We start from the raw sequence: 43381 nt of genomic DNA, 5'->3' as shown, positions 1-43381 counted from the left end.
CTACGAGTCCACGATCGTGAACTCGTGGAAGAACGTGCACAACAAGATCCTGACGATGGCGAAAGACACGCAGTTCCCCGACGACAAGCTCGGATGGAAGCCGCATCCCGACTCACGCAGCGTGCTCGACGAACTGCGCCACGTGACGATTGGCCTGGAGATGACCACCGCGGTGGCGAAGGGCGAGAAGTTCGACTTCGCGGCGCGCGAGAAGGCCGATGCGGGCAAGCCGAAGACCCGCGCGTCAATGGTGGCGGAGATGGAAGCGGCGATCGCCGCGTCGTTCCCGGTCGTGGAGGCGAAGCAGTCGCCGTCGTTGATTGGCTGGCTCGAACACCAGGGCGAGCACTACGGCAAGCTGGTGACTGCCTATCGCGTGAACGGCATCGTCCCGCCGGTGTCCCGACCGAAATAGGCAAACAAAAAAAGGGCACCCGCCGCGGGGTGCCCTTTCTTCTTGCCTGAAGGGCGGCACTTTAGTGCCGCCTCGGACTACTGAGTAACCGTGACCTTGACCATCGCGGTCGTAAAGCAGCACACCTCGCCGCCGCCGCCGCGTCCGGAATAGTCCTCAGCGTCGACGTGCAAGACGTATTCACCGGGCTGGCTGAACTTCGCCGTCACGGTGGCCTTGCCGTTGAAGACGGCGTCGCCTTCGGTCTTCTCGAACACCGGCGGCGTCTTGTCGAACGTCACCGTGCCTGGTCCGCGGTACTTCGACCAGTGCAGAATCACGGCCGGCGGGGGATTGCGCTGCGGCGCATTCGATCCGCTCGAGTACTTCGCATCGTCGGTGGCCCACACCGGCAGCGAAAGTCCCGCCGACATGGTCGCCGTTCGCGAGATCGCCTTCGCCACCATGCCGATCGGTCCTTGAGTCGTCGGCCCGGCCGGGTCGAAGCGAATCACCGGCGGCTTGTTGCCCACCGCGACGTCGGTCCACGGGTTCACTTCGTACGGCTCGTTGAGCCAGAACGGGACGCTCGCGGTCTGGCCGTTCGATGTGATCGACCAGGTCAACCGCTGCTTCTTGTCGAACTCTTTCGGCACCGTGATGAGGAACACGCCGGTCTGGCGTCCGGGCAGGAAATGCGTGGGTTGGCCCAGGTCCGGCCCGCCCGGCTCCATGCGGTTGTTCGGCCCGATCGGCACGTCGATGACCTGGCCCGTGTTGCGATTCAGGTAGCCGATCAGGAGGCTGTGCGTGCCGTCGGCGTTGGTGAACCAGCCTTCATAGGCCGGTGTGACGTTCGCGCCCGCACTGCGAAACGGCTCGCTGATCTGCTGGGCGGCGACGGAGGGATCGGCGGTCGTGGACAGGGAGAGAACCCCCGCGCCCACCAGGAGCGCGAGGGTCGACAGGAATCGGCGCATGGCTATTGCCGCACGACCTCGGTGGCCTGGCGCGCCTTCTTCGCGTCAAGCCAGGCCTTGTACTCGGCGTCGCTCAGATAGACGACGTTCATCCAGGCGTGTGCCATCTCATCGACGGTGCGGTCGCCGTAACCGACCCACTGATCCGGATCCGGGTTGTTCGGGTTGGCCTTGGTGTTGTCATACCAGGCACTGACCTGGATGATCGTCCCCTTCGGGAACGCCGGCGCCGCATCGTCGGCGTAGATGTAGTTGGTCATCCAGTTGAAGTTGAACTTGCCGACGTAGCTGACCACCTGGGTGCTGCCGTCGGGCAGGATCGCGCGGACTTCCATGGCCTTGCCGCGGAGGTGGAAGTGCGGCTGGAAGTTCGTGATCAGCGTGTTCTCCTTCAGCACCGTGAAGCCCTCGGTGTGCGAGATGGAGTTGGGCGCAATGTCGAGGAAGCCGCGCCGCTGGAGGCCGGTGAAGCCAATCAGGTAGCTGCGCTTGGTCGGCTCCTGGCCTTTCGGATAAAGCCACAGCGCGATTTCGGAACCCGCGTCGATCTCTTCGCCGGACGGGTGCAGGTGCTGGTCCCACGAGAGCTTTTCGCCGGGCATGATCAGCTTGCCGGTGCCGGGCGTGAACACGTCGTAGCCCTTGCCGATGGCCCACTCCATCAACTGTGGGCGGCGGTTGACCAGGTCTTCAGTGCTGGCCGCTGCGGCCGGGCCGTTGGCGGTGCCGGTGTTGACCGACGCGACATTGTCCGGGCTCAGCACCTGATAGGCGATCGAGTGGTGCAGCACCTTGCGCGCCTGGAGGTTGGTGGGGCGAATCTCGACCATCTTCACCCAGCGCGGCTCGGTGATCGGGATGTCGCTCATCGGCCGGTACCAGACGTCCTGGCCCTTGGCCGGCATCTTGTACTCGGAGCTGCGCACGACGATGTCGGGCGGGCCGAAGCCGTCCTGCACGCCCTTCCACTCGTTGTCGGCGCGCATCTGCTTGGCCGGCGGCATGTCCTTGGGGTCGCCCTGCGGCGCGCCCGCGTCCACCCACGCGACGATGGTGTCGATCTCGTTCTGCGAGAGCGACATGTCGTTCTTGAACTTCTGCACGCCGACGGTCTGGTCGATGTGCCAGGGCGGCATTTGCCGCGTCGAGACGCGGTTCTTGATCGAGCGCGCCCACGGACGGCTCTCCGCGAACGTGATCAGCGACATCGGCGCGATCGAATTCGGCTGATGGCATTCCTGGCACTTGTTCTGGAGAATTGGCGCGACGTTCTTGGAGAACGTCGGGGCCGCGGCCGTCTGGGCCGAAGCCGAAGCGGCAATCAGGATGATGCCGCCGAGTGTTGCCGCCAGGACGCTACGCTGTCGAAATTCGTGACCAACCATTCGGGCCTCCCCCACAATAGGTACGCGGATTCTGCCACAGAATCCGTCGTTTCCACCTCGTCTACTTCGGGACTTTGTCGCCCAGCGGACCCGTCCCGCCCTTGTACTTGACGTCCTGTAATTGCACGCGAATACCGTCCGGATCCGTGAAATACAGCTCTTTTGTGTCGCCACGGAGGCGGATGTTGGCCTTGATGCCGCGGCCGGTGAGCTGCTTCAGGACCGCGTCGGCGTCGAAGTTCTCCATGCCGAAGCAGACGTGGTTGATGGATCCGGTGGTCGCCCCGGCCTGGGCCGGGTAGATGCCGAGAAAGCCGGCGCCGGCGCTCAGGTTGATGCCCGGGTCCTGCCGGGTCAGCAGCGGCATGCCGAACAGGCCCTGGTAGAAGTCCACGGACTTCTGGACGCTGGGCACGAAGATGCTGACGTGGTTCATCTGCGTGATGGCGCCGACCGGGCCGTCCTGCGCGGCGTGAGCCGTCGTCGCCGTGGCGGGTGCCGCGACCAGCACGGCGAGCGCGCCGAGCAAGTCGCGCCGCGAGAGGCGGCCGTTTTCGTACTGCTGTAAGAGGCTATCGAGGTTCATAGGGGCTCCGCGATTCGGGATCTGGTGATCTCGTGATTTGGCGATTTGGTGATTTTGGGTAATTTGGTAATTTGGCGATTGGCTCGATCACAAAATCACGAAATGACACGAAATCACGAAATCACGAAATCGCCAAATCACGAAATCTGCGACCCGCGCAGGGCGCGATCCAGCCGCTGCAGCGCCTCCGTCACCATCTCGGCGCGCCCCCCGAAGGCGATGCGAATGTGCTGCGGGGCCTGGAAGAAGTGGCCGGGCACCACGATGGTGTCGTACTCGCGCACGAGCAGGTCGACCAACGGCCGCGTGTCGGCGACGCCGCGCACGCGGGGAAACGCGGTGGTGCCCGCGTGCGGCTCGAGCCACTCGAGCCGGGGATGCGACTCCGCCATCTGCCGCACGCTCGACAGGTTCTCGGCCAGGATCTTCCTCGCCCGGGCGCGCAGGCGATCGATCGCCGCGAACGCCGCCACCGACAGCGCCTCCGCGACGAACGCGCCGGACCCATCGATGATGTCGCGCACCGTCCGGATGCGCGCCGACACGTCAGGGGATGCCAGGATCCAGCCGCACCGCAAACCTGCCAGGCCGTAGGCCTTGGTCAGGCTGCTCGTGGTGACGAACGGCCCGTGGTAGCGCGCGGCCGGAATCGGCGGAGGGGCGTCGGTGTGCTGGGCCTCCGCGTAGACCTCGTCCACCAGCACCATCGCGCCGATGGCGTCGGCCATCACCCCGACCTGCTCGAGCGCATCGCGCGTCGCGATGGCGCCGCTGGGATTGTGCGCGTTCGAGATCACGATCAGCCTGGTCGCCGGGGTCAGCGCCGTGCGGACCACGTACGGATCCAGCGCGAATCCCTTTTGCCAGCTGCGCTCGAACGGCACCACGTTGGCGCCGGCTGCACGCGCCGCGGCCATCAGCGGGTCGTATCCCGGCGTCTCGATCAGCGCATCGTCTCCCGGCTCGAGCAGCGCCAGCAACGCCTGGAAGTTCGCGCCGGAAGCCCCGCTCGCAATGGTGACGTGGTCCGGCGTCAGGCCATATCGGAACGCGATGGCCTGGCGCAGGGGCGCGAAGCCCTCGTCGTTGGGGCCGGAGAGAGCAAACAGCTCTTTCGCCGCGAGGTTGCCGACCAGTTCCTCGGTCGTTACCGGCACCAGGCCACTCGAGGCCAGGTCGTAGGTGACACGCGGGCGGGTCTTGGCCCAGCGCATGTAAGGAGCGTTGAGTCTGGAATTCATGATGTGAACGGCGCGCGTCAGGCGGTCCGCGACGAGATCCTCTTCCAATAGTAGAACGCCGGCACTCCCGCCACCATCAGGGCCGCGCCGATCGCGGACTGGAGCGGGCTGACCCGGATCACGCTGTAGACGATGGCGATGGCCGCGAGCACGAACAGTGCCGGCGTCACGGGGTAGCCCCACGTGCGGAACGGCCGCGGCGCGTCCGGCATGGTTCGCCTGAACACGAACACCGAGGCGACCGTGAGGCCGAAGAAGATCCAATCCGCGAACACGACGTAGTCGAGCAGTTGCCCGTAGGTTCCGGTCAGCGTGAGCGCGATCGCCCAGGTGGATTGCAGCCCGATGGCCAGCGAGGGCGTCTGGTAGCGCGGATGGAGGCGGGCCACCTGCGGGAAGAACGCGCCGTCAGCCGCCATGGCGTAGTAGACGCGCGTCGGCGCCAGCACGCACAGGTTCAGGAAGCCAAACGTCGAGATCGCGATGGCCGCGGTCACGAAGCGGTCGCCGGCCGCCCCGAACAGCAGCCGCGCCGAATCGGACGCCGGCGTGGTGGTCGCCGCCAATCCGCCCAGGCCAAGCGCCTTCAGATACGCGATGTTGATCGTGACGTAGACGAGCGCGACGATGGCCGTGCCCAGCAGCAGGCAGATCGGCAGGATGCGTTTCGGGTCCTTGATCTCTTCGGCGACGTAGTTCGCGTTCTGCCATCCGCCGTAGGCGAACACGATGGGAATGAGCGCCGCGCCAAACGCCGTGAGGCTCCCTTCGGAGCCGGGGGCGGCCACCTGCTGCGCCGCGTCAACGACCCCGCTGAACACGAGGCCCGCCACGATCAGCACCGTCAGCGCCGCGACCTTCAGCACCACGAAGACGTTGAGCAGGCGGCTGCCGGGGACGACGCCGAGGTAGTTGATGATCGACAGGAAGACGATGGCGCCAATCGCCACGGCCCGCACGCCCCCCGGCCCAATCAGCGCGGCGGCCTGCGGCTGGTCAGACACCAATCGCACCGCGTATTCCGCGAAAGTCATGGCCACCGCCGCCATCGCGCCGCTCTCGATCATGAACAGCAGCGCCCATCCGTAGAGAAAGGCGATCAGCGGGTGATACGCGTCGCGCAGGTAGACGTATTGCCCTCCGGCCGCCGGCGACATGGCGCCGAGTTCGGCGTAGGCGAGCGCGCCGATCAGCGCAATGGCGGCACCGGCCACCCAGGCGCCAATCACGAGGGCGGAGGAGTCGAGCCGCTGCGCGACGATGTACGGATTGATGAAGATGCCGGAGCCGATGATGCCGCCGATGACGATCATCACGGCATCGAACGGCCCGAGCGCGCGCTTGAACGGCTGAGACACTGGCGAGGGAGACTACCATGGGGTCTGTGGCTTTCGCCTGGCTGAACTTGCACGTCGGTTACGGGTGCCGTCACAGCGGCGCGTGCTGCGCCTCGGGCTGGCCGATACCCGTCGAGGGCGATCGCGCCGCGGACATTCAGGCCATCGTCGATCGCGGCGGGACGGCAGGGCGCGGACGCGCCTGGCTGGTCGCCGCAGACGGGGCGCCCGCGGACGTCGCCGGCGCCTTGGCGCTCAACCGTGATGGTCACTGCGTGTTTCATGGAACAACGGGGTGTGCGGTGTATCCGGCGCGGCCAACCAGTTGCGCGCACTTTCCCTACGTCTGCCTGATCGATGCGCGCGGCGTTCGCGTGACGCTGTCGCACTATTGTCCGACGGCGGCGTCGATGCTCTTCGAGCACGAAGGACCGGTCGCGATCGTCGAAGGGCCTTCGCCGGTCCCGGGTGTCGACCCGCCGGAAGGGCTCGATGCGCGAGAATCGCTGCCGCCACTTCGGCAGCCGGGGCGGCTGATGTCTTTCGATGAGTTCTCGTCGTGGGAGCGGGAGCAAGTCGCCCGCGTGGATTCGTCGTTCCCCGGCTTCGACGACCTCCACCTCTTCGATCACGCGCGCGCCAGCGTGCCGGCGCCGCACACGTGGCCCGGGCGGCCTGGCGAGCTGGAGAGGACCTGGCGTGCGTTGGTGCAGCCGGACATCGCGCCGTTTGCGCCGGTGATCCAACGCTACCTCGCGGCGAGGTTGTTCGGATCATGGGCGGCGTATCTCGGCGACGGTACGAACGCCGTCCTGCAGTCGGTGCGCGTGGCGAAGGCCGTGTTGCAGGTGGAGATCATTCGGGCCTGCGGCCGGGCCGCGCGCCGGCTCGACGCGGCGCTCCTGAAAGAGGCGATCCGGCAGAGCGATCTGCTCCTCGTCCACTACGCGGATCCGCGGGTGCTATCATCCGGCACCGCGCCATGAAACTTATCCGAATCGCGATTGCATGCCTTGCTTGTGTGTCAGCGAGCCATGCGCAAACCCCGGCGCCGGCCCTCGACGTCATCGTCCGGCACGGCACCATCATCGACGGCTCCGGCAACCCGCGCTTCGACGCCGACCTCGGCATCCGCAACGGCTTCATCGTGGCGATTGGTGATTTGGCCGCGGCGCAGGCGGCCACCGAGATCGAGGCGCGCGGCCTGTTCGTGACGCCTGGATTCATCAATATCCACAGTCACGCCTCGCCGGACGCGCTGCCCACCGCCGTGAACATGCTCACCCAGGGCGTGACCACCGAGGTCTTCAACGCCGACGGCAACGGTCCGCTCGACGTCGCACAGCAGATGAGCACGCTGACCGCCGCCGGGCTGGCCGTGAACGTCGGCGGCTACATCGGCTTCAATGCGGCGTGGCAGAAGGTGAACGGCAACGCCGATCGGCGGCCGACGCCCGACGACATCCTGCAGATGCGGGCGCTGATCACGGCGGGCCTCGACCAGGGCGCGTGGGGCGTGTCGGCGGGGCTCGACTACAAGCCGGGTTACTTCGCGCGAACCGAGGAAGTGATCAAGATCGTGGATGTCGCGCGGACCGCGCGCACCAACTTCACCAACCACGATCGCATCACGCCGGAATCGAACTTCAGTTCCAAGGTGGGGATTGCCGAGACCGTGGCCATTGGGCAGAAGTCAGGGCTGATCCCGGTGGTCACGCACATGAAGGCGCAGGGGCTCGAGCAGGGGACGGCCGGCGCCATCCTCGCCTCGATGGATCAGGCCACCCGGCGCGGCTCCTACACCGCCGCCGACGCGTATCCGTATCTGGCTGGGCAGTCCGGCCTTGGCTCGCTGATCATCCCCGGCTGGGCGCAAGAGGGCGGCCGCGATGCCATGATCCAGCGGTTCGCGGATCCGGCGCTGCGGGCGCGGATCATCACCGAGTCGGAGCAGGCCATGGCCGCGCGCTTCGGCGGGCCGCAGGGCGTGTATCTCCCGCGGACGCAGCAGGAGCTGACCGCCGTGATGAAGGAGATGGGCGCCGGCGCCGGCGAGACCATCCTGCGCATTCTCGAGACCGGCGACCCAGGGGCCATCCTCCGGTTTGGCAGTGAAGCGGATCTGGTGAAAATCCTCAAGCACCCGGCGACCTCGATGGCGTGCGACTGCGGCGCCTCGACCGCCACCCGGGTGCATCCGCGTTTCTACGGGTCGTTCCCGCGGGTGCTTGGCCGCTACGTGCGCGAGCAGCAGATCATGTCGTGGGAAGAAGCGATTCGGAAGTCATCCGCCTTGCCGGCCGCGACCATCGGCATGGTCGATCGCGGGATCCTTGCCGTGGGCATGGCCGCCGATCTCGTCGCCTTCGATCCCGCCACCGTCATCGATCGCGCAACCTACGAGGAACCGGCGCTGCCGTCGGAGGGGATTCGGCATGTCCTGGTGAACGGCGCCGTGGCGCTGCGTGACGGCGGGGCCACCGGCGTGCGCGGAGGGCGCGCGTTGTTGCGGACCGGTAACATGCCGAGCCGGCCGATGGACCAGGGAGCAAGGCGGCTCGCGGTGAAGGGCGTGTCGTCCGGATCGCGCGTCGTGATGGCGGTGTCGCAACGCGCGGGAGCGCGCCAGGCGATCGGCATGGTCACCATCGAGGCACCGGACAAGACGCGAGTGATGACCGCGGCCCGGCTCGGCGTGCTGCAGGCCGCCGACGGCTGGTCGAGCCTGACCGGCGTGGCCACGGTGCTGAACGGGGACGAGCGGGCGTTCACCGTGGTCGTCGATCGCCACGACCCGTCGGCGCCCGGTGTTGCCACCATCGTGGTGACGATCGACGGCGAGAAACCCTGGCGCGGAACCCTGGCGCTCAACGAGGTATCAACCAAATGAGAACGTTCGCCAGTGCCCTGTTGCTCGCAGCGCTCGCAGCCTGCAACGCCGCACCGCCACAACCCGTCGTGTCGTCGCCACCACCGGCGCCGCCGGCTCCGGCGGCACTCAAGTCTCTCGACCCGGCCGACCTTGATGCGTTCATCGCCCGCACCGTGCAGGAGCAACGCGCGATTGGCGTCAATGTCGGCGTCATGCAGGAAGGGAAGGTCATCCTCGCCAAGGGTTACGGTCTCGCCAATACCGGCACCAAGGCGCCGGTGACGCCCGAGACGTTGTTCGCCATCGGCTCGGTGACCAAGCAGTTCACCTGCTCGGTCGCGCTGCAGTTGGAAGAGGAAGGGAAGCTGTCCTTCAACGATCGTGTCTCGAAGTATGGCGACATCTTCGGTCACGCCAACGAGATCACGCTGCGCGATCTCGGCAACCACGTGTCCGGCTACCGCGACTACTACCCGCTGGACTTCGTCGATCGGCCGATGGCGACGGATTGGCCAGAAGTGAAGGTGCTCACCACCTTCACGACCAAGCCGCTCGATTTTCCGCCCGGCACGCGCTACTCGTACAGCAACACCGGCTACCTCCTGCTGGGTTATGTCACCGCGAAGGTAGGCCACAAGCCGTTCGGCGAGTTGCTGCAGGAACGGCTGCTGGGGCCCCTTGGTTTGACGCACACTCGCTACGAACCCACGCGGGGCGAACCGGGGCTGGCGGAGGGCTACACGCCCATCGGCCTCAGCGCGGCGGAGCCGTCGATTCCCGAGGGCAAGGGGTGGATTGGCGCCGCGGGCGGCCTATGGTCCACGCCGGAAGACCTGATGAAGTGGGACCTCGCGCTGGTCGACGGCAAGGTGCTGAAGCCGGCGTCGTGGAAGTTCATGACGACGCCGAGAGCGCTGGCCGATGGGCGATCGAGCGCCTACGGATGCGGACAATCCCTCCGCGACCGCGGGCCGGTATTGGTGGTGTCGCACAGTGGCGGCGTCAGTGGCTTCGGCGCGCGCAACGCGTTCATTCCCGCCACGCGGTCGGCGGTGGTCGTGATGGCGAACGCGGACTGGGCCGCCGGCGTGCTCGACACCATCCAGGAGGCGGTGCTGGCGAAGTTGATGCCGGTGGCCGACGCGCCCAAGGTCAACGGGCCGCCGGCCAGGGACATGGCGCTCGAGATGTTGCGCCAGATTCGATTGGGCTCGGTCGATCGCGCGTTGCTGAGTGACGAATACAGCGCCTTCCTCACCGCGGAGCGGCTGGCGATGATGTCGAAATCGCTGATCGACGCCGGCGAGGTCAACCAGGCCGAGGCCGGGCCGATTAGCGAACGCGGTGGCCTCGAGGTGTCCACGGTCCGCCTGCTCGCGGGGACGACGCCCATTCGCACGTTGATGTATCGCGCGCCCGACGGCAAGATTGAAGAGTTCCTGTTCAACCGGCGATGACTGACACGGCGCGAGGCTTCGACAGGCGAGGAAATCCTGCTGGTGTCGTCATCGAGTAGCGTCCGGCTTCAGCCGGACCATTGCGGGGGCGTGAATGATCTCAGACCTTGGCGCGGCACTGCGAAGTCTTCGTCGGGCACCAGCGTTCACCGGCCTCGTCGTTCTGACGCTGGCACTCGGCATCGGCGCGACCACGGCGATGTTCTCCGTGGTCGATGCGGTGCTGCTCAATCCGTTGCCCTTCCCGAACGCCGACCGGTTGTCGGAGATCTGGACCGTCACCGACTCGGGATCGCGGCCAGGCGGATCGACCGCCGTCGTGCAGGCCGTGCGCCAGCAACCCGGACTCTTCACCGCGGTCGAGGCCTACCAGTTCGGGTCTGCCAACATTACCGGTAGCGGCGAGCCTGCGATCGTGGGCTCGCCGCGGATTTCGCCGGGCTTGATGTCCCTGCTCGCGCCGGCGCCGTTGCTCGGCCGCCTGTTCACCCAAGAAGACGCGGCTGCCGGCGGAGTGGTGATCCTCGCCGAGCGCTTGTGGGCAAGCCGGTTCGGGTCCGACCCAACGATTGTGGGTCGCGAGATCACGGTTGATGATCAGCCTCACCGCGTCGTGGCCGTCATGCCCCGGCACTTTCGGTTTCCCGAAGGCAATATCGAGATGTGGCGTCCCCTTGACGTGTCGCCGGGGGCAAAGCGGCTCCCTGTCCAGGTAGTGGCGGTTCGCGCCCTTGGGGTCTCCCGCGCCCAGGTCGACGAGCGCTTGCAAGCGTTGTCACCGGGCTTTCGCGAAAGCGGCGTCGTCGGCAAAGGCCAGGGGTTGACCACCGGCCTCCTTCTTCAGCAACGCTTTGGACGTCAGGCAGGGCAGGCCCTGTACATGATGTTTGGAGCAGTGTTGCTGGTGCTGTTGGTTGCCTGCGTGAATGTGACCAACCTGCTGCTCGTGCGCTCGATGACGCGTCGCGGTGAGCTGGCGCTGATGACCGCGCTGGGCGCGAGCCGTGGCACCCTGGTGCGCTCTGTGCTCGTCGAGAGCCTGCTTCTGGCGGCCGCGGGTTGCCTGTGCGGCCTCTTGCTGGCGCGGACATTGTTGACCCTGATCCTCCGGTTGGCGCCGCCGCAATTGACCTTCCTCACGAGCGCCACCACCGAACTCGACTGGCGCGCGCTTGTCTTTGCCGGCGCGCTATCGTCGCTGACCTGCGTCGTAGTGGGTCTGCTGCCGGCGTGGCGTACCGCGCAGGTGGACGCGATCGACGTGCTCAAGCAACGCGCCCAAGGCGTGATTGGGGCGCGGGACGACTGGTGGCAGGGCGCGCTGGTGGCCGGCCAGCTCTCGCTGGTGCTCGTATTGCTCGCCGGTTCGGGTTTGATGCTTCGCAGCTTCTCGCGGCTGGTCGAGGTTGACCCCGGGTTCGATGTCGGGCGCTTGTCGGCTCTCGACCTCCAGCTGCGAAGCCAGCGCGATGGCGAGCCGGGCTCATCGCTGGCGTTCATGCAGGAGCTGGAACGCAAGGTCGAGCGCCCGGGAGTCCGGGCGGCGATCAGTGGCGGCTCGCCACCCAGGGGCGGCGGCTTCTACTTCGAGATCCAACCCGAGGCCGAAGGCGCGATGCCGGCGGATTTCGCGAACATCAGCCTGCCGTTTTCTCGGGTCGCGCCGGACTACTTTGAGACCATGGGCATCCCGATTCTCAATGGCCGCACCTTTGCGACCGGTGAGGCGAGTGACGCGGTGATCATCAACGACGTGCTCGCGCGGCGCCTGTGGGGCAACCTCTCGGCGGTCGGACGCCGGTTCCGCTTGGACGCCGGCCAACCGTGGTGGAACGTGGTCGGCGTCGTCGCCGACGTCAAGCAGATGGGGCCGAGCGATCCGATGGGTGACGGGATGGAGTTCTACCTGCCGTTTTCGCCGACGGAGCGCAATCGCTTCTTCTCTCTGATTATCCGGTCGGCCGATAGCCGGTCCGCCGACTTGCAGATGGCGAAGCAACGCGTGTGGGAGCTGGATGACCGGCAGCCGATCCAGAATGCGTCGACGATGGACGAGCGCATCGGCGAGTCGATCGGGAGGCCGCGGTTCTTCCTGACGTTGGCCACCGCCTTCGCCGGCGCAGCCGCCCTGCTGGCGGCGATCGGGGTGTACGGCGTGTCGGCGTACTGGGTGTCGCGTCGTCGTCGCGAGTTGGCGATCAGGGTGGCGCTCGGCGCATCCCGTCAGCAGATCCTGTCGATGGTCGTCGGCCGGAGTCTCCGGCTGGCCACGATCGGTTGCGTGACTGGCCTCGGCTTGGCGCTGTGGGGAGCGCGAGCGATTGAGTCGATGCTGTTCCAAACCAGTGCGCGCGATCCGCTGACATTCGTGTTGGCCACCGGCCTGCTCGGCGTGGTCGCGCTGCTGGCATCCTCGTTGCCCGCACTCAAGGCGAGCCGCGTGGATCCCATGAGCGTGCTTCGCGCGGAGTAGGAGCGTGGCTGGCAATTTGCTGCCAGCGCCATCGGCCTGCGTGCAGGCAGTTCTTGCGACCCTGCCAGTGGCCGCAGGCCGAAACCCGAATGAATCGTCGCGGCATGGCGCTCGCAAGAGTAGCCTGCCATGCACGGGTGTAAGATTTCCCCATGGACGGGAAGTACGCCATGCCGACCAGCTTCGCGTGATCCTTCGAAGCTGGGCAACCATGACCACATTCAGTCGTTGGCGCGCCCCGGTGTTCACCGGATTGTGGCTCGTGCTCTGGATGTCGGCGATTTCCGGCCGGCAGCCGCCGAGCTTCGAGTTGCCCGCGCCCACCGGACGATCTCCGGTGGGCACGACGCGCTGGGTCGTGAGAGACATGACGCGCCCGGAGTCGTTCGAGCCGGGCAAGACCCGCGAAGTGGAAGTGATCGCGTGGTATCCGGCGGCCTCGGCGTCGGCGGGGAAGACCGCGCCTTACATGCGCGACGGCATGGAAGAGGTCCTGAGCTTCACGCGGCTGGCGAAGCTGGGGGGCGCCTACGACGGGCTCGCCGCCGTCAAGACCCACGCGGTGCTCGATGCCCTGCCGGCGGCATCGCCGGTGCAGTTCCCGGTAATCCTCTTCCAGCACGGCTACACCGGTCTGCCAAGCTCGCACACCGCGCTGGTCGAGGATCTCGCCAGCCATGGCTGGGTCGTGCTCAACATCGTCCATCCCTACGAGGCCACCGGCGCGATGCTCGCTGATGGCACGGTGATCACCTTTCTCAACGCAAAGGGCGCCATGCACCAGGGCATCATGGAGGTGCTGAACGAGTGGACACCCGAAGACGACGCGATGGCGAAGGTGACCGCCGCGAAGACGGAGTCAGAGCGGGAAACGCTGCTGCGCGGTTACCTGGCCACGCTGAAGAACACCGACCTCGCCGTGAAGCGATGGGTGCTCGACACCAGGGCCGTGCTCGATCAGCTCCCGAAAGACGGCGTCGCCGGCCGCGTTGCGGCGAGGCTCGACCTCAGGAAGATCGGCGCCGCCGGCCACTCGATGGGCGGCGTGGCGACGGGGCAGTTCTGCGTCGAAGACCGCCGTTGCAAGGCGGGCCTCAACCTCGACGGCATCCCGCAGTACGGCACGATGATCGACACGCCGCTGCCAGTGCCGTTCCTGATGGTCTACTCGAGCCGTCCAGGACGGGCCGGGGCCAGCGACATCATCTACCGGCGTGCGGCGTCCAAGTACTACCGCGTGGATGTGGCCGGCACCAAGCACGTGGACTTCACGGACATGAACTACTGGGGCGGACCCCTCCGCGAGCGCGGCGCCTTCGGCGACATGGCGCCGGCCCGCGCCGCCGAGGTCACGCGCACCGTGGTGCGCGAGTACTTCGGACAGGAGATACTGGGACATAAGTCGCCGTTGTTGTCGGGCCGCACCAAGTGGACCGACGTCACCGTGGCGCTGTTACCCAGGCCGAAAAAATGACGCAGGTTCCGTTATTTGTCTTCAATCGCCACGGCCAGCTCGTGGGGCCGTTGTCCGTTCCGCGCATCGAGAAATCAGACGCCGAGTGGCAGGACATCCTTACGCCCGAGCAGTTCGCGGTCGCGCGCGCGCACGGCACGGAACGGCCGTTCTGCGGCACCCTGCTGGACAACAAGCGCGCCGGTGTCTATTCCTGCATCTGCTGCGGGCTGCCGCTGTTCTCGTCGAACGCGAAGTTCGAGTCAGGGACCGGCTGGCCCAGTTTCTTCCAGCCGATTGCGGAAGAGAACGTCACGACCAAGTCGGATCGCAGCTACGGCATGCTGCGATCCGAGATCCTGTGCGCGCGGTGTGACTGCCATTTGGGGCACGTCTTCCCGGACGGCCCGAAGCCGACCGGCCAGCGGCACTGCGTGAACTCGGAGTCGCTGAAGTTCACCGACGTGGACGCCCTCGCGACGCTCGCCGATCCCGCCGCCGACCTGTAGCGTCCGGCTTTAGCCGGACTATTTCATCCCCGAGCTGCCGACCCGCCTCAGCGCAGCGGCGGCGTGCTCTCCGGCGCGCGGCGATGATGCGTCGCCTGTTCGTACGCGTAGGCGAGCTTGATCAACGTCGGCTCCGACCAGGCCCGGCCGAAGAACGTAATGCCGGCCGGCAGGCGCGCGCCCCGCGTGTAGCCCATCGGCACCTGGATCGCCGGGAACCCGGTCGTCGGCGAAAAGAACTGGCTGTTGTCGCCGCCCGGAGTGTTCAGATCCCCGATCAGCCGCGGCGGGTTGCTCCACGTCGGATACACCCACGCATCCAGCTTCTGCGCGTCCATGGTCCTGGTGACGGCGTCGCGCACCTGCTGACGATACTGCGCGTCGGCCTTGCACTCCGGCGTGTCAGGTCCGTTCTCTGGTCCGGCTTCGTTCTGCTCCAGCCGGCGTTGCACTGTTGGATGGAACTTCCCAGACTTGATGATCTCGGTGAGGCTCTTGACCGGCACGCGATCACCATGGGACGCGAGGTAGCGATTGATATCGTACTTGAACCCGCCGCACGAGCCCATACCCTGCGGCCGCTTGATCTGATCGAGGCCATCGACGACGCCCGGGTCGATGATGGTGGCGCCCTGCGCGCGCAGGTCATCGACCGCGCGCATGAACACCTGGACAATCTCGGGATCCGCCGACTCACGCTCGTAGGCGAATCGCAGGACGCCGATGCGCGCGCCCTTCAACCCGTCACGGACGAGTGAGGCGGAGTAGTTCTGCGGCAGGTGGGCAGCGGCTGATGCCGTGACGGGATCCGCCGGATCGCTTCCGACCACGACCTGGAACACCTTGACCGCGTCTTCAACCGTGCGCGCCATCGGGCCCGCGACGTCGGCCAGTAGGTTGAGCGGCATCACTCCGCCCCGGCTCGTCAGCCCCATCGTCGACCGAATGCCCACCAGCGCCTGGTGAGATGCCGGTCCGCGAATGGAGTTGCCGGTGTCGCTGCCCAGGCCGATCGCGCCGAAGCTGGCGGCGACCGACGCCGCCGTGCCGCCGCTCGATCCGGCGGTGACGCGGTCGAGGGCATACGGGTTCTTCGTGTATCCGGGCAGGATCGAACTCAACGTCTCGTTTGGCGTGAACGCCCACTCGGCCATGTTCGACTTGGCGATCACGATGGCGCCGGCCGCCTTGATCCGCGCCACCTGGAAGGCGTCTTTGTCGGACACGAACCCGGCCAGCGACAGCGACCCGTTCGCGCTCTGCAGGCCGATGGTCTCGAAGTTGTCCTTCACGATGGCGGGCACGCAGTGGAGCGGCCCGGTGAGCCCGCCCTGGGCGAACCGCCGATCCAGGTCGTCGGCCTGCTTCAGCGCCTCCGGATTGGTGAGGATGATGGCGTTGACGGCGGGGCCGTTCTTGTCGAAGACGTCGATGCGCCGCAGATACTGCTCGACCAGCGCGCGGCAGGTGAGCCGCTTCGCCTGGAACGCAGAGTGAATCTGGGCGATTGTGGTCTCGTGTACATCGAACGCCGATGGCGTTTGGGCCGACGGGAACGCCGTCGCCAACACCACCAAGAAGACTGCAATGAGTCGCTTGTTCACGGCGAAATGATAACGCCGATTCAGACAACCAGGGCCGCAGATGACGCCGATGTCAAACCGGGGCCGCAGATGACGCAGATGACGCCGATATCAAAACCGGGGCCGCAGATGACGCCGATGACGCCGATATCAAACCAGGGCCGCAGGTTACCCATTGCTCGAACGAGAGGGCCGCTACACGGCCCAGCCGGTGTGTCGCAGTTTCTGCGCGATGAGTGGCCGACATTGCGAGCGGTTTCTGCAACGTCGCGGCCTGCTGCAGTCGGCTGGACGCCGGGAAATCACGAAGAACGGCGCGATCTGAGTCCCGGACGCTCCGGCACCTGAATTGCGTCATGTGGCGGCATGACGACCAATCCACTCGAACCCAGAGACAGCCGGACCTTCGCCATCATCGGCGCCGCCATGGAAGTGCACCGCGTGCTCGGATCGGGATTCCTGGAATTGTTCTATCGCGACGCGCTCGCGATCGAATTCGGCCTCCGGGACGTCCCGTTCGCAGCGGAGGTGCCGTGCAATATTGTCTACAAGGATCACCAACTGCGAGGGCACTATCGCATGGACTTCGTGTGCTTCGACTCCGTGGTGGTAGAAGTCAAGGCGGGGTCCGGCACTGGGCCAGCCGAGCATGCGCAGGTCTTGAATTACCTTGCATCAACGGGCTATCAATGTGGCCTCCTGCTCAACTTCGGATTGTCGAAATTGGAGTACCGGCGCTTCGTGCTGACCAAGCCGCGCTGGGCGCCTGGCACCGATCACCAGGCACCTGGCACCTAGAGATAGTTCTCTGTGTCATCTGCGCAATCTGCGGCCCTGGTGTTAATCTGCGGCCCATGCAGACTTGGCTTCGCATGTTCGTGACGGCGGCGCTCTTCACTGGAGTGGTGATGGCGCAGGGCGCGCAGCCTGTGTTCGAGCCGATGCAGCCCGACCTGCTCGGCGCGGGCTCTGCGTTCGCCAATGCGTTCGCCGACTTCGACAACGACGGCGACCTCGACCTGTTCGTCGGCTTCGACGGCAAGCCGAACCGCCTGTATCGCAACGACAAGGGCGTCTTCGTGGACGTGGCCGCCGCGACCGGCGTGGCCGATGCGCGGCCGACGCGGGCGGTGGCGTGGGGGGACTTCGACGCCGACGGCGACAGCGACCTGCTGGTCGGCTTCACGCCCAGCCCCGGCGCCTCGGTGTTGAAGGTGTATCGCAACAACACCGGCGCGTTCGTTGACGTGACGAAGGATACCGGCCTCGTGGTGGCGACCGGCGCCGTCCGGCAGCCGGCGTGGGTTGACGTGGATGCCGACGGCGACCTGGATCTGTTCGTCGCCTACCGCGACCGCGCCAACGCCCTCTACCGCAACGACGCCGGCAAGTTCAGCGACGTCGCGGCTTCGCTCGGCATCGCCGATGCCCGTCGCACGGTGGGCGCGGTGTGGTTCGACTTCGACGAAGACGGTGACCTCGACCTGGCCGACGCCAACATGGATGGCGATGCCAACGGCTTGTATCGCAACGACGGCGGGAAGTTCACCGACGTCGCCGAGGCGGCCAGCGTGGCATGGGGCGGCCGGCGCCCGAAGCACGCCGGCAGTGGCACGGTCCGCGTCTGCGCGCCCGACGTGGACAACGACGGGCGCTTCGACCTGTTCGCGGCCAACTACGGGCCGTTGGGCTTCTTCAGCAATCGCGGCAAGGGCGTGTTCGAGGACCGCGGTGCGGCGTGGGGCATTGCCATCGACTCCCGCTACGACGCCTGCGCGTTCGCCGACTTCGATCACGACGGCCGGCTCGATCTGTATGTGAACGGCACCGTGACCGGCGGCGCCAGCTGGCAGGATTCGTTGTTCCGCAACACCGGCTCCGCGTTCGTGGACGTCACGCCGGTGTCGATCCGCAAGTTGCAGGCGGATCACGGCGTGCAGTGGGCCGACGTAGATGGGGACGGCGATCTGGATCTTGCCCTCACCGGATCCAGGACCGACGGCATGCACCTGGTGATGCGGAACATGCTGCCGGCTGCCGACGCGCAACGCGGGCTGCATGTTCGTGTGCTGGACGATAAGGGACACGCCACGCTCGCGGGCGCGGAGGTGCGCGTGTTCGCGGCGGGGACGACCCGGTTGGTCGGCGCGCGTCTGGTGGACAGCGGCTCCGGCTACGACGCGCAGAACGACATGCCCGTGCACGTGGGCGTGCCGGCGGGTGTGTCTCGAGTGGACGTGCAGGTGATCGCGCCCCGCGGGGGCCGTCGCGTGCCCGTGTGGCAGCGGGGTGTCGCGCCCGGCAAGGCCGTCACGGTTCGCGTCCCTCGCTAGACTCAACCCGTCGCCGGCTACCGGCCGATTTGCCGGAACCTTCCGTAGGTAGCGGTGCCCACCACGCGTTCGCGTTCCGCGACGTACGATTCGTGCATCGCGACCGGGACCAGCAGCCCCATCAGCGGCTCCGACTGATAGCTGACCGTGATGATGGCGTTGACGCCCCCGCCCTCGATCACCAGCTCGCTGATCAGGACCGCGCCGGTGCTCGGATTGATCCAAAAGCGCCCGCGCGCCGGCAGGTCCCGGCCGGCCGGGGTGCGGATAATCGTCGGCTTCTTCCGCTCGCGGTACTCCACCGCCCACATCTCGGTGGACACCCGGAAGACGCCGGTCTCTTCGGGCTTGGCCGGCGTCGCGCCCTTCGGATCGAGCTGCTCGCGTTCCTTCGTGGCCCGCTTGAACTCGAATCGCACTTGGAACGCGGCGTCGAGAAATTGCAGCGCCAGTACCGGCGTGTTCACGTTTCGCTGGATGCCGCCGATGTTGTACCGCGCGCTCTCGTCGATGATCGCGCCCACCTGGTTGCTGGCGGCCGACCACGGCTGGCGAAGGAGTCGCGTCAGGCGATCTTCCCGCTCACGAACCGGCTGGCCATCCACTTCGAAGACATCGCGGAACTCGACGTACCGATCAGCGCCGTCCGGCTTGACCAGCAGCAGGTCCGACTTGAGGATGCGTCGCGGAAGAACGCCCGTCGGGTTGAACAACCCTTGTTGTTTCGCCTCCTGCACGTAGGTCTCTTCGGCCACGATGCCCGACAGTTGCAGCTGAAATTCCGCCATGTAGGCGGCCGCGTTCTTCAGGACGGCAGAAAGGGTGGGCGCTTGCGCCGCCGGGCGGACGGCAGCCACGCCCAGCAGGGCGACGAAGACGGCAGCCGCGCGATACTGCATTGTCACAACCCGCGCGCATGCTAGCAGATCGGGCCATACTGGAGACGCGCCGTTGCGCACGCCTTCATGAACACGCTTATCGCCTCCATCTTCCTGGGCATCATCGGCTCGGGTTACTTCATGTACGGACGCAAGGCCCACAACCCCGTGGCGCTCGCGGCCGGCGTGCTGCTGTGCGTGTTTCCCTACTTCATTGACAGCTTCTTCTGGACGCTGGCGGTGGGCGCGGCGCTGATGGCCGCCCCGTTCGTCGTCACCCTGTAACGCATGGCCCTGACCGCAACCGTTTTCAACCTCGACACCGAACTGGCCGACATCGATCGCGGCGTCTACGAGACGCTGGCGATTCGCATGGCGCGGCAGCCGTCGGAAACCCCGGAGTACATGCTGGCGCGCTATCTCGCCTATTGCCTCGAGTACGCCGAAGGCATTGCCTTTACCGAGGGCGTGGCGGCCGGTGGCGAAGAGCCGGCCGTGGTGATCCGCGACTTGACCGGCCGGCTCACGGCGTGGATTGAAGTCGGCATGCCGGGCGCGGACCGCCTGCATCGCGGCAGCAAGAAGGCCGGGCGCGTGGCGGTGTATACCCATCGCGCCGTGGGCCAGGTGCTGGCGCAATTGAACGGCCAGGGCATCCACCGCGCCGCCGAAATCCCCGTGTATGAGTTTGGCGCTGGATTTATCGAGGAGGTCGCGGCTACCATCGCCCGTCGCGCGAAGGTGGCAGTCTCGGTGACGGAGCGGCAACTCTATCTGGACGTGGACGGCCGCACCTTCACGACCACCATTGGCGAGCACCATTTTGTCTGAGCCCCTATGAGATCATTCGCCTTCGCCGCCCTCATCGGCCTCCTGGTCCTCTCCGGTCCCACCGCCCCCTTCGACTCGCGCGTCACAGCGCTCGCTCAGGGCAGGCAGTCCGAAGTTCAGGCGCCACCGGCGGTTCGCGCGGGTCCGCGACTCGTGGTGCTGATCTCGGTGGATCAGATGCGCGGCGACTACATCGATCGCTTTCAGCACCAGTGGTCGAAGGGGCTGAAGCGGCTGGTCAGCGAAGGCGCGTGGTTCCGGCAGGCCGACTATCCGTACTACAACACCGTGACCTGCGCCGGTCACGCCAGCATGAGCACCGGCACGGTGCCCGCCGTGCACGGCATGGTGCTCAACCAATGGTGGGAGCGCGACAACAGCCGCCTGGTGAGCTGCACGGATGACGACGACCAGCAACTGATCACGTACGGCATTCCGGTGAAGGGCGTCGGCCACAGCGCGCGGAACCTGATGACGACGACGCTCGCCGACGAGATGCGGCTGCAGGGCTCGCCAGCGCCGCGCGTGGTGAGCATCTCGCTGAAGGCGCGCTCCGCCATTAACCTCGGCGGCCATCGTCCCGATGCGGTGATCTGGCTGGACGAAGCCAACGGCGAATGGGTGACCTCCACGGCCTTCGCGAAGGGGACGGTGCCGTACTTCGCCGACTACATCACGGCGCATCCCCTGAGAAACGAGATGGGGCGGCCGTGGGTCCGCTCCATGCCGAAGGAGATGTACCTCTACGACGGATCGCCGGAAGGGCGGCGGAGTACGGCCCTGGTCACCAAGGACTTCCCGCATATCGTGAAGGGGGATGGCACCGAGGTGGGCGGCGCGTTCACCGACGCATGGGAGTCGAGTCCGTATTCCGATGCCTACCTCGCGGGCCTGGCCGGCGCGGCGCTCGACGGCGTCAAGCTCGGTCGCGGCGCCGGCACTGACTACCTCGGCATCAGCTTCTCGGCTCTCGACAAGGTCGGCCACGACTTCGGGCAGGACTCGCACGAAGTGCAAGACGTGATGATCCACCTGGATCGCGAGCTCGGCATGCTGCTCGACAAACTCGATCGCGATGTCGGCAAGGGCAACTACGTGGTGGGACTGACCGCCGACCACGGGGTGGCTCCCGTGCCGGAGCGGGTCAAGGCCCAGGGCTTCGACGCCGGCCGCATCAATACCGTTGTCGTCGGGCGCGTGATCGATGAGGTGCTCACTCGCGAGTTGGGTTCGGGCAACTATCGAACCCGAGTGATCTACAACGACATCTACTTCAACGATGGCGTCTACCTGAAGCTGACGCAGAACGCGAAGGCGATGACCGCCGTGCTGGATGCCATCCGCAAGACGCAGGGGGTGTGGCGCGCCTATCGCAAGGAAGAGCTGTCGATGGTCGATCCGCTGACGCGCCCGTCGGCCCTCAGCCACTACGACGGCCGCAGCGGCGACATCAAGATGCTCGGCCGCAGCTACTGGATCACCTCGTCGAGCACGAGCACGCACGGGACCGGCCACCGCTACGACACGCGCGTGCCGGTGATCCTGTTCGGGTACGGCATCAACAAGGGCGAGTACCTGCAGCCGTCGGCGCCGATCGATCTGGCTCCCACGCTCGCGTTCCTCACCGGCATCACGCTGCCCGAAGCCATGGGCCGCGTGCTTACCGAAGCGCTCGCGCCCCGTCCATGAACGCCACCACGTCTGCGAGAGAGGGCACGCTGTTGAGCGCGCCTGGACGTGTGCAACTCAGCGCGGCGGCGGCATTCGCGAAGCGCAGGATGAAGTGGGGCGACTCCCCGTTGAGCAGCGCGTAGATGAATCCCGCGCGGAACACATCGCCGGCGCCGGTCGTGTCAACGGCGTCCACCTCGACCCCGGGCTCGTAACAGAGTTCGTCACCAACCAGCAGCATCGACCCACGCGGGCCGAGCGTTACGCACAGGATGCCGGTGTGCGTCTCGCGCAGCTTGTAGAGGGCGCGTTCGTGGTCGGCCTCGCCGGTGATCGCCGGCAGCACGTGCTCGGCGAAAATCGGGATGCTGACCGCGGCCACCAGTTCCGGCGTGCGATCGGTCACGCGGTCGAGGTCGCTCGTGGCCGGCACCCCGGCCTCACGCGCGAGGCTGGCCGCGCGAATCGCCGCGCCTTCATCCACATCGTCCACGTGGACCAGCCGGGCCGAGGCGATCAGCGCCGCGGGGACCTCGTCCGGCTTCAGCAGCAGCCGATCGTCGCGATCCCACAGCACGACCCGCTCGCCCGTGCGCTCATCGACGGTGATCACGGCAAACTGGTTGGCCGCCTCGCGCGTCACCAGGTGCGACAGATCAATGCCGCGGCCGCGCAGTTCCTGCCGGATGCGGCGGCCGTTGTCGTCGGTCCCGACGGCGCCGACGTAGGCGGTCCTGAGCCCGAGCCCGGCACAGGCCGCCAATGCGGTGGCCATCTGCCCGCCGCACGACACCGAGTGGCTGCTGATGCGCAACTTGGCGGTGGGGCTGTCGGCGCGTGGCGCGGCGGGCAGGCGGTACACGTAGTCAACGGAGTTGGCGCCAATCCCCACGACATCCCACCTTCGCCGAGGCTCCGGCGGGCAGGCCCAAGTCTTTCCAGCGGACATTGGTTGCCAGTATAGGATGCAGCTATGGGGCCCGGCACGGTTACATCGAAATGGTCGCAATTCTTGCCACGGGTGCAGGACTTGCGTCGTTTTGCAGGTAACCGTGCCAGGCCCTACTGCGTGATCGTTGCCTGCTTGATCGGAGGCGGAGCGCACGGCCAGGAACCGAAACCGGCCGTCGAGCAACCGACGCAGCAACCCATCTTCCGTGCCGGCACGGACCTGGTCCGCGTCGACGTGACCGCCACCGTGCGTGGCGACGAGCCGGTGGCCGACCTGCAACTGTCGGACTTCGAGGTCACCGAAGACGACGTGCCCCAGGTCGTCGAGACCATCAAGTTCGTGCGCGTCGACGGCGCGCGCACGTCAGACCTGAACGAGCCGCTGCAGATCCGGTCGCGCGAGCACGCGCAGCTCGAGGCCGCGCGCGAGGACGTGCGGCTGTTCGGCATCTTCCTGGACGACTACCACATCGACAAGCGGCCAGAGATTACGCTGCCGTTGCGCGACGCGATCACGTCCTTCATCAACCAGCTGGGGCCCAACGACCTCGCCGTGATCATGGAGCCGCTCGAGAGCCTGCGCGACCTGAAATACACGCGGTCGAAGGCCGAGCTGCTGGGCCGCGTCCGCAACTTCGAAGGCCGCCGCGGCGAGATCTTCCCGGTGAAGAGTCCCGTGGAAGAGGCCCAGATGTCTCAACGCAACTGGATGGAGCTGCGGGCCGGCGTCACGCTCTCCGCGCTGGGCGCGCTGGCCACGCAGCTGGGCGGGCTGCGCGAGGGCCGCAAGTCGATCCTCTTCTTCAGCCAGGGCCCGCCGGTGCGGCTGGGCAGCCCGAACGACCATGTGCTGAAGGAGGCGATGGAGGCCGCCAACCGCGGCAACGTCACCATTCACGTGATCGATCCCCGGCCGCTGGGCAGCGTCGGCTTCGGCGGCGACGACATCCTGCGCCGCATCGCCTACGACACCGGCGGCCGCGCCATCGTCAACACCAACGATCCCGAGCGCCAGCTGGCCGGCGTGGTGGCCGACGCCAGCGCCTACTACCTGGTCGGCTACACGCCCACGCGCCGGACCAACGACGGCAAGTTCCACGAGATCAAGGTCCGCGTGAAGCGCCGTGGCGTGAAGGTCACCGCGCGGCGCGGCTACTGGGCGGCGAGCGAGAAGGAGTTGACCGCCGCGGCCGAAGCGGCGGCCACGCCAGTGAACACCGCGCTCAACACCGCGCTGGCGGCCATTGCCGATTCGTCGTCGACGAGGGCCGTGAACGTGTGGACCGGCGTGTCCAAGGGCGACGGCGATCACACCCGCCTCACGTTCACGTGGGAAGCGGCGCCCGGCCCGGCGGTCGCCGACAAGCCCGCGCGCCTGGAGATCCTGCCCGTGGACGATGCGGGCAAGGAGGTGATGCCGGCGCAGGTGATTGGCGGCGCGCCCGGGGAGCTGCCGTTGATGGCGCAGTTCCAGTTGCCGGCCGGCCGCCAGCGCCTCCGCTTCACCTCGCTGACGGCGGCGGGCGAGACCATCGACCGCTGGGTGCAGACGCAGGTGGTGCCCGACCTGTCGAAGAACCCGATCGTGCTGGCCACGCCGCGCTTCCTGCGCGCGCGCAACATGATCGAACTGCGCGCCATCGAGGCCAACCCGGCGCCGTCGCCGACGGCCGCGACCCGTTTCGGGGCCACCGAGCGCGTGCTCGTGGAGATCGAGTGCGCGGCGCCGGCCGGCGAGGCGCCCCAGGTCAAGGTGGAGTTGCTCAACTCGATGGGCGGCGTGCTGCGCGCCCTCGAGGCGCCGCCCCTGACGAACGGCCGGCTCCGCCTGCTGCTGCCGGTGTCGAGCCTGGGCAACGGCACCTACATCCTTCGCGTCACGGCCTTGTCGGGCGAGCACTCCGCGGAGCAGTGGGTGGCGTTTCGGGTGGCGAGATAGGGACCACTCTTCACAGGAGATGAAGGGATCAAGACGTAACGAAAAGACAAGCCCACTCCCGCAGTTCACTTCGGTTGACGTCGCCCCGTGCGTGACCATGTCGTACGCGACGTGTCGGATAGTGGCGCGCGTGCCACAGATACAGCCACCGATTTACGCCGATTCACGCCGATGAGCCGGGGGTCCGAGGACGCCACCGGAACCAGGGCGTCCAACCACGAGACAGCGGCCATCAGCAGCCGCTCGGGCCCGCTGTCAACGGCGGAGCGCGCCCGGTTCTCAATCGGCGTCTCATCTGCGTCGAATCTGTGGCTGCATTCATCCAGCGGATGACGGAACTCAAGTGCATTCCGGGACCAAGAGGGCTTCGATGAAATCACCATTGGCCAAGCTACCCCCTCGCCGAGGCGCACGTAAACCGTGAGGATCGGCTCAGGTCAGATATCGTTCAATCTCGAGCGAACCGTGAAACACGCCGAGCACGTCGATGTCGCGGTTTGGCTTGATGAGGTAGGCGATGCGGTAATGACCGTAGAGCAGAATCCGAATGTCACGATCGTCACGGTACCGATGACCCACCTGAGGGAAGGTCAGCAGGATCTGGGCCCGTTCGTGGATGGCGCTGACGGTGCGGTGAGCCGCGTCCGGATTGTCGGTGGCGATATACTCGTGAATGTCCTTCAACCAGCGCTGTGCTTCAGCTGTCCAGGCTATTTCCGCCACGACTCGATCGTCCGCTTCATCGCGTCGTGGGAAACCGTCCGACCAGCGTCGGAGTCCGCGAGCCCGCGGTCGACCATTCGAGCGAACGCCAGTTCTCGAAGCAATTCATCGTAAGAACTGTCATCGGGCTGCTTGTCGATGAGCTCGATCATCTGGGCCTTGGGGGTTGCCGCCTGTCCGCTCATAGCGACATTGTAGCGTCGTGGAGCGTGTGCGCAACAGCGTCGAATGCGTCGCGAGATAAGGAGTTCTTAGTTCAGTCGTGCTCGCCGGCCCGGCTCGAACGACAGATTGGCCTCTCCCTCCGGAACCTGCGGCCGTTGCGCGAGCGGCTCCCTGTCGCGCATCGGAAAGAGATCGATTGCGCCCGCCAGATGTTCGGTGCATCGCGTGGCCAAGCCTGTGAGTCGCGTGTCGAATCGGTGAATAGTCTTGGTGCCGACGACGCCGCGGACGGGGTCGACAGCGACCAGCCGCGTTTCAAGGTTGCCCCGCCGATCGACACGAAGGATGTGGGCGCGACGGAACTCGAAGATCATCCGATGCCCATCGTCGAAGATGGGGGACAGCAGCGTTTGCTCTGGGTCCGCCTTCCAGTCCTCCGGTTCGGCCGAGAGCACGACACATAGAATCCTGCGGTCTTCCACCGGCACCCGCGTCGTCTCGAACTGCAGTCGGTACTTCGGGGCCGGCGTACCTTCAGGAATCGGATACTCCGGCGTGGCCACTGAGCGGCCGTCGAGTGCATCGATCCTGCACGGCACGAGGGTGCACTGCGCCTGTTTCCGGCTGCGGAACCGTACGCCAGGGCAACCCGCCAGCCGGGTGATCTTGCCCGGATAGAGCGCGACGACGCGAACGTCGACTATCGAGGCTTGGTTGAGGTCAGCCATAGAGCTTGTGTCCTTTCCTTTGCCGAGATCTGGATGAACACGACCCGGTAGGCCTCAGTGCGGAGGCAGGCGCGTACTCGTAGCGCCAGCCGGTCATGCCGTGCGAACGGGCGCTCCGACCAGCGGGCGTTAGGGAACAGCCACATGAATCCATGCTGGCGAAGCAGCGCCTCGAGCCGCGCGCGACTCCGTCGGGTGGCGACGTCATAGAGTACGAGGGTATTCACCATGTCATTCGATAGGGCTGATACGCGGTGCCGTCGCTGAGCGCCCGCCGAAAACCGAGAGTGCCGCGATGAATGTCGTGGAGCAGACCTCCGGACGCGCTGTTCCGCCCACGGTCGAGACGGCGCGCGATCGCTCCCTGAAGCAGAGCGCGGGTACGGAGCGTCAACTCCCGCTTCTCATTCAATTCCAGCCTGGCGCCGCGCCCGATCAGGCCAAGCACCGCCTTGTCCACAACCGGCTGGCGGAATGGCTCCATCAAGTCGAACACAAGGCCGGCAGACCGTCGCCGGCCCGTGTGCAGAAGGCCAAGGGTCGGCTCCATGCCGGCCCGGTGAACGGCCACCCAGACCCGGCTGAGCAGGAGGGCATAGCCGTAGTTCAGGGCCTTGTTCACCACGTCGTCCGCCTCACGATGAAGACGGCCCTTGAACCCGAGCCCGGGTGGAACGAGGCAGGCGAAGGCCTGCCAGTAGTAAGCGGCGGCCCCGGCTTCAGCGAGAAACAACGGCCGCCTCGCATCTCGCATCGGCACGTCCGACAGGAGCGCGATCTGGCGCGCGCACTCCGCAATCGTGCCGGCCGATTCGAGCAGACGCCTTCTGACCGCGACGCTCCTCCCCCTGTACTTGCTGTGGTAGAGCAACAGCGCACGCTGATTCGACAGCTTCGCCGCGAGAATGGCCTGAACCAACCGCGTTCCCGATCTCCCCGAACTGGCGGCGAACTGCCTGCGAACCATCGTGGCATCCAGCGGTGATCGCGCCGGCAGGATGCGGGCGACCGGCTTTCCAGACAGACGGCAAACGGCCACGGGAATCCCGCGGCGCGCGCACTCCTCGATCACGACGGTGGAGAGCGCCACGCCGCTCGCTTCGATGGTGAGGCACGACACATCGTCGAACGGGCACTCGAAGATCACCTGCTTCTTTCGCCGGACGACGAGGAGGGCCGCCGATTTCGCCACGAAGCTGCCAAAGGTGGGAACGCGGAGCCAGCCGTCATCGGCGATCGCTGGCAGCTGCTGGCGGCCGATGGCGGCATCGTGAAGTTGCCGCGTGCTCGCGAACACGCCGCCGCGCGTTGTCTGCTCACCATGTTGCCCCTCGCCCTGCCGCCACCGGTCGAGATCGTCAGGTGGCAGGTCAGGTGGGCCGCTGGCTGTCTCCTCGTGGTGCGAGTACGTGTCCGGTGGCGCAACCTCGTTGATCTCTTCGACGAGCCGCTCGAACCACACGACGGCGCCATCCGGATCCTGCTCGCACCGGGTCAGGTGGGCCCGGCACTGGCACACCCGCCAGGCGTCCAGTTCGGCGAGTTGGCGGTCCATCTCGCCGGAATTACCGTGGTAGTAGTTTCGCCAGCCTCGGACGAGGTCGTTGTGGGACTTCGCCACCTTCATCAGCGCGTGTCGGTCGGGCTGCGCGAGAATTGCCTCCACTCCCTCCTGGAAGCGCGCCAGCGATTCGCCCGGGATGGTCCACGTGTCCCGGGCAAAGCGAAAACCGACGAAGGTGAAGCCTTCGTTGGCCTCGGCGATCTGGGTCTTCGCGGGCTTAATCGCGAGACGGAGGCGCGAGCCGAGATAGGCAGACACGTAACCAAGGGCGCGGCGCGCCTCGGCTTCGTCGCCAGCGAGCACCACGAAGTCGTCGGCGTAGCGGATGTGGGCAAACCCTTCCGCCTCCAGCGTCGTGTCGAAGCCGGTGAGGTACAGGTTCGCGAGGATGGGTGCGACGGGTGATCCTTGCGGGAGGCCCTTGATTGGCTGGTACCGCTGGTTGCCATCGTGGGCCGGCGCTGTCAACCACTTCAGGATCAGCCGTACTCCCGCGTCGTCCATGCCGGTTGTTCGGAGCTGGTCCGCCATGATGCGGTGGTCGACGTTGTCGAAGAACTTCTCGATGTCGGCGGTGACCACCCAGCGCGCGGACGCCAGGCGGCTGCGGAGGTAGAGCGCGGCGCGGCGAGGTCCAAGGAAGGGACGATAGGCGAAGCTGCGATCCGAGAAGAGAGCGCCGATGCGCTCGTGGAGGACGAGGGCCGCCGCGGTTTGTGCGATGCGATCGCCGATCGTCGGCAGGCCCAGTGTGCGCCAGCCGCCAGACGGTTTCGGGATCTGCACCCGTTTGACCGGTGACGGCACGTAGGTGTCGGTGTTCAGCGCCTGGCCCAACTGCGCCAGGCGCCGTTCGACATCGGGGCGGAACGCATCGACGGTCATCCCGTCGATGCCCCCGGTTTTTCCACCACGCTGCACGCGGTACCACGCTTCGCGCAGCATGTGTTCGTCAGCCATCTGGTCGATGAACCAGCTTCGATGGTTCATCGCCGGCGCTGCGGAGGTCGCCTTGATCATCCCGATAAGGGTTCACCGTCGAAGTAGCGCTTGGGCCTTCTTCAGAATGCCGCCCTGGCCGCGCGAGTTTCCGACCAGCCGCGCGATCACGGCTTGGCGACTGCACCCGTGCCGTTCTGCGATCTCGGCGATCGTCGCGCGTTCGATGATCAATGAGTGCAGGGTAGCGAGTTCGAGCGTCGTGAAGCGGCCCGATGATTGGAGTTCCCTCAGGCCACGCTCGCGGGCTGGATCCGGATCAACCGGTTGTGCCTCGGTCGCCGGCTGGTCGATGGCACTGGCATCGATGAACCAGATTCCGTTCCGCGTGCCGCGCCTCAGCGAGCGGCGGTTGCCCCAACAATCGTAGGCGGCTGAGAGACGGTATGAGAGTGTGCGGTCGAAGGCCGAATCGAACATGGCTCCGCTCCAAGGGTGCGAAGCCTGGTAGTGGAACTCGCGGATCCTTCACTGATGCGCGACATGCCGCAGGGGCGGAACGCGCGCGACGAATGGAGAAAGCGGAACTGAGGGCTTGCCGCGATGATCAGTCGCGGGCGGGCGTTTGGGGTTCGCGGTATAGGGAAGGGACTACCACATCTCCAGAAGACCAAGGCCCTGAAGACTATTGTGATGTCGACTCCACAACACCCGCAACCAGGGAAAAGTTGACCGGCGACGGACGACCCATGCGCCCAACCGCCCTCAGCTCCTGCCGGGACTCGTCCCGTAACAATCCTAGCCTGCCATGACAGGCGTCTTCAAGATGGGGAGCGCGGACAAGTAGCCTGCCCTTGATGCGTTCGCCGACCCCCTGGGGAGGCGCGGGCACGATCTCGAAATCCATGACGAGGTCAATGCGCGCGGGGCACTTTCGACCCAGGATCGAGGATAGACCAGAGATCATGCGAGGGCTCGGGCGCAGAGGGCAGACAATGCGGCCGGCAAGGGTGTGAAAGGGCTTTGGACTGTTGGACTTAGAAGGTTGTTCGCGAGCCGTCAGCGATGGCAGGATCACCGTTGCTTTCGAGGCCACTAGATTTCAAGGAAAACTCGGCTACCCGCCAAAATGGGAGTAGGATTTGCTTTGCGTCTGGTAATGGTCCTTATGTCGCCCGCGGGACGCCGAAGGCGACGTGATTCTCCTGGCCTCCTTAGCTCCTGTGAACGTCTGACGCTCTGACATCTCCCGGTGTCACTCGGGATCTCTTCGATAGGCGCCACTGTTCTCTACCCTCCACAACCCCGGTCCTACTTGCGCGCGCTCACCTTGGTGAAGGCGATGCCGAATGCTGACGCCTTTGAAAGGAGCACCAAGACGGACCGCGAGCAGCGGCCGCCCGCCCCCTTCACGCGGAAGTCATAACCCCGTCGTGGAGGTTCAACGCCCCCTCTTTCGTTGGTGGTTGGCGGAGGGCATTCGCGGATCCGTCGAGGAAGTGCAATCGCACCCAGAGGAACTTGACCAGATATACCCAAAGTGGGATATTCGCTGAGTGTGTCGTGTCCCGGGCATTCGGACCGCCAAGCGGGACATCGACCTCTTGAGCCAGCGATTGAGAGCGGCGCAGCAGGACTACAAGGAGCACCATGCCAAGACGACACGCTGAACCCGTCGCGATTACCAGGGGCACGAAGAACATCTTCGCCGACCTGGGATATCCGGATGCGGCCGAGCGCCAGGCCAAGCTGCGGCTTGCACACGCCCTCAACCAGATCCTCGAACAGCGTGCGCTGACGCAGACCGCCGCTTCGAAGGTGCTGGGGTTGACGCAACCGAAGGTGTCGGCACTGCGGCACTACAAACTCAATGGTTTCTCCGTTGAGCGGCTCATGACACTGCTCACCATCCTCGACCAGGACGTTGACATCGTGATCAGGAAGAAGCCGCGTGCTCGAAGCTCGGGTCGAATCAGCGTTGTCGCGGCCTGAGGCCGCCGTTTCTGGTATTCGGCGGCCGGTCGCGGCCTTCTCGTCACGTCGAATGCCGGACCCACCGCGGCAACGGACATCGTGGCGAACCAGGCCATCTGAGACGTCCCGCTTCCCGGATGGGCGCCATCACGAGTTCAGATTGATTTCTCCTTAACTGGCGGCCCCGACCCTTTCCCCCTAGAATGTGCGTGACCTCCGCCGATGCCTTCCCAGGTAGCGCTCACCATCGCTTATTCGTTGTCGGCCGCGGTCAGCGTGGCGGCCGCGCTCGCCGTCTTCCGCCGGCGCGAGGTGCGGGGCGGCCGGGCGCTCGGCATGATGCTGCTGGCCGCCGCGATCTGGGCGGCCTGCGACGCCATCGAACTGCACCTCCCGACGGTCGAGGCCCGGCGCTTCATTTCCCAGGTGCAGTACTTCGGCGTGGTGTCGTGCGCGCCGTTCTTCTTTCACGCCGCCATGGAACTGGCGCGCCTCGAGTCGCGCATCACCCCGACGGTGATGGTGCTGATCTGGGGCATCCCGGTGATCTCGCTGGTGATGGCGTGGACCAGCCAGTGGCACCAGCTGCTGTGGACCGGCATCGAGATGCCGAAGGACGGCTCGCCGTTCTCGACCTATCGCTACGGCCCCTGGTTCTGGGTGCTGGCGACGCAGCACTACATCATGACCGCGCTGAATACGGGGATCCTGCTGTCGGCCCGCCGCCGGGTGACGAGCGCCTTCCGCGCGCCGATGATGGCGGTGGTCGTCGCCATGCTGATCTCGTGGATTGGCAACATCCTCTACATCTTCAAGCTCGGGCCGTGGCCCGGCCTGAATTACCTGACCATCTCGCTGGGCCTGAGCGGCGCCGTGCTGGCGTGGGCGGTGGTCAGTGAAGGCCTGCTCGACCTGCTGCCGCGCGCCCGCGAGGCGCTGCTCGAGACCATCGCCGACGGCGTGGTGATTCTCGATCGCACCGATCGCGTGATCTATTCCAATACCGCCGCGCAAGACCACATGGGCATGAACGCCGGCGCTTCGGCGGTGCCGGCGGCGCTCCGCATTCCCGTGAAGAACCGATCGTCGGCGCCCTGGCTGGGCGAGCTGGCGGTGCCGAACGGCAGCGCCACGCGCTGGATCGACATGCGCGTCGATCCGATCGCCGATCGCTGGGGCGACGTCGCCGGCCGCCTGGTGGTGACGCGCGACATCACCGTTCGCAAGGTGCTCGAGGGCGAGCGCGAACGGCTGATCGGTGAGCTCAAGAAGGCGCTGAGCGAGGTGAGCGCCCTCGAACAGCTGCTGCCGATTTGCGCCAACTGCAAGAAGGTGCGCGACGACCACGGCTACTGGAGCCAGATCGACGTCTACCTCCAAACCCGCGCCGCGGTCGAGTTCACCCACGGCATCTGCCCGGACTGCGACGCCCAGTTGTACGGCCACCTCAGGGAGCCTGTTGGCGAATGACACGACTCACGTTGTTCCTCGTCTCGATCAGCCTCGCCGCGGCCCTGACCGCCCAGGAGCCGGTGGCGCACTCCACCGCGCGCGGCGAGTGGCCCACCTACGGCGGTGACCTGGCCAGCACCAAGTACTCGCCGCTCGACCAGGTCACCGCGTCGAACTTCGGCTCGCTGAAGCTGGCCTGGCGGGCCAAGTCGCCGGACGGGTTCCTCAGCATCACCATGTCCGACGGCAGCGAGTGGTCCGCCGACTCGAAGACCATCTTCGACGAACTGAACCGGATCGATCCGAAGCGCTGGCGCGATGGCCAGCCGCCGTTCGTCCAGAACTACAAGGCCACGCCGCTGATGGTCAACGGCACGCTCTACGTCAACACCGCGTCATCGGTCGGCGCCGCCTACGACGCGCGCACCGGCGCGCTCAAGTGGGTCTACAACCCCAAGAGCTACGAGTCGGGCACGACCACCCTGACACTGCGCTGGAACCAGCGCGGCGTCGCCTACTGGACCGATGGCCGCGAGGAGCGCATCTACTGGGGCACCGGCGACGGCTTCCTGATCGCCGTGGACGCCAAGACCGGCCGCCCGGTCCCGGGCTTTGGCACGAACGGCCGCGTTGACCTGATGGAAGGCCTGCCACGGGCCAAGCGCGGCACGCGCGACTACCTCAACGCTCTGACCTACTCGGTCCAGTCTCCGCCCATCGTCGTCAAGGACGTCGTCATCACGCCGGCCGCCATTTCTTCGCTCGTCAAGAGCAAGGAGCAGATCCCCGGCTGGATCCGCGCCTTCGACGTCCGCACCGGCCAAGTGCGGTGGACGTTCGTGACCGTGCCGCCCAAGGGCGAGTTCGGCAGCGAGACGTGGACCGACGGCTCCAACGAGTACGCCGGCAAGGTCACGGTGTGGACGATGATGAGCGCGGACGAGGAGTTGGGGCACGTCTACCTGCCCACCAACACCACCGCGCCCGATTTCTACGGCGCGCATCGGCTCGGCAACAACCTGTTCGCGGAAAGCGTGGTCGCGCTCGACGTCGCCACCGGCAAGCGCGTGTGGCATTTCCAGACCGTGCATCACGGCTTGTGGGACTACGACAACCCGGCGGCGCCGAACCTGCTCGACATCACGGTGAACGGCCGGCGGATCAAGGCGCTCGCGCAGATCACCAAGCAGGGCTACGTCTACACCTTTGACCGCCTCACCGGCCAGCCGGTGTGGCCCATGGTCGAGACGCCGGTGCCGCCGAGCGACGTGCCCGGCGAGAAGGCATCGCCGACGCAGCCGATCCCGTCGAAGCCGGCTCCGTATGAATACCAGGGCGTGACGGTGAACGATCTCGCCGACTTCACGCCGGAGATTCGCGCCGCGGCCGTCAAGGCCATCGAAGGGTTCCGCACGGGGCCGCTCTTCACGCCGCCATCAGTGCAGGGCACGATCGTGCGGCCCGGCACCACCGGTGGCGGCAACTGGCAGGGCGCCGCGGTCGATCCTGAGACCGGCATGCTCTACGTGCCGTCTCGCAACGCCTACGCCGTTAGCAAGCTGGGCGTGCCGGACCAGGCGCTCGACAGCAACCTGCTCTACATGCAGCAGCCGGGGCGCAATCCGCAGATGCCCGATGGGCTGCCGCTCTTCAAGCCGCCGTACTCGCGCCTCACCGCGATCAACATGAATACCGGCGACCATGCGTGGATGGTGCCGGCCGGCAACGGCGATCGCGTCCGCAACAACCCGCGGCTCAAGGGCCTCAACCTGCCGCCGCTGGGCGGCGACAGCACTTTCAGCGGCCCGCTGCTGACCAAGACCGTGCTGATCTACGCCTTGACGACGGGCGGCACGACGGGTGGTCCGCGGCTGGTGGCCTACGACAAGGCCACGGGCAAGGAGATGGCTTCGGTCGATCTGCCGGCTGCCGCGATCGGGACGCCGATGACCTACTCGGTTGGCGGCAAGCAGTTCATCGCCATCACCGTGCAGGGGGCGACACCGACGGCGGTGCCGGAGCTGGTCGCGCTGTCGTTGCCGTGAGGCCCTTCGACTCGCCACCGACACGCCTGTCGGCGAGCCGGTGGCTCGCTCAGGACGCCGGCGCGTCGAGAACAAAATGGCGCCGGCGGTGTCTAACGCCCGCATGACACGTATTGCGGCGGCGTGTTTGGTGCTGGCCCTCTGCGGATGCGCCGCCCGCGGCCCCTCGCCGCAAGTGGTCGCCGAGCTCGGCAAGGCCCACGCCCTGGTTCGCGAAGGCTGCTACGCCTGCCTCAAGGAAGCCCAGTCGATCTTCGAGCGGTTGTCGGCGTCGCCGAGGCCAGCACCTGGCGCCGCGCAAGGGGCGTTCGAGGCCACGCTGCTGATCGCGATGCGCGAGAAGGAGCTGGGGATGCCAGCTGACATCTCTATGGACCGGGCCCGTCATCATGCCTCGGCGCTCCCGCCCGTCATTCCGCCGGCGCTCTCGCCGCAGGTCCTCACCGACGCGGCCGCACTGGTGATCGGCGAGACCGGCGGGATGGATCCCGAACAGCGCGCGCAGCTCACCGGCCGCTCCCGCCCTGCGCTCGATCCCGACAACCCACATCGCCGCGCCCTCGATGCCGCGGTCGCGTCCAACCTGGTCGCCCAGTACCTGGCTCTCGTGATCGACTGCGAGCAGACACGCCTGCGCCCGTCGATTGATCCGGCGCCGATTCTGGCTCGCTACAGCGGAGTGCCGCTGATCCAGTTTCGGCTCGCGGTGTGCCAGGGGTTCGGAGTGCCCACGGCAGCCTCCCTTCGAGAGGCAGATCCACGCTTCGTTGATACGTTGCCCTGGGAAGCGCGGCGGGCCATGGTGGGCTCGCCCACCGAAGCCATCGACCTCTACCAGGCGGCGGCGCTCCTTGGCCAGGCGCGCGAGGCGTTCCCGTCTTCGCACTGGATCACGATCACGGCGGGGCGCATCAACCAGTCGATCGCGGAGTTCGAAGCCGCGCTTTCGGCGTTCGACGCGGTTCTCGGCGACTCGCCGACCCATCGCGACGCACTGCTCGGCCGGCTCACCAGCCTCAGCTACCTGCTGCGCCACCAGGAGGCCATCGTCACCGCCACTCGCATGATCGAGCTCGGCACCTGGAACATCGGCGACGCCTACTACTGGCGAGCGTGGAACCACTACAACCTCAAGGCCCTCGAGCCGGCGTGGACCGACGTCGAGACGGCGATCAAGCTGTTGTCGAACACCAACGTCTACATGCTGGCCGGGCTGATTGCCTACGACCGCAAGGACCTGCCCACCGCCATCCTGCGCTTCGATCGCGCGTTCGAGATTGACGGCGCCAACTGCGACGCGACGTGGATGTCCGGACTGGTGCACGTCGACCAGCAGCAATGGCCGACGGCGGCCACGCGGTTCTCGCGCGCCATGAGCTGCTACGTGGGCGCGGCCTCGCAGGCTCGCCGGGACCTCGCGAACCTCGACGCGGAAGTGAAGCGCAGTGGCGGATCTCTAAATCCGCCAGGCAGGGAAGCCCGTCAGCGCGCCAAGTTGAACAAGGATCTCGAAGTCGCCGAAGAGCGTTCCGCTCAATCCGCGTTCAACGCCGCCCAGGGGTTTGCCAGAACCGGGCAGAAGAGTCCCGCGCTGACGCATGTCGATGTCGCGATCGCGCATCCGCGGATGAAGGAGAAAGCGGAGGCGCTCAAGGCGGCGATCGAGAGGATGCCGTAGCGTGTCACCCGCGCGTGCGGCGGGCGCGCACCTGCAGGCCGCCCTTCTTGACGCGCACCTCGATCGTGTGGCGCTTGTCGTCGCGCTTCGCGGGTTCATAGCCAAGCAGGTAGTACGCTCCGCTCTCCTGCCAGACCTGGTCGATCGCTTCTGCGAACACATTGACGTTGGCAAAGGCGACGCCGCCGGTTTCGCGGGCGAATCCATCGAGCTGGCTGGCGACGTTCTTCGCCTGCAGGCCACGCGGATCGATCACATAGGTCGTCATGTCCGCTCGGGCGGTGTCGCGCAGCGTTGGACCAATGGCTCCGTCGAGCTTGCCATCGAAGTCGCCGAGTTGGACGTTGAAGACATTGGCTGGCCCGATGCAGACGAGCACCTTGCGGCGGTGTGACACGCCCGCGAGTTGTTTCGCCAAACCCGACACCGATTCCATCGCGTGACTTCTCGCCGTCAGGCCGCCCATCAGGCTGGTGCCGAACGGCTTGAACCGATCGATGGCGGCGCGCACCTCAGTTGCGCTCCTGGTCGTCGTGCTGCTGCCGCCATTGAGGTACACCACGGACATCACGTCCCCCCGACCCATCCGATCCGCGAAGCCGCGGGCGATGTCCTTGATGCGCGGCGTCAGCGTTGGGTCGGTCACCAGGTTGTCCAGCAACAGCACGATGAACCGGCCATCATCTTGCGGCGCGAGTGCGTCGGCGTTGACTTCGGCGAACGTGGAGACGGCGACCGGCCTGCCGTCTTCGAGCACCTCGAAGTCGTCTTGCGAGAGCGCGCGCACGAGATTGTCGCCGCCGTCGCGGACGATGGCGGAGACCACGACGAGGTCGACGCGGGCGCCGAACCTGGGTTGGGCGTCGAGGGCGCCACTGACGGCTGCCGCGATCCCGACGAGTGCCACCAACGTTATCCGCCGCATGCTGCCCTCCCCTCGAGCCGCTTTAGTAGGCGAGCAAGGCCACTTTCCTGATGTAGCTCGGGTCGGTCAACTGGTCGACGATGAAGTGGGCGGTGTCGGCCCGCGAGATCGTCACGATCCCGCGCAGCGGCAAGCGTTCGCCGGCGCGGTAGTGGCGAGTCAGGCCGCCGTCGGTGAGCTGCACCGGCTGCACCAGCGTCCAGTCAAGGTCGCTGTTGCGGATGTGCGCTTCTCCAGCTTTCTTGTCGGCGTAGATCCCACGCAGCGGGAAACGAATCATCAGGCGCATGAACAGCGGCGCGTCCTGGATGGATTCCCCCACCCCCAGGGCCGACGTGAAGATCAGGCGGGAGACATCGCGCGCCCGCATGGCCTTGACGATGGCCGGCGCGCTTTGCTGGATCAGGTTGCCGGAGTTGAAGGTCTGGCCGCGGCCGAGCGCGGAGATCACCGCATCCTGGCCCTGCACGGCGACAGCGAGTGTCGCATCGCCGGCCGTGACGTCGCCGGCGACGACGCGGAGGTGCTCGTGCCGGGTGGTGACGGCGGCCGGGTTCCGCGCAAAGACAGTGACGTGGTGCCCGGCCTCGAGCGCCTGGGTGAGCACGTGCCGGCCCGTCCCGCCAGTGGCGCCGAACAGGAGCACCTTCACACGCGCAAGGATACTCTCTTACCGGCGGCCAAATCGCCAGATCGCCAGATCACGAAATCTCGAAATTGACGACGACCGGGCCGTGATCGCTGGTGCCGAACTCCCGTTGCACGACCGATGAGGTCGCGCGAGAGGCAAGGGCGGACGAGGCCAGCACGTAGTCAATCCGCCAGCCGATGTTGCGCTGCTTGAGGCTGCGCCACGGCGGCCACCATGTGAACAGGTTGTCGTTGTCCGGCTCGAGCGCCCGGCCCACGTCCACCAGGTCGCGCGAGATGATGCGCTCGAGCAGGGCGCGCTCGTCCGGTCGCGTGCCAATCTGGTTCGGCTTGCGCTCCTTCTCGTGGATGTCGCGCTCGGTGCGGGCCACGTTCAGGTCGCCGCAGAAGATCACCAGTCGCCCGTCGCGGGCCAATTGGTCGGCGAAGCCATCGAGCCCGTCGAGAAAGCGGAGCTTGGCCTCGTAGTCTTTGCCGCCGTTCGGCACGTAGACCGTCACCAAGGTGATCTCACCAAGGGACGAGCGCAGCGTCGCGCAGGCAATGCGCTGCTCGAAGTCGAAGCCCGGATGCGAGCAACTCGGCGACGCCGTCACCAGCGACTTCGCCAGCAGCACTGCCACTCCGGAGTAGCCTTTGTCGCCGTGCCAGTAGCTCCAGTAGCCCTCGACGTCGCGCAGCTCGAACGGGAGCTGGTCGAGCGACGCCTTGATCTCCTGCAGGCAGACCACGTCAGGCTTCTCGGCGGCGAGCCACTCGAGCAGTTGGGCCTGCCGGGCACGAATACCATTGACGTTCCAGGTCGCAATCTTCATGGGTTGGGGGAGTCGATCGGGGCGCGCTTCCAGTACATCACCATTGTGGCTGATCGCGGCGCCGCGCTGCTGGCCGGAAGGTTGAGGAGGAATCGCGACCCGTCCGGCGTGACGTCAAACGCGCGGATCGGCGCGCCGGCGTCGAACAGGCGATCGATCGACTGAATGTCGAGCGTCGCGCCGGCCTGGGCAAACCGGACGACGTGGACCTCGGCGCCGCGGCGGAAGTACAGCTCGCGGCCATCATCTCGCCATCGCGGTTCGGTGCCGCCGGCCGTGGTCACGCGAAGCCGCGAGCCCGGCTCGGGGAACGCATCCACGTAGATGTCGGACTGGCCGGACTCGTCGGACGCGTAAGCGATCCATCGCCCGTCGTGCGAGAAGGCGCCGTGCGTCTGGTTGAAACTGCCGGCGGCGTACGCGCGCGGCTTCGCGCCTTCCACCTGCGGCACCACCCACAGGTCGTCGCGCGTCTGCGAATCGGTGCGCCCGAGCAGGAAGTGCACGCCGTCGCGCGACCAGTCCCAGAGCTGCACCGGCGGATCGAAGGTCGCACCCGTCTGTTCCGGCAACTGCGCGCCGGCGCCGCGAAAGAGGATGTTGCGGCGCTTGCCGACCCACGCCACGCGCAGGCCGTTCGGTGACCACACGGCGCCCTCGTCCATGTCGGTGCCGAGCGACAGCCGCAGGGGCACCGGCTGCGTGCCGTCGCGGATCCACACGTCGAGCGTTCGCAGTTGCGGGTCGAGCGCCGTGACCGCAACCCGTTGTCCGTCTGGCGCGATCCGCAGCTCCCACGATTCCGCGGGCTCACCGGCGCGGCCCAGCCGCTGGCCATCGCGCGACACCCAGCGAAGTTCGCGCAGGCTGGATCCCGGCGCGCCGTAGATCAGGACATCCGGCGCGGCGGTGGCCAACAGCTGGCCGAGCGGACCGCGGCCGGCAGGAAAGCCCACGAGTGTTGTTCGACCCGCGGCCGCCCAGGTGGCGGGGTCGAGCGGTTGCGCCACCAGCGTCGTGTCGTTCAAGACCAGCATCGTCTCGCCGACGACGATCGGCTGCGCGTCCGATGCCGACACGCGCACGCGCGACGCGGCGTCGTCCAGTGACATTACCCAGATGCCCGCCCGCGAGCGATCGGTTGCCGTCACCAGGAAGGCGACGTGCCGTCCGTCTGGAAGAAAGGCCGGCCACGCGTGCCTCGATTCGCCGGCGTCGCGATCGATCGTGGTGAGCGGCGCGATGGTGCCGTCGGCCGACCGGCGCATCAGCCCGCCGCCGCCGCCGGGCGCGAACACGAGGTCGCCGGCCTGGTTCCAGGCGGCGCCACGACCGGCCGGCGCATCGGCGAGGTCGCTGATCGATCCCGACGTGAGATCGATGGCGTGCAACCGTCCGTTGGCGAGAAACCCGAGGCGGGCGCCGTCGGGCGACCAGAACGGCGCCGCGGCGCCATCCGTGGACGGCAGCATCCGCGCGTCACCGCTCGTCAGATCCTGCAGCCACAACGACACCAGGCCGGCACGCACGGCCGGGTAGGCCAGCCGGCGGCCGTTGGGGGCCAGCGCCAGTCCAAAGGGATGGTCGGATCCTGCGCCGATTTCGACGCCGTCACCGGCCGTCCAGGCGCCGCGCAGCGGCTCAGGTAGCGGCGGCGGCACGGGCGGCTGCTCGCGCCAGTGACGAACGGCGGGCACGGCCAGCGCGGCAAACGCCACCACGAGCAGGAGATATACTGTGCGTCTCACGTCCACAGGAGGTTGCTTCGCATGCGTAATCGTTTTCTCGCACTCGCCGTCACGGTCGTCGTCGCGGGGCTTCCGGGCGCCACCTCGGCGTTCGCGCAAGCGGCCGCACCGACGCGGCGTCCTGACGTCATCTATGTTCCCACGCCCGAGCCGGTCGTGGAGGCCATGCTGCAAGTGGCCAACGTCACCAAGGACGACATAGTGTACGACCTTGGCTGCGGCGACGGACGTATTCCGGTGACCGCGGCGCGCAAGTACGGCGCCCGCGGCGTGTGCTTTGATATCGACCCGGAGCGCATCAAGGAAGCCAACGAGAACGTCGCCAAGAACAACGTCGGCAAACTCGTCCGCGTGGTGCAGGGTGACCTGTTCGAGCAGGACCTCAGCGGCGCCACCGTCATCACGTTGTACCTGCTGCCGTCGCTCAACGTGAAGCTGATGCCGAAGCTGATGAGAGAGCTGAAGCCCGGCACGCGCATCGTCTCGCACGCGTTCGACATGGGCGACTGGAAGCCGGAGAAGGAACTGGACGTGGACGGCCGCAAGGTCTACTTCTGGACCATTCCGAAGCGGTAGTGAATCGCCGGAGCTTGATCTACATCGCGGCCATCCTGGCCGCGATCGCAGTGTTGCTGGCCGTCAGCGGTGGGGTTCGCGCCACCGTTGGCGGCCTTCGCATTTCAGTCCGCTCTCCGATCCCAATCTCGACGGCCGCGCTCGCGCTGGTTGGCGTGTGGTGGATCCTCGCGCGCGGCGCCCGGTCGATCCAGCCGGATCTGGTTGAGGCGTGGTCCGCGCTCGCGCGCCGCTCGTCGCGCGTCGTGGTGGCCATCGCGGCGGTCAGCGCCGTGACGGCCGGAGTCTTCGCCACCCACTCGGCGGCTGGCGCGGATGCCTCCGGTTACCTGAGCGAGGCGGCGCAATGGTCGGCCGGCGAGCTGTTCTACCGGGATGCGCTGCCGGGTGCGATCGGCGCCGCGGACCCGTGGATCACCGCGCCGCTCGGGTGGCGCCCCACTGGGACCACCGGCGTGCAAGCGCCCACTTATCCGCCAGGCCTGCCGCTGCTGATGGCCATTCCCCATGCGCTCGGCGGCACCATGGCGGCGTCATTGGTGATCGCGGCGGGCGCGGGCATTGCGGTGTGGGCCACGGCCGCCGTGGCGGCGCAACTCGCCGGCGGGATCGCGGGTGTGCTGGCGGCGGCGCTGCTGGCGGTGACCCCGGTGTTCCTCTATCAATCCGTTCAGCCCATGAGCGACGTGCCAGTGACCGCGGCCTGGATGGTGATGTGGCTGCTCCTCGTCCGGGGATCAGGGCGCGTTCTTCTGGCAGGTCTCTGTTGCGCAATCGCCGTCCTCATTCGGCCCAACCTCGCGCCGCTGGCCGCGGTGCCGCTCATGGTCATTGGCTTTCATCGGCGGCGTCTTGTCGCCTTCTCGCTGCCCGTGGCCGTAGCCGGGCTGGCGTTGATGTGGCTCCAATGGCAATGGTACGGGTCGCCGCTTCGATCCGGATATGGCACCGCTGACGAACTGTTTGCGTTCGTGAACATTGCGCCCAACGCGACGCGCTACCTGTCGTGGCTCGTGGCCACGTCTCCGGTGCTGCTGATTGCGCCCGCCGGCGTGGCGGTGGCGTGGCGACAGGCGCCGGCGAAGGCCTTGGCGGCATTCGCGACGCTCGTAGTGGCCGCCTATCTCGTCTACGCGGTCTTCGAGGTGTGGTCGTACCTGCGATTCCTGCTGCCCGCCCTGGCGGTGGCCGCCGTGTTCACGAGCGTCGCAGTTGCGTCAGCGATCGCTCGCTTGCCGGCGTCGTCGATGGCCGCGGCCGTGCTCGCCGTCGTGTTGGGACTCATGGCTCACGGCGTGTCGCAGGCCCGCGCGCTCGATGCGTTTCGGCTCGCAGACCAGCAGCGGCGTGTCTCGCAAGTGGCCGACTACCTGGCCGGGATGAGTGCCGATGCGGTGATCGTCGCTGGTGAGCAGAGCGGGGCGCTCCGCTACTACAGCGGCCGGTCGATCCTGCGCTGGGACGCGGCGTCACCCGACGCGCTGGCGCGCGCCATCGGGACGCTGGCGACTGGTGGCCGCCCGATTGTGATTGCGCTTGATGCCTGGGAGAACGAGCCCTTCCGCGCGAAGTTGGGCGCGTTGCCGGCGGTGTCGCTGGAATGGCCGCCCGCGTTCGAGGCGGGAACGTCACATCGAACGCGGGTCTGGCGGTTGAGCGATCGCGACGCCTTCCTGCGAGGCGAACGCGTGAATACTGATCGTGTGCCTTAAGGCTTGAGGGTGCCTGTTCCAAGGCCCAAGCCCCAAGCCAAAGGCCTACTCGGATGCGCGGCCCGGGTGCAGCGGCTCGCAGTTGAGCGTCTGCGGCCCGTTCTCCGTGCACACCGCGTAGGTCGCCGCATACATCGAGACGCCGGCGTATTCGCCCCTCTTGTTGACGACGTAGAAGTTGATGCCGAAGTTGGGGAGGCCGCGCGCGTTCAGCAGGCGCTTCTCGACCGTGTTCTTCTGGATGCGCCGCAACGCCTCCATGCCGGCGTCCTTCGGCGACTTGCCCATGCGCATCTGCTCGACGATCAGGAACGAGCAGAGGTTGTAGAGGTTGGCTTCGCCGCGGCCGGTTGACCCGGCGGCGCCGACGTCGCCGTCCACGTAGAGGCCGGCGCCCAGGATGGGTGAGTCGCCGGTGCGTCCCGGAATCTTCCACGCCAGTCCGCTGGTGGTCGTCACGCCGCACACCTCGCCCTTGCTGTTCACGCCGTCGCAATTGATCGTGCCGTAGTAGTGATCGGGATCGATCAGCCCGTCTTTCACCATGCTGAGGCCCGCCATCTGCATGGCCTGGCCGCGCTTCTTGGGATCGAGGTAGTGGTCGGGGTCGATGCGGCGCTTCCACTCGAGCCACAGCCGGCGCGAGGTCTCGGTGTTGAGGTCGTCTTCGATCGTGAAGCCCATGTTGCGCGCGAAGTCTTGCGCGCCCTTGCCGACCAGCAGGTGATGGTCGGTCTGCTCGAGCACCGCCTTGGCCACCAGCGATGGCGTCCGCACGCCCTCAATCGCGGCGACGCCGCCGGCGCGCCTGGT

Annotated in this window: 38 protein-coding genes (1 of these 38 running past the window's edge); 19 read left to right on the top strand and 19 right to left on the bottom strand. The window is 66.8% G+C overall.

What is annotated here, in order from left to right:
* The coding region (locus tag WC815_16245) for a DinB family protein (GenBank protein MFA5910333.1) at positions 1-415 on the top strand (415 nt) is incomplete at its 5' end.
* Positions 416-492: 77 nt separating this feature from the next.
* Here WC815_16245 and WC815_16240 read toward each other — a convergent pair.
* The 5 genes from WC815_16240 to WC815_16220 all read right to left on the bottom strand — a co-directional run bounded on the left by WC815_16240 (position 493) and on the right by WC815_16220 (position 5944).
* Positions 493-1374 carry a hypothetical protein gene (locus WC815_16240; GenBank protein MFA5910332.1) on the bottom strand — a complete coding sequence of 294 codons (882 nt, stop codon included), beginning with the start codon at positions 1372-1374 and terminating at the stop codon, positions 493-495.
* A 2-nt stretch (positions 1375-1376) separates the two neighbouring features.
* Entirely contained in the window at positions 1377-2759 is a 1383-nt protein-coding gene (locus tag WC815_16235; GenBank protein MFA5910331.1) for a hypothetical protein, read from the bottom strand.
* A gap of 61 nt (positions 2760-2820) precedes the next feature.
* Positions 2821-3345 (bottom strand): VOC family protein, encoded by a 525-nt coding sequence (locus WC815_16230; protein ID MFA5910330.1) that lies wholly within the window; start codon positions 3343-3345, stop codon positions 2821-2823.
* 137 nt (positions 3346-3482) lie between these two features.
* Positions 3483-4559, bottom strand: a complete 1077-nt coding sequence (locus tag WC815_16225) for an aminotransferase class I/II-fold pyridoxal phosphate-dependent enzyme (protein MFA5910329.1) — start codon at positions 4557-4559, stop codon at positions 3483-3485.
* A 44-nt stretch (positions 4560-4603) separates the two neighbouring features.
* On the bottom strand, positions 4604-5944 hold the full coding sequence (locus WC815_16220; protein MFA5910328.1) for an amino acid permease: 1341 nt from the start codon (positions 5942-5944) through the stop codon (positions 4604-4606).
* 26 nt (positions 5945-5970) lie between these two features.
* On the opposite strand from WC815_16220, the gene WC815_16215 reads away from it, so the two are divergent.
* The 6 genes from WC815_16215 to msrB all read left to right on the top strand — a co-directional run bounded on the left by WC815_16215 (position 5971) and on the right by msrB (position 14687).
* Entirely contained in the window at positions 5971-6909 is a 939-nt protein-coding gene (locus WC815_16215; GenBank protein ID MFA5910327.1) for a hypothetical protein, read from the top strand.
* Positions 6910-6944: 35 nt separating this feature from the next.
* Positions 6945-8813: an amidohydrolase family protein gene (locus WC815_16210; GenBank protein ID MFA5910326.1), complete on the top strand. Its 1869-nt coding sequence runs from the start codon at positions 6945-6947 to the stop codon at positions 8811-8813.
* Entirely contained in the window at positions 8810-10252 is a 1443-nt protein-coding gene (locus WC815_16205) for a serine hydrolase domain-containing protein (protein MFA5910325.1), read from the top strand. Before WC815_16210 ends, WC815_16205 begins: the two co-directional genes overlap by 4 nt.
* A 94-nt stretch (positions 10253-10346) precedes the next feature.
* On the top strand, positions 10347-12725 hold the full coding sequence (locus tag WC815_16200) for an ABC transporter permease (protein MFA5910324.1): 2379 nt from the start codon (positions 10347-10349) through the stop codon (positions 12723-12725).
* Between the two features lie 211 nt (positions 12726-12936).
* On the top strand, positions 12937-14199 hold the full coding sequence (locus WC815_16195; GenBank protein ID MFA5910323.1) for a hypothetical protein: 1263 nt from the start codon (positions 12937-12939) through the stop codon (positions 14197-14199).
* Positions 14196-14687, top strand: a complete 492-nt coding sequence (gene msrB, locus WC815_16190) for a peptide-methionine (R)-S-oxide reductase MsrB (protein ID MFA5910322.1) — start codon at positions 14196-14198, stop codon at positions 14685-14687. The genes WC815_16195 and msrB overlap by 4 nt, the downstream gene beginning before the upstream one ends.
* Before the next feature lie 47 nt (positions 14688-14734).
* Here msrB and WC815_16185 read toward each other — a convergent pair whose 3' ends face one another.
* Both WC815_16185 and WC815_16180 read right to left on the bottom strand, forming a co-directional pair.
* The gene (locus WC815_16185) at positions 14735-16291 is read right to left on the bottom strand and encodes an amidase family protein (GenBank protein MFA5910321.1); all 1557 of its coding nucleotides are present in this window, start codon (positions 16289-16291) and stop codon (positions 14735-14737) included.
* A 20-nt stretch (positions 16292-16311) separates the two neighbouring features.
* Complete coding sequence (locus tag WC815_16180) at positions 16312-16446, bottom strand: hypothetical protein (protein MFA5910320.1); 135 nt, start codon at positions 16444-16446, stop codon at positions 16312-16314.
* 190 nt (positions 16447-16636) lie between these two features.
* Here WC815_16180 and WC815_16175 point away from each other — a divergent pair, with 190 nt between their 5' ends.
* Both WC815_16175 and WC815_16170 read left to right on the top strand, forming a co-directional pair.
* Positions 16637-17068: a GxxExxY protein gene (locus WC815_16175; protein MFA5910319.1), complete on the top strand. Its 432-nt coding sequence runs from the start codon at positions 16637-16639 to the stop codon at positions 17066-17068.
* Between the two features lie 56 nt (positions 17069-17124).
* Complete coding sequence (locus WC815_16170) at positions 17125-18603, top strand: CRTAC1 family protein (GenBank protein MFA5910318.1); 1479 nt, start codon at positions 17125-17127, stop codon at positions 18601-18603.
* A 17-nt stretch (positions 18604-18620) separates the two neighbouring features.
* Here WC815_16170 and WC815_16165 read toward each other — a convergent pair whose 3' ends face one another.
* Positions 18621-19502, bottom strand: a complete 882-nt coding sequence (locus tag WC815_16165; protein MFA5910317.1) for a hypothetical protein — start codon at positions 19500-19502, stop codon at positions 18621-18623.
* A 66-nt stretch (positions 19503-19568) separates the two neighbouring features.
* Between WC815_16165 and WC815_16160 the strand changes: the two genes are divergently transcribed.
* The 3 genes from WC815_16160 to WC815_16150 are packed head-to-tail and all read left to right on the top strand — an operon-like array spanning position 19569 to position 22001.
* Positions 19569-19766, top strand: coding sequence for a hypothetical protein (locus tag WC815_16160; GenBank protein ID MFA5910316.1), 198 nt, complete (start codon positions 19569-19571; stop codon positions 19764-19766).
* A gap of 3 nt (positions 19767-19769) precedes the next feature.
* A complete protein-coding gene (locus tag WC815_16155; protein MFA5910315.1) occupies positions 19770-20312 on the top strand; it encodes a YaeQ family protein in 543 nt (180 codons plus the stop codon).
* Between the two features lie 6 nt (positions 20313-20318).
* Positions 20319-22001: an alkaline phosphatase family protein gene (locus WC815_16150; GenBank protein ID MFA5910314.1), complete on the top strand. Its 1683-nt coding sequence runs from the start codon at positions 20319-20321 to the stop codon at positions 21999-22001.
* Here WC815_16150 and WC815_16145 read toward each other — a convergent pair.
* Positions 21973-22875, bottom strand: a complete 903-nt coding sequence (locus WC815_16145) for a PfkB family carbohydrate kinase (protein ID MFA5910313.1) — start codon at positions 22873-22875, stop codon at positions 21973-21975. The two genes, WC815_16150 and WC815_16145, sit on opposite strands and share 29 nt — an antisense overlap.
* 192 nt (positions 22876-23067) lie before the next feature.
* Here WC815_16145 and WC815_16140 point away from each other — a divergent pair, with 192 nt between their 5' ends.
* Positions 23068-24873: a VWA domain-containing protein gene (locus WC815_16140; protein MFA5910312.1), complete on the top strand. Its 1806-nt coding sequence runs from the start codon at positions 23068-23070 to the stop codon at positions 24871-24873.
* 432 nt (positions 24874-25305) lie between these two features.
* Here the strand turns inward: WC815_16140 and WC815_16135 are convergent, their stop codons facing one another.
* The 5 genes from WC815_16135 to WC815_16115 all read right to left on the bottom strand — a co-directional run bounded on the left by WC815_16135 (position 25306) and on the right by WC815_16115 (position 29472).
* The gene (locus WC815_16135) at positions 25306-25596 is read right to left on the bottom strand and encodes a type II toxin-antitoxin system RelE/ParE family toxin (GenBank protein ID MFA5910311.1); all 291 of its coding nucleotides are present in this window, start codon (positions 25594-25596) and stop codon (positions 25306-25308) included.
* The gene (locus tag WC815_16130) at positions 25584-25781 is read right to left on the bottom strand and encodes a hypothetical protein (protein MFA5910310.1); all 198 of its coding nucleotides are present in this window, start codon (positions 25779-25781) and stop codon (positions 25584-25586) included. The genes WC815_16135 and WC815_16130 overlap by 13 nt, the downstream gene beginning before the upstream one ends.
* A gap of 66 nt (positions 25782-25847) precedes the next feature.
* Positions 25848-26489, bottom strand: a complete 642-nt coding sequence (locus WC815_16125; GenBank protein MFA5910309.1) for a hypothetical protein — start codon at positions 26487-26489, stop codon at positions 25848-25850.
* A 223-nt stretch (positions 26490-26712) separates the two neighbouring features.
* A complete protein-coding gene (gene cas1 / locus WC815_16120) occupies positions 26713-29073 on the bottom strand; it encodes a CRISPR-associated endonuclease Cas1 (GenBank protein ID MFA5910308.1) in 2361 nt (786 codons plus the stop codon).
* 12 nt (positions 29074-29085) lie between these two features.
* Positions 29086-29472, bottom strand: coding sequence for a hypothetical protein (locus WC815_16115; GenBank protein MFA5910307.1), 387 nt, complete (start codon positions 29470-29472; stop codon positions 29086-29088).
* Positions 29473-30642: 1170 nt separating this feature from the next.
* Here WC815_16115 and WC815_16110 point away from each other — a divergent pair.
* The 4 genes from WC815_16110 (at position 30643) to WC815_16095 (ending at position 36141) form a co-directional block, all read left to right on the top strand.
* Positions 30643-30984 (top strand): helix-turn-helix transcriptional regulator, encoded by a 342-nt coding sequence (locus tag WC815_16110; protein MFA5910306.1) that lies wholly within the window; start codon positions 30643-30645, stop codon positions 30982-30984.
* A 204-nt stretch (positions 30985-31188) separates the two neighbouring features.
* The gene (locus WC815_16105) at positions 31189-32436 is read left to right on the top strand and encodes a histidine kinase N-terminal 7TM domain-containing protein (GenBank protein ID MFA5910305.1); all 1248 of its coding nucleotides are present in this window, start codon (positions 31189-31191) and stop codon (positions 32434-32436) included.
* Complete coding sequence (locus WC815_16100; protein ID MFA5910304.1) at positions 32433-34463, top strand: pyrroloquinoline quinone-dependent dehydrogenase; 2031 nt, start codon at positions 32433-32435, stop codon at positions 34461-34463. Before WC815_16105 ends, WC815_16100 begins: the two co-directional genes overlap by 4 nt.
* Positions 34464-34566: 103 nt before the next feature.
* Positions 34567-36141 (top strand): hypothetical protein, encoded by a 1575-nt coding sequence (locus WC815_16095; protein ID MFA5910303.1) that lies wholly within the window; start codon positions 34567-34569, stop codon positions 36139-36141.
* A 4-nt stretch (positions 36142-36145) separates the two neighbouring features.
* Here WC815_16095 and WC815_16090 read toward each other — a convergent pair whose 3' ends face one another.
* The 4 genes from WC815_16090 to WC815_16075 are packed head-to-tail and all read right to left on the bottom strand — an operon-like array spanning position 36146 to position 40280.
* Positions 36146-37048, bottom strand: a complete 903-nt coding sequence (locus WC815_16090) for a VWA domain-containing protein (GenBank protein ID MFA5910302.1) — start codon at positions 37046-37048, stop codon at positions 36146-36148.
* Between the two features lie 40 nt (positions 37049-37088).
* A complete protein-coding gene (locus WC815_16085; protein ID MFA5910301.1) occupies positions 37089-37718 on the bottom strand; it encodes an SDR family oxidoreductase in 630 nt (209 codons plus the stop codon).
* A gap of 49 nt (positions 37719-37767) precedes the next feature.
* Positions 37768-38532, bottom strand: coding sequence for an exodeoxyribonuclease III (locus tag WC815_16080; protein MFA5910300.1), 765 nt, complete (start codon positions 38530-38532; stop codon positions 37768-37770).
* Entirely contained in the window at positions 38529-40280 is a 1752-nt protein-coding gene (locus tag WC815_16075) for a hypothetical protein (GenBank protein MFA5910299.1), read from the bottom strand. Before WC815_16075 ends, WC815_16080 begins: the two co-directional genes overlap by 4 nt.
* Before the next feature lie 21 nt (positions 40281-40301).
* Between WC815_16075 and WC815_16070 the strand changes: the two genes are divergently transcribed.
* Both WC815_16070 and WC815_16065 read left to right on the top strand, forming a co-directional pair.
* Positions 40302-40856: a class I SAM-dependent methyltransferase gene (locus tag WC815_16070; GenBank protein ID MFA5910298.1), complete on the top strand. Its 555-nt coding sequence runs from the start codon at positions 40302-40304 to the stop codon at positions 40854-40856.
* Complete coding sequence (locus WC815_16065; GenBank protein ID MFA5910297.1) at positions 40856-42568, top strand: hypothetical protein; 1713 nt, start codon at positions 40856-40858, stop codon at positions 42566-42568. The genes WC815_16070 and WC815_16065 overlap by 1 nt, the downstream gene beginning before the upstream one ends.
* A 45-nt stretch (positions 42569-42613) precedes the next feature.
* Here WC815_16065 and WC815_16060 read toward each other — a convergent pair whose 3' ends face one another.
* Positions 42614-43381: the 3' portion of a N(4)-(beta-N-acetylglucosaminyl)-L-asparaginase gene (locus WC815_16060; protein ID MFA5910296.1), read on the bottom strand. The gene runs 246 nt beyond the window's last position; 768 of the gene's 1014 nt are visible here — the last part of the coding sequence; the start codon falls outside the window, past its right edge; the stop codon is at positions 42614-42616.

The sequence above is a fragment of the Vicinamibacterales bacterium genome, assembly GCA_041659285.1.
Taxonomy (GTDB): domain Bacteria; phylum Acidobacteriota; class Vicinamibacteria; order Vicinamibacterales; family UBA2999; genus 12-FULL-67-14b.
The sequence above is the reverse complement of the archived record's forward strand: the minus strand, read 5'-3'. Positions and strand labels throughout refer to the sequence as shown.

Excerpts from the sequence above, each read along its gene's own strand:
- WC815_16240 (MFA5910332.1), bottom strand. The coding sequence starts at position 1,374 with ATGCGCCGATTCCTGTCGACCCTCGCGCTCCTGGTGGGCGCGGGGGTT.
- WC815_16235 (MFA5910331.1), bottom strand. The coding sequence starts at position 2,759 with ATGGTTGGTCACGAATTTCGACAGCGTAGCGTCCTGGCGGCAACACTC.
- WC815_16230 (MFA5910330.1), bottom strand. The coding sequence starts at position 3,345 with ATGAACCTCGATAGCCTCTTACAGCAGTACGAAAACGGCCGCCTCTCG.
- WC815_16225 (MFA5910329.1), bottom strand. The coding sequence starts at position 4,559 with ATGCGCTGGGCCAAGACCCGCCCGCGTGTCACCTACGACCTGGCCTCG.
- WC815_16205 (MFA5910325.1), top strand. The coding sequence starts at position 8,810 with ATGAGAACGTTCGCCAGTGCCCTGTTGCTCGCAGCGCTCGCAGCCTGC.
- WC815_16200 (MFA5910324.1), top strand. The coding sequence starts at position 10,347 with ATGATCTCAGACCTTGGCGCGGCACTGCGAAGTCTTCGTCGGGCACCA.
- WC815_16195 (MFA5910323.1), top strand. The coding sequence starts at position 12,937 with ATGACCACATTCAGTCGTTGGCGCGCCCCGGTGTTCACCGGATTGTGG.
- msrB (MFA5910322.1), top strand. The coding sequence starts at position 14,196 with ATGACGCAGGTTCCGTTATTTGTCTTCAATCGCCACGGCCAGCTCGTG.
- WC815_16180 (MFA5910320.1), bottom strand. The coding sequence starts at position 16,446 with ATGGGTAACCTGCGGCCCTGGTTTGATATCGGCGTCATCGGCGTCATC.
- WC815_16175 (MFA5910319.1), top strand. The coding sequence starts at position 16,637 with ATGACGACCAATCCACTCGAACCCAGAGACAGCCGGACCTTCGCCATC.
- WC815_16170 (MFA5910318.1), top strand. The coding sequence starts at position 17,125 with ATGCAGACTTGGCTTCGCATGTTCGTGACGGCGGCGCTCTTCACTGGA.
- WC815_16165 (MFA5910317.1), bottom strand. The coding sequence starts at position 19,502 with ATGCAGTATCGCGCGGCTGCCGTCTTCGTCGCCCTGCTGGGCGTGGCT.
- WC815_16160 (MFA5910316.1), top strand. The coding sequence starts at position 19,569 with ATGAACACGCTTATCGCCTCCATCTTCCTGGGCATCATCGGCTCGGGT.
- WC815_16155 (MFA5910315.1), top strand. The coding sequence starts at position 19,770 with ATGGCCCTGACCGCAACCGTTTTCAACCTCGACACCGAACTGGCCGAC.
- WC815_16150 (MFA5910314.1), top strand. The coding sequence starts at position 20,319 with ATGAGATCATTCGCCTTCGCCGCCCTCATCGGCCTCCTGGTCCTCTCC.
- WC815_16130 (MFA5910310.1), bottom strand. The coding sequence starts at position 25,781 with ATGAGCGGACAGGCGGCAACCCCCAAGGCCCAGATGATCGAGCTCATC.
- WC815_16125 (MFA5910309.1), bottom strand. The coding sequence starts at position 26,489 with ATGGCTGACCTCAACCAAGCCTCGATAGTCGACGTTCGCGTCGTCGCG.
- cas1 (MFA5910308.1), bottom strand. The coding sequence starts at position 29,073 with ATGATCAAGGCGACCTCCGCAGCGCCGGCGATGAACCATCGAAGCTGG.
- WC815_16115 (MFA5910307.1), bottom strand. The coding sequence starts at position 29,472 with ATGTTCGATTCGGCCTTCGACCGCACACTCTCATACCGTCTCTCAGCC.
- WC815_16110 (MFA5910306.1), top strand. The coding sequence starts at position 30,643 with ATGCCAAGACGACACGCTGAACCCGTCGCGATTACCAGGGGCACGAAG.
- WC815_16105 (MFA5910305.1), top strand. The coding sequence starts at position 31,189 with ATGCCTTCCCAGGTAGCGCTCACCATCGCTTATTCGTTGTCGGCCGCG.
- WC815_16100 (MFA5910304.1), top strand. The coding sequence starts at position 32,433 with ATGACACGACTCACGTTGTTCCTCGTCTCGATCAGCCTCGCCGCGGCC.
- WC815_16095 (MFA5910303.1), top strand. The coding sequence starts at position 34,567 with ATGACACGTATTGCGGCGGCGTGTTTGGTGCTGGCCCTCTGCGGATGC.
- WC815_16080 (MFA5910300.1), bottom strand. The coding sequence starts at position 38,532 with ATGAAGATTGCGACCTGGAACGTCAATGGTATTCGTGCCCGGCAGGCC.
- WC815_16070 (MFA5910298.1), top strand. The coding sequence starts at position 40,302 with ATGCGTAATCGTTTTCTCGCACTCGCCGTCACGGTCGTCGTCGCGGGG.